Annotated in this window: 55 protein-coding genes, 1 tRNA gene and 1 pseudogene (1 of these 57 cut by a window edge); 38 read left to right on the plus strand and 19 right to left on the minus strand. The window is 56.1% G+C overall.

The window, feature by feature from the left end; translation table 11 throughout:
- Positions 1–75: 75 nt before the first annotated feature.
- The 4 genes and pseudogenes from AC1RKG_RS20370 to lptF form a co-directional block, all read right to left on the minus strand.
- Positions 76–477, minus strand: a pseudogene (locus tag AC1RKG_RS20370) (integrase arm-type DNA-binding domain-containing protein); the annotation flags it as partial.
- Positions 478–677: 200 nt separating this feature from the next.
- Positions 678–762, minus strand: a tRNA-Leu gene (locus AC1RKG_RS20375).
- 436 nt (positions 763–1,198) lie between these two features.
- Positions 1,199–2,269 carry an LPS export ABC transporter permease LptG gene (lptG, locus tag AC1RKG_RS20380; RefSeq protein ID WP_020825022.1) on the minus strand — a complete coding sequence of 357 codons (1,071 nt, stop codon included), beginning with the start codon at positions 2,267–2,269 and terminating at the stop codon, positions 1,199–1,201.
- On the minus strand, positions 2,269–3,363 hold the full coding sequence (gene lptF, locus AC1RKG_RS20385) for an LPS export ABC transporter permease LptF (protein ID WP_020825021.1): 1,095 nt from the start codon (positions 3,361–3,363) through the stop codon (positions 2,269–2,271). Before lptF ends, lptG begins: the two co-directional genes overlap by 1 nt.
- Positions 3,364–3,643: 280 nt before the next feature.
- Here lptF and pepA point away from each other — a divergent pair, with 280 nt between their 5' ends.
- The 4 genes from pepA (at position 3,644) to AC1RKG_RS20405 (ending at position 9,536) form a co-directional block, all read left to right on the plus strand.
- Positions 3,644–5,155 carry a leucyl aminopeptidase gene (gene pepA, locus AC1RKG_RS20390; RefSeq protein ID WP_020825020.1) on the plus strand — a complete coding sequence of 504 codons (1,512 nt, stop codon included), beginning with the start codon at positions 3,644–3,646 and terminating at the stop codon, positions 5,153–5,155.
- A 209-nt stretch (positions 5,156–5,364) separates the two neighbouring features.
- Positions 5,365–5,814 carry a DNA polymerase III subunit chi gene (locus AC1RKG_RS20395; protein ID WP_012005017.1) on the plus strand — a complete coding sequence of 150 codons (450 nt, stop codon included), beginning with the start codon at positions 5,365–5,367 and terminating at the stop codon, positions 5,812–5,814.
- A gap of 13 nt (positions 5,815–5,827) precedes the next feature.
- Positions 5,828–8,704 (plus strand): valine--tRNA ligase, encoded by a 2,877-nt coding sequence (locus AC1RKG_RS20400; RefSeq protein ID WP_493183646.1) that lies wholly within the window; start codon positions 5,828–5,830, stop codon positions 8,702–8,704.
- A 328-nt stretch (positions 8,705–9,032) separates the two neighbouring features.
- Positions 9,033–9,536, plus strand: a complete 504-nt coding sequence (locus AC1RKG_RS20405; protein ID WP_041414155.1) for a GNAT family N-acetyltransferase — start codon at positions 9,033–9,035, stop codon at positions 9,534–9,536.
- Positions 9,537–9,583: 47 nt separating this feature from the next.
- Here AC1RKG_RS20405 and AC1RKG_RS20410 read toward each other — a convergent pair whose 3' ends face one another.
- On the minus strand, positions 9,584–10,573 hold the full coding sequence (locus AC1RKG_RS20410; RefSeq protein WP_493183647.1) for an acyltransferase family protein: 990 nt from the start codon (positions 10,571–10,573) through the stop codon (positions 9,584–9,586).
- Between the two features lie 352 nt (positions 10,574–10,925).
- Between AC1RKG_RS20410 and AC1RKG_RS20415 the strand changes: the two genes are divergently transcribed.
- Positions 10,926–12,533, plus strand: coding sequence for a GMC family oxidoreductase (locus tag AC1RKG_RS20415; protein ID WP_493183648.1), 1,608 nt, complete (start codon positions 10,926–10,928; stop codon positions 12,531–12,533).
- A gap of 24 nt (positions 12,534–12,557) precedes the next feature.
- Here the strand turns inward: AC1RKG_RS20415 and miaE are convergent, their stop codons facing one another.
- Together miaE and rraB are read right to left on the minus strand one after the other, a co-directional pair.
- Positions 12,558–13,322: a tRNA isopentenyl-2-thiomethyl-A-37 hydroxylase MiaE gene (gene miaE / locus AC1RKG_RS20420; protein ID WP_020825015.1), complete on the minus strand. Its 765-nt coding sequence runs from the start codon at positions 13,320–13,322 to the stop codon at positions 12,558–12,560.
- Between the two features lie 99 nt (positions 13,323–13,421).
- Positions 13,422–13,850 carry a ribonuclease E inhibitor RraB gene (gene rraB / locus AC1RKG_RS20425; RefSeq protein ID WP_020825014.1) on the minus strand — a complete coding sequence of 143 codons (429 nt, stop codon included), beginning with the start codon at positions 13,848–13,850 and terminating at the stop codon, positions 13,422–13,424.
- Between the two features lie 163 nt (positions 13,851–14,013).
- Between rraB and argF the strand changes: the two genes are divergently transcribed.
- Both argF and AC1RKG_RS20435 read left to right on the plus strand, forming a co-directional pair.
- Positions 14,014–15,033: an ornithine carbamoyltransferase gene (argF, locus tag AC1RKG_RS20430; RefSeq protein WP_493183649.1), complete on the plus strand. Its 1,020-nt coding sequence runs from the start codon at positions 14,014–14,016 to the stop codon at positions 15,031–15,033.
- 201 nt (positions 15,034–15,234) lie between these two features.
- Positions 15,235–16,803: an ABC transporter substrate-binding protein gene (locus tag AC1RKG_RS20435; protein ID WP_116691371.1), complete on the plus strand. Its 1,569-nt coding sequence runs from the start codon at positions 15,235–15,237 to the stop codon at positions 16,801–16,803.
- A gap of 239 nt (positions 16,804–17,042) precedes the next feature.
- Here AC1RKG_RS20435 and AC1RKG_RS20440 read toward each other — a convergent pair whose 3' ends face one another.
- From AC1RKG_RS20440 to AC1RKG_RS20450, 3 genes are read right to left on the minus strand one after another with little or no spacing between them, the layout of a single operon-like run.
- Positions 17,043–17,441, minus strand: coding sequence for a RidA family protein (locus AC1RKG_RS20440; RefSeq protein WP_020825011.1), 399 nt, complete (start codon positions 17,439–17,441; stop codon positions 17,043–17,045).
- Positions 17,438–18,898, minus strand: a complete 1,461-nt coding sequence (locus tag AC1RKG_RS20445) for an N-acyl-D-amino-acid deacylase family protein (protein WP_493183650.1) — start codon at positions 18,896–18,898, stop codon at positions 17,438–17,440. The genes AC1RKG_RS20440 and AC1RKG_RS20445 overlap by 4 nt, the downstream gene beginning before the upstream one ends.
- Positions 18,899–18,936: 38 nt before the next feature.
- Complete coding sequence (locus AC1RKG_RS20450) at positions 18,937–19,800, minus strand: MurR/RpiR family transcriptional regulator (protein WP_046374619.1); 864 nt, start codon at positions 19,798–19,800, stop codon at positions 18,937–18,939.
- Between the two features lie 193 nt (positions 19,801–19,993).
- Between AC1RKG_RS20450 and AC1RKG_RS20455 the strand changes: the two genes are divergently transcribed.
- The 7 genes from AC1RKG_RS20455 to ridA all read left to right on the plus strand — a co-directional run bounded on the left by AC1RKG_RS20455 (position 19,994) and on the right by ridA (position 26,510).
- Positions 19,994–21,235: an amino acid deaminase gene (locus AC1RKG_RS20455; protein WP_493183651.1), complete on the plus strand. Its 1,242-nt coding sequence runs from the start codon at positions 19,994–19,996 to the stop codon at positions 21,233–21,235.
- 19 nt (positions 21,236–21,254) lie between these two features.
- Positions 21,255–22,043, plus strand: a complete 789-nt coding sequence (locus tag AC1RKG_RS20460) for an ABC transporter ATP-binding protein (protein ID WP_493183652.1) — start codon at positions 21,255–21,257, stop codon at positions 22,041–22,043.
- A gap of 236 nt (positions 22,044–22,279) precedes the next feature.
- Complete coding sequence (locus AC1RKG_RS20465; RefSeq protein WP_020825006.1) at positions 22,280–23,236, plus strand: ABC transporter substrate-binding protein; 957 nt, start codon at positions 22,280–22,282, stop codon at positions 23,234–23,236.
- Positions 23,236–24,240: a FecCD family ABC transporter permease gene (locus tag AC1RKG_RS20470; protein ID WP_046374622.1), complete on the plus strand. Its 1,005-nt coding sequence runs from the start codon at positions 23,236–23,238 to the stop codon at positions 24,238–24,240. The genes AC1RKG_RS20465 and AC1RKG_RS20470 overlap by 1 nt, the downstream gene beginning before the upstream one ends.
- 313 nt (positions 24,241–24,553) lie before the next feature.
- A complete protein-coding gene (pyrB, locus tag AC1RKG_RS20475; protein ID WP_020825004.1) occupies positions 24,554–25,489 on the plus strand; it encodes an aspartate carbamoyltransferase in 936 nt (311 codons plus the stop codon).
- Between the two features lie 12 nt (positions 25,490–25,501).
- Positions 25,502–25,966, plus strand: coding sequence for an aspartate carbamoyltransferase regulatory subunit (gene pyrI / locus AC1RKG_RS20480; RefSeq protein ID WP_020825003.1), 465 nt, complete (start codon positions 25,502–25,504; stop codon positions 25,964–25,966).
- A gap of 157 nt (positions 25,967–26,123) precedes the next feature.
- Complete coding sequence (ridA, locus tag AC1RKG_RS20485; RefSeq protein WP_044554008.1) at positions 26,124–26,510, plus strand: 2-iminobutanoate/2-iminopropanoate deaminase; 387 nt, start codon at positions 26,124–26,126, stop codon at positions 26,508–26,510.
- A 43-nt stretch (positions 26,511–26,553) separates the two neighbouring features.
- Here the strand turns inward: ridA and AC1RKG_RS20490 are convergent, their stop codons facing one another.
- Positions 26,554–26,814 (minus strand): hypothetical protein, encoded by a 261-nt coding sequence (locus AC1RKG_RS20490; protein ID WP_187962194.1) that lies wholly within the window; start codon positions 26,812–26,814, stop codon positions 26,554–26,556.
- Positions 26,815–26,822: 8 nt separating this feature from the next.
- A complete protein-coding gene (locus tag AC1RKG_RS20495; RefSeq protein ID WP_187962193.1) occupies positions 26,823–27,443 on the minus strand; it encodes a hypothetical protein in 621 nt (206 codons plus the stop codon).
- Positions 27,444–27,725: 282 nt separating this feature from the next.
- Between AC1RKG_RS20495 and AC1RKG_RS20500 the strand changes: the two genes are divergently transcribed.
- From AC1RKG_RS20500 to AC1RKG_RS20515, 4 genes are all read left to right on the plus strand, one after another.
- Positions 27,726–29,162, plus strand: a complete 1,437-nt coding sequence (locus tag AC1RKG_RS20500; protein ID WP_041415185.1) for a circularly permuted type 2 ATP-grasp protein — start codon at positions 27,726–27,728, stop codon at positions 29,160–29,162.
- The gene (locus tag AC1RKG_RS20505; protein WP_020824999.1) at positions 29,156–30,085 is read left to right on the plus strand and encodes an alpha-E domain-containing protein; all 930 of its coding nucleotides are present in this window, start codon (positions 29,156–29,158) and stop codon (positions 30,083–30,085) included. Before AC1RKG_RS20500 ends, AC1RKG_RS20505 begins: the two co-directional genes overlap by 7 nt.
- Positions 30,082–30,876: a transglutaminase family protein gene (locus tag AC1RKG_RS20510; protein ID WP_046374624.1), complete on the plus strand. Its 795-nt coding sequence runs from the start codon at positions 30,082–30,084 to the stop codon at positions 30,874–30,876. Before AC1RKG_RS20505 ends, AC1RKG_RS20510 begins: the two co-directional genes overlap by 4 nt.
- Positions 30,877–30,951: 75 nt before the next feature.
- Positions 30,952–31,680 carry a proteasome-type protease gene (locus tag AC1RKG_RS20515; RefSeq protein ID WP_493183653.1) on the plus strand — a complete coding sequence of 243 codons (729 nt, stop codon included), beginning with the start codon at positions 30,952–30,954 and terminating at the stop codon, positions 31,678–31,680.
- A 62-nt stretch (positions 31,681–31,742) separates the two neighbouring features.
- Here AC1RKG_RS20515 and AC1RKG_RS20520 read toward each other — a convergent pair whose 3' ends face one another.
- Positions 31,743–34,136: a beta-N-acetylhexosaminidase gene (locus AC1RKG_RS20520; protein WP_493183654.1), complete on the minus strand. Its 2,394-nt coding sequence runs from the start codon at positions 34,134–34,136 to the stop codon at positions 31,743–31,745.
- 272 nt (positions 34,137–34,408) lie between these two features.
- Entirely contained in the window at positions 34,409–37,117 is a 2,709-nt protein-coding gene (gene mgtA / locus AC1RKG_RS20525; protein WP_020824995.1) for a magnesium-translocating P-type ATPase, read from the minus strand.
- Between the two features lie 417 nt (positions 37,118–37,534).
- On the opposite strand from mgtA, the gene treR reads away from it, so the two are divergent.
- The 11 genes from treR to AC1RKG_RS20580 all read left to right on the plus strand — a co-directional run bounded on the left by treR (position 37,535) and on the right by AC1RKG_RS20580 (position 43,297).
- Positions 37,535–38,482, plus strand: coding sequence for a trehalose operon repressor TreR (gene treR, locus AC1RKG_RS20530; RefSeq protein WP_493183655.1), 948 nt, complete (start codon positions 37,535–37,537; stop codon positions 38,480–38,482).
- A 208-nt stretch (positions 38,483–38,690) separates the two neighbouring features.
- Positions 38,691–38,975, plus strand: coding sequence for a pyocin (locus tag AC1RKG_RS20535; RefSeq protein ID WP_493183656.1), 285 nt, complete (start codon positions 38,691–38,693; stop codon positions 38,973–38,975).
- Positions 38,972–39,244, plus strand: a complete 273-nt coding sequence (locus AC1RKG_RS20540) for a hypothetical protein (RefSeq protein ID WP_493183657.1) — start codon at positions 38,972–38,974, stop codon at positions 39,242–39,244. The genes AC1RKG_RS20535 and AC1RKG_RS20540 overlap by 4 nt, the downstream gene beginning before the upstream one ends.
- Positions 39,229–39,678, plus strand: coding sequence for an S-type pyocin domain-containing protein (locus AC1RKG_RS20545; RefSeq protein ID WP_493183658.1), 450 nt, complete (start codon positions 39,229–39,231; stop codon positions 39,676–39,678). Before AC1RKG_RS20540 ends, AC1RKG_RS20545 begins: the two co-directional genes overlap by 16 nt.
- 137 nt (positions 39,679–39,815) lie before the next feature.
- Positions 39,816–40,088 (plus strand): colicin immunity domain-containing protein, encoded by a 273-nt coding sequence (locus AC1RKG_RS20550; RefSeq protein WP_128865506.1) that lies wholly within the window; start codon positions 39,816–39,818, stop codon positions 40,086–40,088.
- A gap of 63 nt (positions 40,089–40,151) precedes the next feature.
- Entirely contained in the window at positions 40,152–40,832 is a 681-nt protein-coding gene (locus tag AC1RKG_RS20555) for an S-type pyocin domain-containing protein (protein WP_493183659.1), read from the plus strand.
- A complete protein-coding gene (locus AC1RKG_RS20560; protein WP_142816056.1) occupies positions 40,829–41,095 on the plus strand; it encodes a colicin immunity domain-containing protein in 267 nt (88 codons plus the stop codon). The genes AC1RKG_RS20555 and AC1RKG_RS20560 overlap by 4 nt, the downstream gene beginning before the upstream one ends.
- A gap of 63 nt (positions 41,096–41,158) precedes the next feature.
- Positions 41,159–41,929, plus strand: a complete 771-nt coding sequence (locus AC1RKG_RS20565) for a pyocin-S2/colicin E7-DNase domain-containing protein (protein ID WP_493183660.1) — start codon at positions 41,159–41,161, stop codon at positions 41,927–41,929.
- Position 41,930: 1 nt separating this feature from the next.
- On the plus strand, positions 41,931–42,191 hold the full coding sequence (locus tag AC1RKG_RS20570; RefSeq protein ID WP_493183661.1) for a bacteriocin immunity protein: 261 nt from the start codon (positions 41,931–41,933) through the stop codon (positions 42,189–42,191).
- Positions 42,192–42,416: 225 nt separating this feature from the next.
- Positions 42,417–43,037 carry an S-type pyocin domain-containing protein gene (locus AC1RKG_RS20575; RefSeq protein ID WP_493183662.1) on the plus strand — a complete coding sequence of 207 codons (621 nt, stop codon included), beginning with the start codon at positions 42,417–42,419 and terminating at the stop codon, positions 43,035–43,037.
- Entirely contained in the window at positions 43,034–43,297 is a 264-nt protein-coding gene (locus AC1RKG_RS20580) for a colicin immunity domain-containing protein (protein WP_122076806.1), read from the plus strand. Before AC1RKG_RS20575 ends, AC1RKG_RS20580 begins: the two co-directional genes overlap by 4 nt.
- A 90-nt stretch (positions 43,298–43,387) precedes the next feature.
- Here AC1RKG_RS20580 and AC1RKG_RS20585 read toward each other — a convergent pair whose 3' ends face one another.
- Complete coding sequence (locus tag AC1RKG_RS20585) at positions 43,388–43,804, minus strand: Exc2 family lipoprotein (protein ID WP_410529121.1); 417 nt, start codon at positions 43,802–43,804, stop codon at positions 43,388–43,390.
- 330 nt (positions 43,805–44,134) lie between these two features.
- Between AC1RKG_RS20585 and treB the strand changes: the two genes are divergently transcribed.
- Together treB and treC are read left to right on the plus strand one after the other, a co-directional pair.
- Complete coding sequence (gene treB, locus AC1RKG_RS20590; protein ID WP_020824992.1) at positions 44,135–45,550, plus strand: PTS trehalose transporter subunit IIBC; 1,416 nt, start codon at positions 44,135–44,137, stop codon at positions 45,548–45,550.
- A 56-nt stretch (positions 45,551–45,606) separates the two neighbouring features.
- Complete coding sequence (gene treC, locus AC1RKG_RS20595; RefSeq protein WP_261109470.1) at positions 45,607–47,271, plus strand: alpha,alpha-phosphotrehalase; 1,665 nt, start codon at positions 45,607–45,609, stop codon at positions 47,269–47,271.
- 29 nt (positions 47,272–47,300) lie between these two features.
- Here treC and AC1RKG_RS20600 read toward each other — a convergent pair whose 3' ends face one another.
- A complete protein-coding gene (locus AC1RKG_RS20600; protein WP_048762834.1) occupies positions 47,301–47,825 on the minus strand; it encodes an NAD(P)H-dependent oxidoreductase in 525 nt (174 codons plus the stop codon).
- A 104-nt stretch (positions 47,826–47,929) separates the two neighbouring features.
- On the opposite strand from AC1RKG_RS20600, the gene AC1RKG_RS20605 reads away from it, so the two are divergent.
- The 3 genes from AC1RKG_RS20605 (at position 47,930) to nrdG (ending at position 51,898) form a co-directional block, all read left to right on the plus strand.
- Complete coding sequence (locus AC1RKG_RS20605; protein ID WP_187962185.1) at positions 47,930–48,838, plus strand: LysR family transcriptional regulator; 909 nt, start codon at positions 47,930–47,932, stop codon at positions 48,836–48,838.
- Positions 48,839–49,121: 283 nt separating this feature from the next.
- Entirely contained in the window at positions 49,122–51,260 is a 2,139-nt protein-coding gene (gene nrdD / locus AC1RKG_RS20610; RefSeq protein WP_020824988.1) for an anaerobic ribonucleoside-triphosphate reductase, read from the plus strand.
- A gap of 173 nt (positions 51,261–51,433) precedes the next feature.
- Positions 51,434–51,898, plus strand: a complete 465-nt coding sequence (gene nrdG / locus AC1RKG_RS20615; protein ID WP_046374631.1) for an anaerobic ribonucleoside-triphosphate reductase-activating protein — start codon at positions 51,434–51,436, stop codon at positions 51,896–51,898.
- On the opposite strand, the gene AC1RKG_RS20620 is transcribed toward nrdG, so the two are convergent.
- The 3 genes from AC1RKG_RS20620 to AC1RKG_RS20630 form a co-directional block, all read right to left on the minus strand.
- The gene (locus AC1RKG_RS20620; RefSeq protein WP_046374632.1) at positions 51,895–52,179 is read right to left on the minus strand and encodes a type II toxin-antitoxin system RelE/ParE family toxin; all 285 of its coding nucleotides are present in this window, start codon (positions 52,177–52,179) and stop codon (positions 51,895–51,897) included. The genes nrdG and AC1RKG_RS20620 overlap by 4 nt on opposite strands.
- An 8-nt stretch (positions 52,180–52,187) precedes the next feature.
- Positions 52,188–52,475: a type II toxin-antitoxin system RelB/DinJ family antitoxin gene (locus AC1RKG_RS20625; RefSeq protein WP_020824985.1), complete on the minus strand. Its 288-nt coding sequence runs from the start codon at positions 52,473–52,475 to the stop codon at positions 52,188–52,190.
- Between the two features lie 104 nt (positions 52,476–52,579).
- Positions 52,580–53,638: a permease gene (locus tag AC1RKG_RS20630; RefSeq protein WP_493183663.1), complete on the minus strand. Its 1,059-nt coding sequence runs from the start codon at positions 53,636–53,638 to the stop codon at positions 52,580–52,582.
- 261 nt (positions 53,639–53,899) lie between these two features.
- On the opposite strand from AC1RKG_RS20630, the gene phnF reads away from it, so the two are divergent.
- The 4 genes in view from phnF to AC1RKG_RS20650 are tightly spaced (at most 2 nt apart) and all read left to right on the plus strand, a layout consistent with a single transcriptional unit that may run on beyond the window.
- Positions 53,900–54,625 (plus strand): phosphonate metabolism transcriptional regulator PhnF, encoded by a 726-nt coding sequence (gene phnF, locus AC1RKG_RS20635; RefSeq protein ID WP_170868571.1) that lies wholly within the window; start codon positions 53,900–53,902, stop codon positions 54,623–54,625.
- On the plus strand, positions 54,626–55,069 hold the full coding sequence (gene phnG, locus AC1RKG_RS20640) for a phosphonate C-P lyase system protein PhnG (RefSeq protein ID WP_046374634.1): 444 nt from the start codon (positions 54,626–54,628) through the stop codon (positions 55,067–55,069).
- Between the two features lie 2 nt (positions 55,070–55,071).
- Positions 55,072–55,653, plus strand: coding sequence for a phosphonate C-P lyase system protein PhnH (gene phnH, locus AC1RKG_RS20645; protein WP_493183664.1), 582 nt, complete (start codon positions 55,072–55,074; stop codon positions 55,651–55,653).
- Positions 55,653–55,894, plus strand: partial view of a carbon-phosphorus lyase complex subunit gene (locus AC1RKG_RS20650; RefSeq protein WP_048762826.1) — the 5' end (the start) only. Its footprint extends 844 nt past the window's final position; the window shows 242 of its 1,086 coding nt (coding positions 1–242); its start codon is at positions 55,653–55,655; its stop codon lies off the right edge, out of view. Before phnH ends, AC1RKG_RS20650 begins: the two co-directional genes overlap by 1 nt.

The following is a 55,894-nucleotide window of genomic DNA, read 5'->3' on the forward strand; positions in this document are numbered from 1 at the left end:
TGCGTTTAACATACTGGTTCATCACATTTTCCTCTGTGCGTGAGTAAAATGTGTCAACGCTATTCAGGACGGGTCACCGATTGCCGGGAAGATATTGTCCTCCAGGCTCTTTTTTACGCGATTAGCATGATCTTCTGACCATTTTTGGTTAGCCGCAAGCCACTCTCTGGCAACCTTCTCGAAAGTAATAATCTCTTTCGCCTGCTCTTCTTTTAAAGCACGCTTATGCTCACGAGGATCAATGCCAGCAGCAACCAGCTTTCTGGCCTCTTCTCTCTTTTGTCTGGCATTAGCTAACGAGATTTCAGGATAGACGCCAAACGCCATCAAATGCTGTTTACCGCCAAAACGGAAACGAAATCGCCAATACTTTGAGCCGTTAGGTTTTACAAGTAAGGACATGCCGTCGCCGTCAACAAGTGAATACTCTTTCTCCTCAGGTTTCGCAGAACGAACTTTAGTATCCGTTAGGGCCATAATGGTCCTCCTTCCATTGGTATTTCGTGAGTATACAAGCAATATCGAATCGGCAAATATACTCATTAGTATACTCACAAGCTTGTTGATGTAGGTTGAGTTAGGTTGACTTTAGTTGAGGGGAAAAGCGGGTAAAGCCTTGTGTGGCGCGAATTTCGGGCATAAAAAAAGACGTCGATTGACGTCTATTTATATACTTTTGGTGCCGAAGGCCGGACTCGAACCGGCACGTATCTCTACGGTTGATTTTGAATCAACTGCGTCTACCGATTTCGCCACTTCGGCACTGCAAGTAGTATGCGGAAAACGGGTGCATTATACCTTTCAGCGATCCACGTGCAACACTTATCCGTTGTTCAATGAGTTAAGTGCTGAAAAAATCGTCGCCGGGGTCACGTTGGCTCGTTTTTTGGGCAAAGTAAGGCGTGTCGATTGGGGATAACGGCGGCAAACGGCACGGGCGCAGCATACGGCGCCCCTACGGATGACATCGGGATAACTGTGGCAAACGGCAAGGGCGCAGCATGCGGCGCCCCTACGGAAGACATCGGGGATAACTGTGGCAAACGGCACGGGCGCGGCGTGCGGCGCCCCTACGGAAGACATCGGTGATAACGTGCGCCTGTGCGTAGTAATATCATCAGTAGCGCGCTGCAGAGCACCCAGAAACAAAAAAGGCGTAACCGCATGGCTACGCCTTTTTAAATCGTCTGTCGTGCCGCTACTTGCGTTTTAGCAGCATATACACGCTGATCAGCAGGAACAGCATGCTTGGCAGCAACGCGCCCAGTACCGGCGGCATGTTGTACACCAGGCTCAGCGGGCCGAATATCTGGTCCAGCACGTAGAACAGGAAACCGAAGCTGATACCGGTCACCACACGCACGCCCATCGGCACACTGCGCAGCGGCCCGAAGATGAACGACAGCGCCATCAGCATCATCACCGCGACGGAAAGCGGCGAGAACACTTTGCTCCACATGTTCAGCTGGTAGCGGTTGGCTTCCTGGCCGCTTTGTTTCAGGTACTTCACGTAGTTGTGCAGGCCGCTGATCGAAAGCGAGGTTGGGTCCAGCGCTACCACGCCCAGTTTGTCCGGGGTCAGGTTGGTTTTCCATTCGCCTGTCAGCGTCTGGGTACCGGTCACCTGCTTTTCATTGGTCAGGTCAGAGGTATCCACCTGCGAAAGCTTCCACACGCCGTCTTCAAAGCTGGCGGTGGCGGCATAGCGCACCGTCTCCAGCCTGCGCTGGTCGTTGAAGTGGTAGATGTTGACGCCGGAAAGCTCTTTCTCGCCCGCCACGCGCTCGATGTAGATGAAGTCGTTGCCGTCCTTCGCCCACAGGCCGTTTTTGGTGGAAAGCAGCGAGCCGCCGTACATCTGCTGCGCACGGTAGTTGCGCGCCATCTGGTCGCCCTGCGGTGCCACCCACTCGCCAATCGCCATGGTCAACAGCACCAGCGGGATAGCGGTTTTCATCACCGAGCCGGCGATCTGCATGCGGGTAAAACCGGAAGCCTGCATCACCACCAGTTCACTGCGCGTCGCCAGTTGCCCCAGCCCGAGCAGTGCGCCCAGCAGTGCGGCCATCGGGAAGAAGATCTCGATGTCTTTCGGTACGCTCAGCAGGGTAAACATCCCGGCGCTCAGCGCCGTGTACTCGCCCTGGCCCACTTTACGCAGCTGGTCGACGAACTTGATGATGCCGGAAAGCGACACCAGCATGAACAACGTCATGATGATGGTGTTGAAAATCGTCTTACCGATATATCGGTCTAAAACGCCAAACATCAGGCCGCTCCTCTCAGGCGTGCGCGCAGCTTACGCATCGGCACCGTATCCCACAGGTTTAGCGCCAGCGCGATCGCAAAGTACGCCGCGTTGACCACCCAAAGCCATATCATCGGGTCCAGTTTGCCCTTGCCGCCGTTGGAACGCAGCGACGTCTGCAGCAGGAAGAAAATCAAATACAGCAGGATGGCCGGCAGCATGCTCAGCACGCGGCCCTGGCGTGGGTTGACCACGCTGAGCGGTACCACCAACAGCGCCATGATCACCACGGAAAGCACCAGCGTCAGGCGCCAGTGGAACTCGGCGCGCGCGTCCGGGTCGTCAGACTCCAGCAGCGTCTGCATCGACATCTGCTCGGCCTGGTTGCCGTCCACGGCGACCGTGCGGTGACCGACCACGGCTTTGTAGTCGTTGAAATCGGTAATGCGGAAGTCACGCAGCAGCGCGGTGCCTTCGAAGCGGGTGCCCTTGTCCAGCGTCACCACCTGCGAACCGTCTTTCATCTGGTTGATCTGGCCATGCTCAGCCACCACCACGGATGGGCGTTGGTTGCCGTTCGGCCGCAGTTGTGCCAGGAACACGTCGTTGAAGGTGCTGCCTTTTACGTTGCCGATAAACAGCACCGCGTTGCCGTCTTGCGAAGGTTTGAACTGCCCTTCCGCCAGCCCGGCGATGCTGGGGTTGGCTTTGGCTTCACTGATCACCACGTCCTGATAGCGCGAGGCCATGGGCCCGGCCCAGAACACGTTGACCGCCGCCACGGCGGAGGTGATCAGCGCCAGCACCATCGCGGCGATAATCAGGGTGCGCTTACCCAGCCCGCAGGCATGCATCACGGTGATTTCGCTGTCGGTATACAGCCGCCCAAGCGTCATCAATAAGCCGAGAAACAGGCTTAACGGCAGGATTAGCTGCGCCATCTTCGGCACACCCAATGCGAGCAATGAAAGGACTAAATTTGTCGGGACATCGCCGTCCACCGCATCGCCTAACACCTTGACCAGGTTCTGACAAAAGAAGATCAGAAGCAGGATGAAAAGGATCGCGATTTGGCTCTTTAGCGTTTCCCGTACCAGATATCTTATGATGATCACGCTTATTACGCCTGTGAAAACTTGTCTTTTTGCAGGAAAATCGATAGTTTCATCGCTAATCCGCCATTTATTCTCATCATATGGCAACCAACACAGCTAAAATAGTATTACAACATCTAGCATTTGGGTGTCCTATAGGAACTTACTTATAGTCGCCAAAACAGAGCAATTTACGCCGTTCAGGTTAACATAGTTAGTTAACTCAATGGCGGGAGATCGTTACGGAGTACGTTATTCTAGCCGTAGCGCCTGCCTTTGTCTTTAAGATTCAGGAGAGTGCATGGAGTTCAGTGTAAAAAGCGGTAGCCCGGAAAAACAGCGCAGTGCCTGTATTGTAGTCGGCGTTTTCGAACCGCGCCGCTTGTCCCCTATCGCAGAACAACTCGACAAAATCAGTGATGGTTATATCAGCGCTTTGCTGCGCCGTGGCGAACTGGAAGGTAAAGTCGGGCAGACGTTACTGCTGCACCATGTGCCTAACATTCTCTCCGAACGCATCCTGTTGATTGGCTGTGGCAAAGAGCGCGAGCTCGATGAACGCCAGTACAAACAGGTGATTCAAAAAACCATCAATACCCTTAACGATACCGGCTCCATGGAAGCGGTCTGCTTCCTGACCGAGCTGCACGTGAAAGGCCGCAACACTTACTGGAAGGTGCGCCAGGCGGTGGAAACCGCAAAAGAAACGCTCTACACCTTCGATCAGCTGAAAAGCAATAAAGTGGAGCCGCGCCGTCCGCTGCGCAAAATGGTGTTCAATGTGCCGACCCGCCGTGAGCTCACCAGCGGCGAACGCGCTATCCAGCACGGTCTGGCCGTCTCTTCCGGTATCAAGGCAGCGAAAGATCTCGGCAATATGCCGCCGAACATCTGTAACGCCGGCTACCTGGCCTCTCAGGCTCGTCAACTGGCGGATGCCTTCAGCACCAACATCACCACCCGCGTCATCGGCGAACAGCAGATGAAAGAGCTGGGGATGAACGCCTATCTGGCGGTTGGCGCAGGGTCGCAGAACGAATCGCTGATGTCGGTGATGGAATATAAAGGCAACCCGAACCCGGACGCCAAGCCGATTGTGCTGGTGGGTAAAGGGCTGACCTTCGACTCCGGCGGTATCTCGATCAAACCTGCCGACAGCATGGACGAGATGAAGTACGACATGTGTGGCGCCGCCACCGTGTACGGCGTGATGCGCGTGGTGGCGGAATTGAACCTGCCGCTGAACGTGATCGGCGTACTGGCCGGCTGTGAAAACATGCCGGGCGGCAGCGCTTATCGTCCGGGTGACGTGCTGACCACCATGTCCGGCCAGACCGTCGAGGTGTTGAACACCGACGCCGAAGGCCGCCTGGTGCTGTGCGACACCCTGACCTACGTTGAGCGTTTCGATCCGGAGCTGGTGATTGACGTTGCCACCCTGACCGGCGCCTGCGTGATCGCGCTGGGCCACCACATCACCGGCCTGATGTCGAACCACAACCCGCTGGCACACGAACTGATCGGCGCGTCCGAACAGGCCGGTGACCGCGCGTGGCGCTTGCCGATGTCCGACGAGTACTATGAGCAGCTGGACTCCAATTTTGCCGATATGGCAAACATTGGCGGCCGTCCGGGCGGGGCTATCACCGCAGCCTGCTTCCTGTCGCGCTTTACCCGCAAGTACAGCTGGGCGCACCTGGATATCGCCGGCACCGCCTGGCGTTCCGGCAAAGCCAAAGGCGCAACCGGTCGTCCGGTAGCGATGCTGGCGCAGTTCCTGCTCAATCGCGCGGGGCTGAACGGCGACGATTAAATCTGAGCGGTAATTCAGGTATAATCCCCAAGGGTACAGCATGCTGTACCCTTGTGTTTTTAGTAATGCTGCACAATTTTATAAACCCAATAGCTTTCGAGTTGCAGCAAGGCGGCAACCGAGAGAATCCCCAGGAGCTTACACGGGTAAGTGACTGGGGTGAGGGAGGGCAGCCAACACGGCTGCAGCTTGAAAGATGAAGGGGTTATATGAAACAGGCTACGTTCTATTTAATTGAACATGCGGAACCGGCAGGTGCGCTCAGCGCGCATGAGGCCGTGGCCTGCGCCGTTGCCGCCGAACGCTGGCGCTCCGGCAAGCGGGTGTTGATCGCCTGCGAAAGCCAGGAACAGGCCCAGCGGCTGGACGAAGCGCTGTGGCAGCGCGATCCGCACCAGTTCGTGCCGCACAACCTGGCCGGCGAAGGGCCGCACTACGGTGCCCCGGTCGAGCTGTGCTGGCCCGGCAAACGCGGCAACTCACCGCGCGATCTGCTGATCGCCCTGCTGCCGCAGTTTGCAGATTTTGCTACTGCTTTCCATGAAGTGGTAGACTTCGTCCCTTACGAAGACACCTTAAAACAGTTGGCGCGCGACCGATATAAAGCCTATCGCAGCGTCGGCTTCCATTTGACCACGGCAACGCCGCCAACTCACTGAACAACGATATAAAATGGAAAAGACAAACAGTCATCTCGATACCGCATACGACCCGAAAGAGATCGAACAGAAGCTGTACGATCACTGGGAAAACCAGGGTTATTTCAAGCCAAACGGTGATACCAGCCAGGAAAGCTTCTGCATCATGATCCCGCCGCCGAACGTTACCGGCAGCCTGCACATGGGTCACGCCTTCCAGCAGACCATCATGGACACCATGATCCGTTACCAGCGCATGCAGGGTAAAAACACCCTGTGGCAGGCCGGTACCGACCATGCCGGTATCGCCACCCAGATGGTGGTTGAGCGCAAGATCGCCGCAGAAGAAAACAAAACTCGCCATGACTATGGCCGCGACGCGTTCATCGACAAAATCTGGCAGTGGAAAGCGGAATCCGGCGGCACCATCACCCGCCAGATGCGTCGCCTGGGCAACTCCGTGGACTGGGAGCGCGAGCGCTTCACCATGGACGAAGGCCTGTCCAACGCGGTTCGCGAAGTGTTTGTCCGTCTGCACAAAGAAGATCTGATCTACCGCGGCAAACGCCTGGTGAACTGGGATCCGAAACTGCGCACCGCCATCTCCGACCTGGAAGTGGAAAACCGCGAGTCCAAAGGCTCCATGTGGCACCTGCGCTACCCGCTGGCTGACGGCGCCAAAACCGCCGAAGGCAAAGATTACCTGGTGGTCGCCACCACCCGTCCGGAAACCGTGCTCGGTGATACCGGCGTGGCGGTAAACCCGGAAGACCCGCGCTACAAAGATTTGATCGGCAAAGAAATCGTTCTGCCGCTGGTGGGTCGTCGCATCCGCATCGTCGGTGACGAGCACGCCGATATGGAAAAAGGCACCGGCTGCGTGAAAATCACCCCGGCGCACGACTTTAACGACTACGAAGTCGGTAAACGTCACGGCCTGCCGATGATCAACATCCTGACTTTCGACGGCGATATCCGCCAGGAAGCGGAAGTGTTCAACACCCTCGGCGAAATCTGCACCGATTACTGCAACGAAATCCCGGCCCAGTTCCGTGGCCTGGAGCGTTTCGCGGCGCGTAAAGCGGTGGTTGCCGCCTTTGACGAATTGGGCCTGCTCGATGAGATCAAACCGCACGACCTGACGGTGCCTTACGGCGACCGCGGCGGCGTGGTGATCGAACCCATGCTGACCGACCAATGGTACGTACGTACCGCACCGCTGGCGAAAGTGGCGGTGGAAGCGGTTGAGCAAGGCGAAATTCAGTTCGTGCCGAAGCAGTACGAAAACATGTACTTCAGCTGGATGCGCGACATTCAGGACTGGTGTATCTCTCGTCAGCTGTGGTGGGGTCACCGTATCCCGGCCTGGTACGACGTGAACGGCAAAGTCTACGTGGGCCGCAGCGAAGAAGAAGTACGCAGCGAAAACAACCTGGGCGCCGACGTGGTGCTGACTCAGGACGAAGACGTGCTGGACACCTGGTTCTCTTCCGGCCTGTGGACCTTCTCTACCCTGGGCTGGCCAGAGCAGACCGACGCGCTGAAAACCTTCCACCCGACCAGCGTGATGGTCAGCGGCTTCGACATCATCTTCTTCTGGATTGCGCGCATGATCATGCTGACCATGCACTTCATGAAGGACGAAAACGGCAAGCCGCAGGTTCCGTTCAAGACGGTCTACATGACCGGTCTGATCCGCGACGACGAAGGGCAGAAGATGTCCAAGTCGAAAGGCAACGTGATCGACCCGCTGGACATGGTTGACGGCATCTCGCTGGAAGACCTGCTGGAAAAACGCACCGGCAACATGATGCAGCCGCAGCTGGCGGAGAAAATCCGCAAGCGCACCGAGAAGCAGTTCCCGAACGGCATCGAGCCGCACGGCACCGACGCCCTGCGCTTCACCCTGGCGGCGCTGGCCTCTACCGGCCGTGACATCAACTGGGACATGAAGCGCCTGGAAGGCTACCGCAACTTCTGTAACAAGCTGTGGAACGCCAGCCGCTTCGTGCTGATGAACGCGGAAGGTCAGGACTGCGGCTTCAACGGCGGCGAGAAAGTGCTGTCGCTGGCGGACCGCTGGATCCTGGCCGAATTCAACCGTACGGTGAAGGCTTACCGCGAAGCGCTGGACACCTATCGCTTCGATCTGGCCGCCAACATCCTGTACGAATTCACCTGGAACCAGTTCTGTGACTGGTACCTGGAGCTGACCAAGCCGGTCGTAAGCAACGGCAGCGAAGCGGAACAGCGCGGCACCCGCCACACGCTGATCACCGTGCTGGAAGCCCTGCTGCGCCTGGCGCACCCGGTGATCCCGTTCATTACCGAAACCATCTGGCAGCGCGTGAAAACCCTGACCGGCGAAACCGCAGACACCATCATGCTGCAACCCTTCCCAGAGTACGACGCCGCGTTGGAAGACGCGCAGGCGCTGAACGATCTGGAATGGATCAAGCAGGCGATCACCGCGGTGCGTAACATCCGCGCCGAGATGAATATCGCTCCGAGCAAACAGCTGGAAGTGCTGCTGCGCAACTGCAGTGCCGACGCTCAGCGTCGCGTGCAGGAGAACCAGGGCTTTATCGAGCGTCTGGCGCGTCTGGAGTCTATCGCCCTGCTGCCTGCGGGTGACAAAGGCCCGGTATCGGTCACCAAACTGGTGGATGGCGCCGAGCTGCTGATCCCTATGGCCGGCTTTATCGATAAAGACGCCGAAATCGCGCGTCTGTCGAAAGAGATGGGCAAGCTGGATGCAGAAATCGCCTCGATCGAAGGCAAGCTGGCCAACGAAGGCTTTGTAGCGCGCGCGCCGGAAGCCGTGGTCGCCAAAGAGCGCGAACGTCTGGCAGCCTGCAAAGAAGGTAAAGTGAAGCTGCAGGAACAGCAGGCGACCATCGCCGCGCTGTAATCTTACGGTTCACTGCAACAGTTGAAAAACAGCGGGGATTTCCCCGCTGTTTTTTTATCGCCGTTGCATCAGCCATATAAATACCCAATAGATTTCGAGATGCAGGAAGGCGGCAAGTGAGCGAAGCCCCAGGAGCTTACATAAGTAAGTGACTGGGGTAAGAAAACGCAGCCAACACATCTGCAGCTTGAAAGATGAAGGGTATAGATGTTATTACAAGATATTAAAGCTGCATGGACGCCGCCGAGATATAACCCCGGCGCGTTTTTGTCCGCACAAAAAACGATATTCCGGAGCCCTTCGGGTTCTTTTTATGGCGAGTGTAACTATGACAACAGCAACCCCAGTACGTCTTCTGGTGCGCCCAATAACGGCTGACGACAATGCCGCTATTGCTAATGTCATTCGCGAAGTCTCTGCCGAGCACGGCCTGACGGCGGACAAAGGCTATACCGTTTCCGACCCCAATCTGGACGTCTTGTATCAGCTCTACAGCCTGCCACGCAGCGCTTATTGGGTGATAGAAGTCGATGGTCGGATTGCCGGCGGCGGCGGCGTGGCTCCGCTGCAGGGCGGTGACGACGATATTTGCGAATTACAGAAAATGTATTTCCTGCCGATTTTGCGCGGCCAGGGCCTGGCAAAACGCCTGGCGCTGCAGGCACTGGAGTTTGCCCGTCAACAGGGCTTCCGCTGTTGTTATTTGGAAACCACCGCCAGCCTGACGCAGGCCATCGGTCTGTACGAGCATCTGGGCTTCGAACATATCGACCACGCCATGGGCACCACCGGCCACGTCGACTGCGAAGTCACCATGCTGAAAACGCTTTAATCTTGCTGCTGCGCCCGGGGTCATCACGGGCACAGCATTCAGCCTCCCTACGCCGTTACCCTGCCCTTGAGCGCCAGCTCAATCCGGCTCAGCACCAGGCTGGTCAGATAGGACACCACAATCAGCAGCAGCAGGATCAGCGGCGTATAGCGCGGCGCAAAAATCAGCTTTTGAGTGAAGTAATAGCAGTAGAAGCTGTGGGTCAGCCACATGTACATCGAATGCTTGCCCAGCTCGCCCACCGCCCGATTCACCGTGCTGCCCAGCCCGTCTGCGGTTTTCATCATCGCGATGATAAACAGCGGCGTCACCAGCAGCAGCCCCGGATTATGGGCGACGATAAACACCGCCACCGTCACCATCAGCAAGATCAGCGGATGGGTGCGGCTCAGGGTAACAATCAGCTTCGACACCCAGAAGTCCGCCGGCATTTGCTTGCTGCGGCCAAACACCATGCCCAAGCCGAAAGGCAGTAGCCAGGTGCAATATTCGATCAAGATTTCAGGCGCCCAGGCGAAATACTGTAGCCCTCTGCCGCACAGCGCCGCCAGAACCAGCAGCCCCAGCAGAGGGTAGATATTCAGCCGCGACAACAGCGGCAGAGAAAGCACGTACAGCACATAGAGTTTGAAGAACCACCACTCGCTGTTATACGTGGATTTAATGCCAATCAGGTTTTCGAGAAACAGCGGCAGGGAAAGGCTATACCTTTCTCCGGGAAAGAAGAAAATGCCGATAGGGACAAAGATAAATAACACTATCCAATAGCTGATATATAAATTCTTCAGCTTTCCCCAAATATAGTGAAACGACACTTCTTTTTTCAGCGAAAACCCGTAACCGGACAGAAACAGAAACATCGAAACGCAAATCTTGCCGAACAGACCAAGATACATTTCAAGATCAACGCTGTTAACAATATGATAGACCGGGATATCCGGGCTAATTCGGATCGGGTAGGCAAACAGGTGATGGATCAGCATCAATATGATGGCAATCCCTTTTAAATAATTAGATTTATTAATCGAAATGTCCATATTTCTTAATATCTTATCCAACCACAGAGTGGCTCATCATATAGCAGCATTTTTGTGCTGACATCCTCTTTCCCGCTCGGATAAATCTCATATTTAATATTCCGTTTAGAAACAATGCGCCGGATATTTATCACCGCGTATTTTTCGCTCCGGCATCGTCACTGCCACGCAAACCACAAAAAATATTAATATGAACATTTTATTTTTTATATATTTAAATCAATTAGTTGATAAAAATTAAAAACAATTTATGTGACATTCATTAACAAATTAACGATTTGAAATTGACCTACCGCCCGCTTGCGATACTCTGCCATGACAGGCTCATGCCGTAATCGCACAGGGAGCAGTCATGTCGGAAAACGCTTTTGATTACATCATTGTCGGCGCAGGTTCCGCCGGCTGCGTACTGGCAGCGCAGTTGATCCGCCGCACTCAGGCGCGGGTGTTACTGCTGGAAGCCGGTGGCGACGACAATAATTTATTCATCAAGATGCCGGCCGGCGTGGCGAAAATCATCGCCAAAAAAAGCTGGCCCTACGAAACCGAACCCGAGCCGCACGCCAACAACCGCCGCATGCAGATCGCCCAGGGCAAGGTGTTGGGCGGCAGCAGCTCGGTCAACGGCATGATCTATATTCGTGGCCAGCGGCAGGATTACGACGAGTGGGCCGAACGTTACGGCTGCGTCGGCTGGGGGTATCAGGACGTGCTGCCCTATTTCAAACGTGCCGAGGCCAACGAGAGCCTGTCCGACGCTTATCACGGCAGTGAGGGTCTGCTGCCGGTCAGCGAGAACCGCTACCGACACCCGCTCAGCATGGCGTTTATCCGCGCCGGCCAAGAGCTGGACCTGCCCTACCGCAACGATTTCAACGGCGACAGCCAGCACGGCGTCGGCTTCTACCAGACCACCACCCATAACGGCGAGCGCGCCAGCACTGCACGCACCTACCTGAAAGCGGTGCGCAACGACCAACGCCTGGTGGTGAAACTGAATGCGCTGGTGCACCGCGTGGTATTGGACAACAACGTCGCCACCGGCGTGGTGTATAGCCAAAACGGCGGTGCCGAAGTCACCGCGCATGCGGCAAAGGAAGTGATCCTCAGCGCCGGCGCGGTAGGATCGCCGAAGATCCTGATGCTGTCAGGCATTGGGCCACGCGCACATCTGCAACAGTTGGGCATAACCCCGCTCGCCGATCTGCCGGTGGGCAAGAACTTCCACGATCACCTGCATATGTCGATCAACGTCAGCACCCGACAACCGATCAGCCTGTACGGTGCCGATCGCGGGCTGCAGGCGCTACGCCACGGCACCGAATGGCTGGCGTTTCGCAGCGGCGTGCTGAGCTCCAACGTACTGGAAGGTGCCGCCTTCACCGACAGCCAGGGTGACGGCCGGCCCGACGTGCAAATCCACTTCCTGCCGATGCTCGACAGCTGGGACGACGTGCCCGGCGAACCGCTGCCCAATATCCACGGTTTCACGCTCAAGGTCGGTTATCTGCAGCCCAAGGCGCGAGGGGAAGTCCTGCTGCGCAGCCGCGATCCGCGCGATCCGGTGAAGCTGCACGCCAATTACCTCGGCCATCCGGAGGATCTGGCCGGCAGCGTGCGCGCGGTGAAATTCGGCCTGCGCTTCCTGCAAACCGCGGCCCTCAAGCCGCTGATCAAAGATCTGCTGATGCCGCAGCCGGCGTGGTTGAACGATGACGCCCAGTTGGAGGAGTTTGTGCGCAACTTCTGCAAGACGGTGTATCACCCGGTAGGCAGTTGCCGCATGGGCCAATCGCCGCAGGACTCGGTGACCGATCTGCAACTGCGGGTGCACGGTTTTGAGCGACTGCGGGTGATCGACTGCTCGGTGATGCCGCAGGTCACCAGCGGCAATACCAATGCGCCGACCATTATGCTGGCGGAAAAAGCGGTGGATTTGCTGCTGGGCGCACCGGCGTAACTGAGTTGCGCGGGCGCCCGGCTATCAGGCGAAGGCGGGCACGCCGCTGTGGAAGCGGAACTCGCTGTCCGGCGTTTGGATAAGCTCTGCTTCAATGCGGCCGAAATAGGCCACCCGCTCACTGATGTCGCCACCGGCTATCTGTTCGGCAAGCTGCAGATAATCCTGATAGTGGCGCGCTTCGGAGCGCAGCAGCGAAACGTAGAAACGGTTTAACTCGTCGTCCAGATGCGGTGCCAACCGGGCAAAACGCTCGCAGGAGCGGGCTTCGATATAGGCACCGCAAATCAGCTTATCAATCAACGTGGCCGGATCGTGGGTGCGGATCTCGCGGATCATGCCTTTGGCATAGCGGCTGGCGGTGATCTTCTTATACGGGATCTGCCGCGCCAGCATGATCTCCAGCACCTGCGAGAAATGATGCAGCTCTTCTTTGATCAGCAGCACCATCTTGTCCGCCAGATCCTGGCCGTAGGCCGAGCCGTTCTTAGGCAAGATCTTGCGGGTGAAATTGTTTTGCTGGAACAAGGCTTCCGGCACGCCCTGCGCTTCATGCAGAAACGCTTCATAAGGCCTTAGCAGCGCCAACAAGGCATCGCCGCTCTCCTTGTCTGCCACGTAACGGCGGATTAGCCACATGCCGGTTTGCGCCGCTTTCAGCTCGCACACCATATGGTCGGTCAGCAACAGCGGCAGGTTTTCCGGACGACGGGCGGCGTCGATCCAGGCGTCTGGGGTTTCGCAATGCAGGAAGTTTAAAATGGGGGCTAACAGGGATTGGTATTTCATCTGCTTCAACTGCCCTATGCATTTCAAGTTACAGCTAGCGCTGCGGCTTGAAAAACGGCGGGATAGGCGGGGCCGGCGAGCGCCGGCCCACAAGATTAATTAATGGCGTTTACCGTCGTCGTCTTCGTCGATGAAGTCACCTTCTTCTTCGTCGTCGTCACCTTCTTCGCCGTTCGGATCTTCAAAGTAGGTGCCCCAACCGTCGTAGTTGACGCCGCAACGTGCCGCCAACGCCACCAGTTGCTCTACCTGAGTGTCGATCAGCTCGGCGTTGAGACCGATTTCGCTGATCACGTCACAGCACATCACCAGGGTACCGTCTTCCACTTCCAGCTCTTCGGCGTCGGTCACTTCGTAGCCCAACTTGAAGGCTTCAACGGCGGCCTGCTCCAGCACTTCAAACTTCTCAGCAGAAAGGTGGTGTTCGATAGTGTAGAGCGCTTCCGGATCGCTGCCGTCTTCCAGCAGTTCTTCGATGATCAGGCGGGTCTCTTCACGTTGTTCTTCTAGCTGTTCGCGGTTTGCCATGCCTATATCCTCAAGTCAAATGGCCTGTATTCCTTCTATTTTCACACACCGTCGGCATTGCTTCCACGATAAACGTGAAAGATTTCTTCCACGGGGTTGAAATTGAATATTCATACATATAAAGTGAATTTTAATTCAATAACAACAATCAGGATACACGGCAATGAGTAGCATAAACCCGTTCTACAAACGTCACTTCCTAAGGTTAATGGATTTCACCCCGGCGGAGCTTCAGGCGCTGCTGCAGCTTTCGGCCGAGTTAAAGCAGGCCAAGCGGAAAGGCCAGGAAAAACACCACCTGCAGGACAAAAACATTGCGCTCATCTTCGAAAAAGACTCGACCCGTACCCGATGCTCTTTCGAAGTTGCCGCTTTCGATCAGGGTGCTCAGGTCACCTATCTGGGCCCAAGCGGCAGCCAGATCGGCCATAAAGAATCGATGAAAGACACCGCCCGGGTGCTGGGCCGGATGTATGACGGTATTCAATACCGCGGTTATGGTCAGGCGCTGGTGGAAACCCTGGCCAACCATGCCGGCGTACCAGTGTGGAACGGGTTGACCAACGAGTTCCATCCGACCCAGTTGCTGGCGGATCTGCTGACCGTACAGGAGCACCTACCGGGCAAGCCGCTGAGCGAGGTGAAGCTCGCCTACCTTGGCGACACCCGCAACAACATGGGCAACACCCTGCTGGAAGCTGCCGCCCTGGCGGGCATGGACCTGCGGCTGGTGGCGCCGAAGGCCTGCTGGCCACAGCCGGAGCTGGTGGCAGAGTGCCAGACATTGGCAAAACTGACCGGCGCCAAGATCACCCTGACCGAAGACATTGCCGAAGGGGTGAAGGACGCGGACTTTCTGTATACCGACGTGTGGGTATCGATGGGCGAGCCGAAAGAAACCTGGCAGGAGCGTATCGCGCTGCTGAAGCCTTATCAGGTCAATATGGCGATGGTGAAACTGACCGGTAACCCGAACGTCAAATTCCTGCACTGCCTGCCGGCGTTTCACGACGACCAGACCACGCTCGGTAAGCAAATGGCCGAACAATACGGGCTGCACGGCGGCATGGAAGTCACCGATGAGGTGTTCGAATCTGCACACAGCGTGGTGTTCGATCAGGCAGAGAACCGCCTGCACACCATCAAGGCGGTGATGGTCGCCACCCTGAGCGAAACGTTTTAATCTGCATTGCCGGGGCGCAGTGATCCAGCACGCTGCGTCCTCCCCCGCCTTTTCCGTCTAATATATTTTAAGCATATCAAATAGCCGATTGGCCTTTGTCAGCCGCCGACAAAGACTCTACCGTGGCATTCTGGCGGCGAAAACGCCGTGAAAACAAACGATAACAATAATTTCTTGCCGTACATTCAAGGGAAAACATCGATGAAAGCCAAAGTCCTGCCGCTGTTAATACTTGCCGCCCTGTCCTCATCCGCGCTGGCCGCCACCCCGCCCAATACGCTGGTGGTCGTGCAATCGCTCGACGATATCGTCAGCCTGGATCCGGCGGAGGCCAACGAGCTGTCGAGTATCCAGACCGTCCCAAGCCTGTATCAGCGGCTGGTGCAGGCGGACCGCGACGATCCGGCGAAAGTGGAACCGGTGCTGGCGGAAAGCTGGCAGGGCAACGCCGCGGCCAAAACCCTGACCATCAAACTGCGTCCGCAGGCGACCTTCGCCTCCGGCAACCCGCTGACTGCCGATGACGTGATCTTTTCCTTTAGCCGCGCGGTGAAGATGAACAAGTCACCGGCGTTTATCCTCAACGTTCTCGGCTGGCAGCCGGACAACATCGACGCACAGCTGAAAAAAATCGACGACCACAGCCTGCAACTGAGCTGGACGGCGAACGTCAGTCCTGCGGTGGCGCTGAATATTCTCTCCACGCCGATCGCCTCGATCGTCGACAGCAAGGCGGTGCAGCCTAACGCCAAAGACGGCGACTACGGCAATGCCTGGCTGAAAATGCACTCCGCCGGCAGCGGGCCGTTTAAAATGCGCGTCTATCAACCGCATCAGGCGATTGTGCTGGATGCCAACCCGACGTCGCCGGGCAGCAAGCCACTGCTGAAAAGCATCATCATTAAAAGCGTGCCGGACTCCGCCACTCGCCGCCTGTTGATCCAGCAAGGTGACGCAGATGTGGCGCGCGAACTCGGCCCGGACCAAACCGTGGCGCTGAAAAATCAACCGGGCGTGAAGGTGCTGGAAATCCCCTCTGCCGAGCAGAATTACCTGGTGTTCAACACCGGCAATACCGCCAATCCGCTGTTGAAAAACCCGGCGTTCTGGGAAGCGGCGCGCTATCTGATCGACTATCAGGGCATCACTAAAGACCTGCTGAAGGGCCAGTATTTTGTGCACCAGAGCTTCCTGCCGGTCGGCTTGCCGGGCGCGCTGAAAGACAATCCGTTCAGTTTCGATCCGGCAAAAGCCAAGGCCATTCTGGCCAAGGCCGGTATCACCAATGCCTCGCTGACGCTGGACGTCGAGAACAAACCGCCGTTTATTACTATTGCTCAGGCGTTGCAGGCCAGCTTTGCCGAAGGTGGCGTGAAGGTGGAACTGTTGCCGGCCGCCGGCAGCCAGGTTTATTCGCGGGTACGCGCCCGACAGCATCAGGCGGCGATCCGTCTGTGGATCCCGGACTATTTCGACGCCCACTCCAACGCCAGCGCCTTCGCCTATAACGACGGCAAGACCAGCACGGTCGCAGGCCTCAACGGCTGGCAGATCCCACAGTTGAACCAGCAAACGCTGGCGGCGGTGGCCGAAGCCGATCCCGCCAAGCGCAGCGCGCTGTACACTGCCATGCAGCAAGAACTGCAACGCAGTTCGCCGTATGTCTTTATCGATCAGGCGAAAACCGAAGTGGTGCTGCGCGATAACGTCAAAGGTTATCAGCAGGGTCTGAACGCCGACATGGTCTACTACGATCGCGTCAGTAAATAACCGACTCGCGCCACGGAGCTCCACCGCCTGGTGAAATGATGATTAAGGGAAATTTTCCCCCTAAGGCCACTGGCAAAGTGCTCCAAAGTTTCGTAGTAAGGGCGCTGCATGCTGCGCCCTATCGCATAATCAATCGGTTAAATCGGGTCGAACATGTTCGACCCCTACCGGTTTAGCCATTATGCGGGTTAATCAGCGGTCTGAGGGTGGCTTCCCCCCCCCTTTAATCGGCAAGCACTCTAGCGGGGAATACGTGCGGCGTTATAGCAGGTGATATCCACTTCAACCTTGCAATCCACCACCAGATCGGCGACCGCGCAAATCCGTGCAGGGGGGTGAGCGGCAAAGAACTCGCGAAAGACTTTATTGAATGACTGGAAGTAACGCGCATCGGTCAGAATGACCTTAACGTGCACCACGTCTTCCAGGCCATATCCCGCTTCCGCCATAATATCCAGGCAGTTTTGGATCGCCAGGCGAGACTGATCGATAATCCCCCCCTCCACCACTTCACCGTCTTTCATCGGCGTTTGGCCGGAAATGTACAACCAGCCACCGGCTTCTACCGCGCGGGAAAAGGGCAGATGCTGCCCACCGGTCCCGGTTCCGCCGTCAATGCCGTATCTTTTGATCGTCATGCCTTGCTCCTGTCGATTGTGTTGCCCTGACGGCACAAAAACCGCCCGGCGCGCAGGCCGGTCACGGCCTGATGTTGATAACTCAGTACGCCGTTCACCCACACCGCGTCGATCCCAGCAGCGGGTTGCTGCGGTTGGCTGAACGTCGCGCTGTCTTTCACTTTCAATGCGTCAAACAATACCAGATCGGCGTAGTACCCTGTTTTGATCAGCCCACGCTGCGGCAGTTGATAACGCGCCGCCGACATACCGCTCATTTTGTGCACCGCCACCGTGAGCGGGAACAAACCTTCATCGCGGCTGTAGTGGCCCAGCACGCGGGGAAAAGCGCCCCACAGGCGCGGGTGCGGCATCGGATCGTTCGGCAAGCCATCCGATCCCACCATGGTCAGCGGATAGCGCAATACCCGGCGCACATCCTGCTCGTCCATGTTGTAATAAATCGCCCCCGCCGGCATCAGCCGTTTGCCGGCCTCATGCAGGCTCATTGACCAGGCCCCGGCGATGTCCCGCAAGGATTGCCCCGCCATCTCCGGGTGCGGTTCGGACCAGGTGATGACGATATCGAACTCATCGGTGATCTGTTTTAAATCCAGCGTCGATGAACTGGCGGAATAAGGGTAACAGTCGCAGGACACGTCCTGCGTCTGGCGCACCCTGTCGAACAGCTTGAGCGTTTCCTGCGTGCGGCCCCAGTTTTTCGCCCCGGCGCATTTGTGGTGCGAAATCACCACCGGCACCCGGCCATGGCGGCCAATGTGGAATGCCTCCTCCATTGCCTCGAGTATGGGCTCAAATTCAGAACGCAGGTGAGTGGTGTAAATCCCCTGCTCACCCGCCAGCTCTTCCGCCAATGCCATCACCTCTTCCGTGGGGGCAGAGAACGCCGAGGCATACGCCAGGCCGGTACTCAGACCCAAAGCGCCCTGTTGCAACGCGGCACGCAGCTGCTCACGCATGGCGCAGATTTCCTCGGCATTAGCCGGGCGAAACAGGTCGTCCATTTGGTTACTGCGCAGCGTGGTGTGCCCGATCAGCGTCGCCACATTCACCGCCGGCGTCGCGGCCTCGACCTGCTGACGATAATCGGCAATCGTGGGGTAAACGAAATGCGCTTTTTCTCCCAGCAGGTTCATCGGATCGGGCACGCTGGTTTTGATTACCGCCCCGGCAGCGCTGATGCCGCAGTTGCCGACAATCACCGTTGTCACCCCCTGAGATATCTTCGGCAGCATCTCGGGCATGCGGATCACGTTGGTGTCGTCGTGAGTATGTACGTCGATAAACCCCGGCGACAGCACCCGCCCCCGGCCGTCGATCACCACCTCGGCTTCAGCCTCTATGGCGGGTGCGATCGCCGCAATCCGATCGTCTTTCACCGCCACATCGGCACGGTATTGCGGCCCGCCGCTGCCGTCGATCACCGTGACATTTTTAATCAGATACTGATACCGCATGAATCATCATCCTCAGGTTAGTGTCTTGGGGCAGCGACTCAGTCCCCCAGCGGCTGCCGATCTTCTCCTCCACGGTGACTGTCCAGCGCCAGCTTGATGCGGCGCAGACGGTCCCGGGACTGGCGTTTATTCGCCATGGCCAGCGCCGTCGCCAGCACGTCGACCATCGCCAACATGGCGTAGCGCGAAGTACTGGGTTTATAGATGTAATCATTTTCCCGCACCACCAGCGCCAACAGCACGTCGGCCTGCGCCGCCAGCGGCGTTCCTGCCGGCGTGATGGCCACTACTTTGGCCCCGTACTGGCGAGCAATCGCCGCGCTTTCCACCACTTCCTGCGTGTAGCCGCCCAGCGACAGCGCCACCACCACATCCTGCCTGGCCACCGCCGCCGCCATCATGCGCACCAGCAAGCCGTCGCTTTGCGCGGTCACCGGCAGCCCGAGCCGAAACAGGCGGTGCTGTACCTCAGCGGCACAAATGGTCGAACCGCCCCCCATGCCAATGGCCAGAATTTGCCGCGCGTCGCTGAGCCACTCCACCGCTTTGGCCAGCGCCGGCTCATCGATCGTCCGGCGGTTAATCGTCAGGACATTGATGATGGTTTCGTAAATCCCCTGGATCCCTTCCAGGTCCGGTTCTTCATGGATAAACCGTTGCCCCACCGCCAACGACTGCGCCAGCTTGACCTTAAGGTCACGCACGTCACGGCAGCCCAGCGTTTTGGCGAAGCGCGTGATCGAGGCCTGGCTGACGTTGGCCTGCCGGGCCAGCTCGGCAATCGGCAAAGCGGTCACCGCGTCCGCCTCGTCCAGAATGAATTGCGCGATACGTTTTTCGGCGCTGCTCAGCTCAATAAAAAGCTCTGTAATGCGCGAGATAATGTCGATATCCACACCCATCGCCTCACCCCATAGTGATTAAATTTTGTCATTTACAATGCAAGAAAACAGTGGAAGACTACACAAAAATCAGCGTTTAAAATGATACTTTGTACCCTAAAATCAAAAAATAATATTTAAAACCAATTAAAATCAAAGCAATAAATAAAGATACCCCAATTTAAAAAAGATAGAGCACCCAAAGGATAATGTTATGAAATACCAAAAAGATTTCACCGTTACCCATAAGGCCGCCGTGCTGCGCAGTGACCCGTCTGCGCCGGCAAACCTGCTTAACGAAGATGTCTGCCTGCCGGCCGCGGTGATCAAGCTCAGCAGCCTGGAAAACAATATCGCCTGGATGCAAAACTATGCCGATGCACGCGGCGTCTCGCTGGCCCCGCACGGTAAAACCACCATGACCCCCTGGATCTTCCAGCGTCAGGTAGCCCAGGGCGCCTGGGCGGTGGGCGTCGGTTCAGCCTGGCAGGCGAAGGTGGCAATGGAGGCGGGCGTCCCCCGGGTACTGATGGCCAACCAACTGGTCGGCAAGGCCAATATGCGACTCGTGGCCGAATTGAAAGCGCAACATCCCTCCACCCTTTTCCTTTGCTGCATCGACAGCCTGAGCAATGCGCAAGCCCTCTCGGCGTTTTTCAGCCAGCATGGGCAAACCCTGGATGTCCTGTTGGAACTGGGCGTGCCCGGTGGCCGCTGCGGCTGCCGTAGCGTGGCACAAGCCGAGCAACTGGCGCAGGATATTGCCGGGCTGCCAGGGCTGCGCCTACAGGGTATCGAGCTGTATGAAGGCGTGATGCACGGCGACGACGCCCAGAGTAAAATCGAACGGTTCCTGCGTGACGCCGCCGGCTTGCTGCGTGAACTGCACCGGCAACGTCTGCTCAGCGGTGAAGAAGCAATCCTCACCGGTGCGGGCTCTTCCTGGTATGACGTGGTTTGCCGCGTTTGGGGTGAAGAGTCGCTGCCGGAAAACTGCCGTCGGGTGATCCGCCCCGGCTGTTACATCACCCACGATCGGGGAATTTATCAGGACGCGCAAAATGCGGTGCTGGCCCGCGATAGCTACGCCTGCGATCTGGCGGGGGAGCTAACCTCGGCATTGGAATTGATAGCGCTGGTACAGTCGGTGCCGGAGCCGGGCCGGGTTATCGTCAATTTTGGCAAGCGAGACGCGGCTTTTGACGCCGGATTACCGCAGCCGATCGCCCATTACCGCAACGGGGTTCGGCAAGACAGCGGCGTGCAACAGTTAACCACCCAGGGGATTATGGACCAGCACGCCATGTTAAGCTGCCCGGTAGACTTCCCGGTGCAGGTTGGAGATATACTGGTGTTTGCCACCTCTCACCCCTGCCTGACCTTCGATAAATGGAAGACGCTGTTGGTGATTGATGATAATTACAACGTTATAGAAACCATTGAGACATTTTTCTGAGCTCGGAAAAGGATATTTCATGACCAGCCTGCCCACCGACAGCCTGCTGTCGGTGCAGAATCTTTCTCTGGCGCCCCCAGGGAAAGCCCCGCGAATTGATCGGGCCAGCTTCAGTATTCAACCCGGTGAATCCGTTACCATTATCGGCCCGAACGGCAGTGGGAAATCCACGCTATTGCGGCTACTGACCTGTGAGCTCAAGCCGACCGAAGGCGAAATTCTCTTTCAGGGAAAGCCCCTAGCCAGCTTAAAACCCCAGCAACGCGCCCGCGCTATCGCCTTGCTGAGCCAGCACGATGATGCGGATTTACGGCTTAAGGTTAGCGAGTATGTGGCGCTGGGACGACTGCCCTGGCTGGCCGATCATTCGCCATCTCAACACGCGCTGATAGTTGCAAAAGCGATGGAGGAGGTGGGTATCGGCCACCTGCAACATAGCCCGCTGGGCAAGCTTTCAGGCGGTGAGCGCCAGCGCGCCGGGTTCGCCAGAGCATTGGCGCAGCAGCCGGTGCTGTTATTGCTTGATGAACCCACTAACCACCTCGATCCGCTGGCCCGACATCAACTGCTGTCGCTGATCCATGAAAAAAAGATAGCCACGATAAAAGTGCTGCACGATCTCGAGCTGGTGCAACCCTTTTCCGATAAGGTGATGATCATCAATGAGGGGAAAATCCTTTGTTATGGCCGCCCTGAAACGGTGCTGGAATCGGCGCACCTGCAACAGGTGTTTGGCATGAGAACGCTGCAGGTTCGTCATCCGGAAAGCGGCGAAGCTGTGCGTTTCTTCGAGGCTTTACCGACATAATCCCCGTGATATTCGCCACAACCGACAATTGTTTGATCTAACTATATTTGTCATACGAATTATTCAGGTATGTTGCCCCCGTTTCCAATAAACCGGGTTATTGACTTCGGTTTTGCCGTTTTGCCCACGGGGTTACCCGAGTGGGATGACCTTTCTCCGCCCCACTGACGCCAGGCCAGACAACCGACGGTAATGCCCAATCAATAGCCTTTCGGTGCAATGAATCTGGAGTCGATGTGAAAAAGTTAACCCTCGCCGCGTTACTGGCATTCACCGCGGCAAGCGCCGGGGCCTCTGGTTTCCCGGTTACGGTGGACAACTGCGGCCAGCCCCTGACCTTTGAACGCCCGCCACAGCGTGCCATTATTCAAGATATCAATATGTCGCAAATGGCCTTTGCCCTGCAGCTCCAGCCTTCTATCGTCGGCGTGACAGGGATCTCCGGCTGGTACAAAAACATCCCTGAATTCACGCAGCAGCAGGGAACCATTCCTGAACTGGCCCCCAAATACCCGACGATCGAAAACCTTCTCGCCGCCAGTCCAGACCTGTTCTTCGCCGGCTGGAATTATGGTCTTCGTGGGGAAGTGACCCCGCAAGCGCTGGCAAAATTCAATATCAAAACGCTGGTGTTGAGTGAAAGCTGCATCCACGTCGACAACCATCGGCCGCGGGCCAGTATGGATTTGCTCTACGACGATATGATCAGGCTCGGCAAAGTCTTTGGTAAACAGGAACAGGCGGAAAAGCTGGTCGCAGGCTGGCAACGGCAGGTGGCAGATATCCATCGCAAAATTGCGACGCAAAAACCCGTCAGGGTGTTCCTTTATGATTCCGGCGAAGAAAAGCCCTACACCAGCGGGGCCTACGCCATGCCGACGGCGATTATTGAAGCCGCTGGGGCAACAAACGTGATGGATACCCTGAACACCAGCTGGGTGAACACCAATTGGGAAAGCGTGGCGGCGACAGAGCCTGAATTTATCATTCTGGTGGACTATCAGGCTGAGCCCACCGACAGCATCGATGCGCGGCAGCTTTTCCTTGAACAACACCCCCTGATGAAGCAAACCCCGGCAGTGGTCCATCACCGCTATTTGAAATTGAAATACCAGGCGTTAACACCGGGGCCGGTCAATATTGAGGCGATCCACAAACTGGCTCAGGCCCTTTATCCTGCCGCTGTTAGCTGATGTCGGAAAAAATACGTTTCAGGCTGGCCTGGACCCTCGCCCCGCTGTTATTGGCAGGGTTAATCTTCGCCAATGTCGCCCAAGGCAGCGTGTCGCTCTCTCTTGCCCAGGTGTTAAGCGCGCTGGGCATCGGCCCGGGTGATGTGCCCCCCATGATCAAGAGCATCGTGCTGGAACTGCGTTTGCCACGCACCTTGCTTGGGCTGCTGGCGGGGGCTGGCCTGGCGTTGGTCGGCGCACTGTTGCAAACCACAACCCGCAACGATTTGGCCGATCCCTTTCTGTTTGGCCTCTCCTCTGGCGCCTCCGCCGGCGTGGTGCTGGTGATGACCCGTCTCGGTGATAGCCTCGGGGCCTGGACGTTACCGGTGTCTTCCTTTGCCGGTGGCATGCTCTCTGCTGCCGTGGTGCTGGTTATTTTTATGACTCAATCGCAAAAAGGCACCGAAAAGCTGATTATCTGCGGGCTGGCGGTCTCTTTTTTATTCGGGGCCTTCACCAACTATCTGGTTTTTTCCGGCGATCAGCGTACCGCCAGCAGCGTACTGTTCTGGACGCTGGGCGGGCTGGGGCTGGCCCGCTGGGATAATGTGATTTTTGCCTTGATAGCGCTGCTGTTGCTGGTGGTATTGATTGCCTTGCGCTGGCGATCGCTGGACGGCTTACTGGCGGGCGAACAGACCGCCGGCACGCTGGGCATCAACACCCGCCGTTTGCGCACGGAAGTGTTTCTTTGCTGTTCGCTGGCGACGGCATTACTGGTGGCATTGACCGGGGTGATAGGATTTGTCGGCTTAATGGTTCCCCATCTGGCGCGCCCTTTTACCGGCGTACGTCACCGGCGTCTGCTGCCGTTGGTCGGGGTGTTAGGGGCCATATTGCTCTCTGCCGGCGATCTGCTGAGCCGCGTCATCACCGCCCCCCAAGAGCTGCCCATCGGGATCATTACCGCCGGGCTGGGCGGCGTTTTCGTTCTGGTGATTTTGCTGCGCCGAGCCCACTGAAGGTAAAATTTCTGCCATGCGGCTAAAGGCCACCAGCCAATCGATTGCGAAATGACAAAAATCGGCGTTTTAGCGCTTGCAGTGGACAAAGGCGCGAGTATAATGCGCGACAATTTGCCAGGAGAAAGCATGAAAAACGACGTTTGTTTTGTTAGCCACAACCGACAAAACCGACTGCCAATCGGCAGCCAACTGCCGTTGTTTCTCCTGTTGCTAAACCGATCGTTTCAAGCCCCTCGTTGAGGGGCTTTTTTTTGCCTGAAAAATCTGTTCAAAGCCCCGCGCCACGGGCACGAGTCGAGGAGAGTGAAAAATGGCCAACCCGCTGTATCACAAACATATCATCTCTATTAACGATCTCAGCCGCGAGGATCTGGAGCTGGTGCTGCGCACCGCCGCCAGCCTGAAAGCCAATCCGCAACCCGAGCTGCTAAAACACAAGGTGATCGCCAGCTGCTTCTTTGAAGCCTCGACCCGTACCCGCCTGTCGTTTGAAACCTCGATGCACCGTCTGGGCGCTTCGGTAGTGGGTTTTGCCGACGGCAGCAACACCTCGCTCGGCAAGAAAGGCGAAACGCTGGCCGACACCATCTCGGTGATTGGCACCTACGTCGACGCCATCGTCATGCGTCATCCGCAGGAAGGCGCGGCGCGCCTGGCGACCGAATTTTCCGGCGGCATCCCGGTGCTCAACGCCGGTGACGGCGCCAACCAGCACCCGACCCAGACGCTGCTCGACCTGTTCACCATTCAGGAAACTCAGGGCCGCCTGAACAACATCAATATCGCCATGGTTGGCGACCTGAAATACGGCCGCACCGTGCACTCACTGGCGCAGGCGCTGGCCAAGTTTGAAGGCAACCGCTTCTTCTTCATCGCGCCGGACGCGCTGGCAATGCCGGCCTATATCCTGCAAATGCTGGAAGAGAAAGGCATCGAGTTCAGCCTGCACAGCAGTATTGAAGAAGTGGTCCCCGAGCTGGATATTCTCTACATGACCCGGGTGCAGAAAGAGCGTCTGGATCCTTCCGAATACGCCAACGTGAAGGCGCAGTTCGTTCTGCGCGCAGCGGATCTGGCCGGCGCACGCGCCAACCTCAAGGTGCTGCACCCGCTGCCACGTATTGACGAAATCACTACCGACGTGGACAAAACGCCGTACGCCTACTATTTCCAGCAGGCGGGTAACGGCATTTTTGCCCGTCAGGCGCTGCTGGCGCTGGTTTTAAACGCAGATTTGGCTCTTTAAGGGGGAACCGTCATGACTCACGATAACAAACTGCAGGTTGAAGCGATCAAGTGCGGCACGGTGATTGACCATATTCCGGCACAGATCGGGTTTAAGTTGCTGACGCTATTCAAGCTGACCGCCACCGACCAGCGCATCACCATCGGCCTGAACCTTCCTTCCAACGAGCTGGGCCGTAAAGACCTGATCAAAATCGAAAACACCTTCCTGACGGAGCAACAGGCCAACCAACTGGCCATGTACGCGCCGAAAGCCACGGTTAACCGCATCGACAATTATGAAGTGGTACGCAAACTGACCCTCAGCCTGCCGGATCATATCGACGGCGTGCTGACCTGCCCGAACAGCAACTGCATCAGCCGCAGCGAACCGGTGTCTTCCAGCTTTAGCGTGAAATCCCGCGACGGCGACGTACACCTGAAATGCCGCTACTGCGAAAAAGAGTTCGAGCATCAGGTGGTCTTGCAGGCGGACTGAGTTCGGCCGGCTGCCGGGAGATGAGGCTGTTATTCTCCCGGTGACTGCCTATAATGGGAACCCCGTAGGGGCACCGAATACCGGGCCCGACGCTACGGAGAGCCACGCAGCCCACCGCGCTGCGATTTGAAAGACGAAGGGTATATCAGGAGAAAAAATGTCACGTAACATCAGCACTGAACTCGCCCCGGCAGCCATTGGTCCTTACGTGCAGGGCGTTGATCTGGGCAGCATGATCATCACTTCCGGCCAGATCCCGGTCGATCCGAAAACCGGCGCCGTTGCCGACGACGTTGCCGCTCAGGCTCGCCAGTCGCTGGAAAACGTTAAAGCGATCGTTGAAGCTGCCGGCCTGAAAGTGGCCGACATCGTGAAAACCACGGTTTTCGTGAAAGATCTGAACGACTTCGCTACCGTTAACGCCGCTTATGAAGCTTTCTTCACCGAGCACAGCGCGCCGTTCCCGGCCCGTTCCTGCGTTGAAGTGGCCCGTCTGCCGAAAGACGTGAAAATCGAAATCGAAGCCATCGCCGTTCGTCGCTAATACCGCGACCACGCGCCCAACGGTCAGCCCAGGCTGGCCGTTTTTATTTGTTGACTCGGCGAATTGCGCCCGCAGCCTCACTTATCGGAGAAGATTGAGCCTTAAAACTTTTTGAGGCCTGTTTCAAAACCGCCACCACTTCTTCACGTGAAGCGCTAATCGGCATTCCTCGGGGGGTCAGGCGGTTAATCTCCTCAGAAGTATAGGCTTTTACCGCCGTCAGCCTTCCCCCCTCGGTTTTGTATACCTGCAGTTCATAGGCGTCAGTTTTCGCTATAAACCGATCCGTGGTTTTAATGACCATATTCCCCCCTATAACCCTGTTTGTTGGTCGTCATTGTCGCTCAAATAATGCGCAATCTCAACCGAGGCCGAGTCGTCGATAAACCATTGGAATAATGCCTGAGCATCGCGGTAGAGAATGCCCTTCTCACCCGAGGTGATATCAATAAAGCGATACTCATTGATGTAATAATCAGCAACTCTCGCATTGATCGGTGATATTAGCCGTAAGCCGGTGCATTGAGTAGCGACCATAAATAGCACCGTGGCATAGAGTGCAAAACGGAAAGTGTTCCCGTCCAGGCTGGAGCCTTTGATGTGGAAATTTTGCAGCATTTCAACATTCAGCACCGCAGGCATCTCGTCTGTTGCGGGGCAAAACTGGCAAAGACAAGCCCCTGCAGGCCTTTGATCCGCATCCAGGATCTTAAAACTAAAATTGAAAGCATCTGGATTATCCAACACAGCACCGCTTAGTGCCCACGGCATACGCAGATTTTCAGGTTGCCGACGCGTCTGCACAATGCACCATTCCAAATCTTCAGCAGTCAGCATTTGCACCCGAATGTTATAGGTAGCGGCAGCAAAAATTTCATTGGCGGTAGCCAACGCGGCACGTCCCAGCGCCTGAACATTAAAATCATGTGGCATTACCCTTCCCTTGAATGCATTTAAAAATGAATCTGTTAGATATATTTTCTCGGTTTCCCCCCTATCTTTTTATGCCTTCGCTGAAGAAACAATCCCCGTATTTTGTTACTGAGGCACGCGCCGCGGTTTTGCCCCGTTTTAAGGCAGCGTCCGCTTGGGTTGCACCCAAAGCGGGCCATTTACTGCCGCGAGCCGGCGTTTTCGCGCCATTTTCGCCCCTTTATCACCTTGGCACATTTTATGCTGGTTCTGTATACAGCCTGCAATGTCGACGAGGTGATGATGCTAAATATCGATCTGTCTGCTTCACCGTTTTTTGATGAGATGCTTCTGGCTGAGGGTAAGCACCGGGGTCACTACGAGGCTTACTGGCATTGGCTGCAACAGGCTGACCAAAAGGCCATTCAACGCAAGAGGGAAGAGGCTGCACTGCTGTTTCACCGGGTGGGGATTACCTTTAACGTTTATGGTGAGGATGACGGCGCTGAGCGCTTGATTCCGTTCGACAGCGTACCGCGCATCATACCCGCCAGCGAGTGGGCGATGCTCGATCGCGGTATTCGCCAGCGCGTACAGGCGCTTAACGCCTTTCTGCACGATATTTACCATCAACAACACATTCTGAAAGCCGGGATCATTCCGGCGGAACAGGTGCTGGCCAACGATCAATATCAACCCTGCATGCAAGGGGTCGATCTGCACCGCAATATTTACGCGCACATCGTTGGCGTGGATATGGTGCGCAACGGTGACGGCCAGTATTACGTGCTGGAAGACAACCTGCGCACCCCGTCCGGTGTTTCCTATATGCTGGAAAACCGCAAAATGATGATGCGCCTGTACCCGGAGCTGTTCGCTCAGCAACGCATCGCGCCGGTGGAGCGCTACCCGTCGCACCTGCTGCAAACCCTGCGTGAAAGCTCGCCGATCAACGATCCTACCGTGGTGGTGCTGACGCCGGGCCGTTTCAACAGCGCCTACTTCGAACACAGCTTCCTGGCGCAGCAGATGGGGGTTGAGCTGGTGGAAAGCGCCGACCTGTTCGTCAAGGACGGGGCGGTCTTTATGCGTACCACCGCCGGGCCTTGCAAGGTGGATGTGATCTACCGCCGGGTGGACGACGCCTTCCTCGATCCGCTGGCATTCCGCCCGGATTCGATGCTCGGCGTGCCGGGCCTGCTGTCGGTATACCGCGCCGGCAACGTGGTGCTGGCCAACGCCATCGGCACCGGCGTGGCCGACGACAAGTCAATTTATCCGTACGTGCCGGACATGGTGCGTTTCTACCTGCAGGAAGAGCCGATCCTCAATAACGTGCCCACCTGGCAATGCCGCCACAAGAATGAACTGTCGTACGTGCTGGCGAACCTGGAACAGATGGTGGTGAAGGAGGTGCACGGTGCCGGCGGCTACGGCATGCTGATCGGCCCGGCGGCGACCAAAGACGAAATCGCTCACTTCCGCAGCCTGCTGCTGGCCAAGCCGCATAACTACATTGCGCAAAATACGCTGGCGCTGTCGACCTGCCCGACCTTCGTCAACGACGGCCTGGCGCCGCGACATATCGATTTACGGCCGTTCGCCCTCAGCGGCGCGGAAATCCGCCTGGTGCCAGGCGGCCTGACGCGCGTGGCGCTGGCGCAAGGCTCACTGGTGGTCAACTCGTCGCAAGGCGGGGGAACCAAGGATACCTGGGTGTTGGAGGACGACGCATGCTGAGCCGAACTGCCAGTGAACTCTATTGGATGGCCCGCTATCTGGAGCGGGCGGAAAGCATCGCCCGGGTGCTCGACGTCACCAACAAGCTGTCGATGATGCCGATCCGCGACAGCGAGGATCAGGATCTGCAGGTGCCGCTCAATCTGACCAGTACCGGGCAGCTGTATGCCGCCGCCTACCCCGACCTGACGATGGCCAATCTGGTGAGCTTTTTTGCGCTCGACAGCCGCAACCACAGCAGCATTTACAGCTGTCTGCAAATGGGCTGGAACAACGCCCATGCGGTGCGCGGCAGCCTGTCTTCCGAGGTCTGGGAATGCATCAACGCCACCTGGATCGAAATGAAGCTGATCCGCCGTCAGGGCATAGGTTCGGTGGGCGCGGATGGCTTTTTCGACTGGGTGAAGGAACGTTCTCACCTGTTTCGCGGCGCGATGTTCGGTACCTTGCTGCGCAGCGACGCCATGTGCTTTATCCGTCTCGGTACCCTGCTGGAGCGCGCAGACAGCACTGCCCGTCTGTTAGGGGTCAAGAACTCGCTGATGGACAGCGACGGCGACCCGGTGCGCGAATATTACCGCATGGACACGCTGTTGCGGGCAGTGAGCGCACGCGAAGCCTACCACAGTATCTACAAGCAGCAGCTCAGTCGGGACACCATTGCCGAACTGATGATCCTGCGTAATGAAATCCCCCGCTCCCTGCTGGCCTGCGTCGGCGATCTGGTGCAACAGCTGGAGCAAATTGGCGGCAACAGTGCCAATCAGCCGCGCCGGCTGGCGCATACGCTGCACGCCGAGCTGCGCTTTAGCAGCATGAAAGATCTGAACAAGGTCGGGTTGAACGACTGGCTGGACGCGTTTCTCGGCCAGATTGGCGGCATCGCGGAGAGCATCCATCACACTTATCTGGAGGCGCAATGAAACTGAACATTGAGCACAACACCCACTATACCTATGCCCAGCAGGTGCAGCGCAGCACTCAGTATCTGCGCCTGACGCCGCAGGATTCGGAGCATCAGCGCATCATTTCATGGCAGTTGACGCTGCCGGAAGATGCCGTGTGCACCACCGATGCCTTCGGCAACGTGCTGCACGTGCTGACGCTGGATCACCCGCACCAGGCCATCAGCATTCAGGCCCACGGCGTGGTGGAAATTGAAGACGGTGCCGAAGATCAGGTGATGGGGCATTTGTCGCCGCTGGTCTTCCTGCGCCACAGCCCGCTGACCCAACCCGACAGCGCGATCCAGGCCTTCGCCCTGCGCTACTACCAACCGCAGGCGGTGCTGGACGGGCTGGAAAATCTGATGGGCGAGCTGCTGCTCAAAATGCCGTACACCCCAGGGTCAACCAGCGTCACCGACAGCGCGGCCCAGGCATTCGCAACCGGCACCGGCGTCTGTCAGGATCATACCCACGTATTTTTGGCCTGCTGCCGCAGCCTGAACATTCCGGCGCGCTATGTCAGCGGTTATCTTTATAGCGAGGACTCGGCCCACGTCGCCACCCACGCCTGGGCCGAGGCCTGGGTCGACGACCGCTGGCACAGCTTTGACGTCACCAACAATACCCGCCTGCCGAATCAACACCTTAAGCTGGCGGTAGGCATCGACTATCTCGACGCCTGCCCGGTACGCGGGATGCGGCTCGGCGGCGGCTGCGAGAACATGCAGACCATCGCCGAAGTGCAGATGATGCCAACCGGCCAGTAGCCTCTTGCCGAAAACCAAGGTTTACGGCACGCTGGCGGTTGGCGGCGTGCCAGTATCGTTTTGAGGGATTGTGGTATGACCTATTGTGTGGCCATGCGCTTGTCTTCCGGGCTGGTCTTTGCTTCCGATTCGCGCACCAATGCCGGCGTGGATCATATTTCCACCTTCCGCAAACTGCACGTGTTTCAGCAGGACGGTGAACGCATGCTGGTGTTGCAAAGCGCCGGCAACCTGGCGACCACTCAGAGCATCATCAGCCTGTTACAGCGCCGCAGCAAAGATCCCGAACGCCTGAACCTGCTGAACGCACCGAGCATGTACGAAGCCGCCACGCTGGTGGGCGAAACGGTGCGGGAAGTGATCCAACGCGACAGCGAAGCCCAGCAAAGCGGCAGCACGACCGACTTTAGCTGCAGCCTGCTGCTCGGCGGCCAGATCAGCGGTGAAGAGTTGCGGCTATTCCATATTTATCCGCAGGGTAATTTTATCGAGGCCACCCGCGATACGCCCTATTTCCAGATTGGCGAAAGCAAATACGGCAAACCGATTATCGATCGGGTACTGACCTACGACACCCCGCTGGAACAGGCGATGCAGTGCGCGCTGATCTCTCTGGATTCGACGCTGCGCAGCAACCTGTCGGTCGGCCTGCCGCTCGACGTGATGATCTACCCGCGCGACAGCTTTAGCAGTGCGCAGCAGTACCGTATCACCGAAGATCACCCGCATTTTAGCGCCATCCGTAAAGGCTGGGGCGAAGGGCTGGTCAGTATTTTCAAACAGTTGCCGCCGCTGCAACTGTAGGTTTTGCGGGCTCAGCATGCTGAGCCCCTACATATGCTGAGCGCTACATATACTGACTTACCTCATTCGATAGCGCTGGCGCGCAAAAGCGCTTCCAGCGGATAGACCGCCGCAATCACCACTTCGTCGCGTATCTGCGCCGCCACGTCCAATTGCTGCTGTATCTGCGTCGCTTCTGCCTTGTTCAGCGGTTTGCCCTGTTGATAACGCTCCAACAGCATCAACCCCAGCGTGGACAGCGCGCCAACATCCTGCGCCACCGGTGCCAGATCCTGCATCAGCCGGTTACCGGCAATCACCGTTTTTACCGGTGCGGTATTGAGCTGCCAGCGTTGTAAACGTTCGCGCAACGCCTGCGCCGCCGCCCGATCGTTGCGGTCCTTCACCAACGCCGCAACCTGCATACCCATCTCGCGCACCGCGTTGCTTTCCGCCGGCAGTGCGTCGGCAAAACGGTTCAGCGGTTCGAACTGGTGATAGTTACCGGCTTTGAATTTCAGATGCTGTCGAGTGTAGTACTGGCCCGGCTCCACCGCTTCGGCCAAGGTTTGCAGCGGTGCTATCGTCACGCTGTTTGCCAACCGGGTGAACTCGCGTGCGGTTTCCGCATGCTGTTGCAACCCCACCGACACCACCGACCAGGCATCGACTGCCGCCAGCCTGCGGTACATATTATTTTCATCGGTCACGTCCTGCGCAGACCACAAGCGCTCCGCCACCGCGAACCCACGCGGCCAGAGCTTGAGATCGAGGATCGGCGCCCTGATGTTTTCCGCCCACAGCGCCGCCTCGCCGCCGAGAATATTGGCCTGCTGCTTCGTCTCCGGCACCACCGGCATCTTGCCCACCGGGATCGCCGTCAGCTTGCTGCCGCTGGTCGGGTAACGCACGTTGCCCACCAGCGTATAGCCGCTGAGCTGGTCCTGGCTCAGGGTAAATACCGGGCGGGTATCCCCCATCCAGCTGTCGAGCCGGAAGCTCACCTGCTGCGGAGAACGCCAGACGATATCGTGCAGCGCACGGCGCGATTTACCGTTGAAATCGATAAAACCCCGCCAGCCCTGCTTGCCTTCAATCAGGGTAAAACTGCCTTCTACCGCGCTGCCCTTCAGCCGCGGCATGCTGAACTGCCAGCTTTGCGCCTTTTCATCCGGCTGCACCTCGGTGTCGACGCCCAGCGGCTGCGGCAGGATCTCATTGCGATAGTGATAGGCCGCGCTTTGCGGTTGATCGAGGTAAAAACCGGTAGACAGAATGCCCTGGTAACCGTCCTGTGCGCTGGCGCCGAGCGAGTCCTGCCCCTGCCAGGACTGGATGACAATGCTGCGCGGCAGCGACGGATGATAGATCTCATCCCAACCCACCATCTGACGCTGATGCTGCTCGAGGATTTTCTCCAGCTTCTGATTGAAGTAGGCCTGCAGCGCATGGGTGTCCGCCAACTGGTGCTGCTGCATAAAGGCCTGAATGGTTTTGGATTGCTTCCACTGGCTGGCATCAACCTCATCACCGCCAATGTGCAAATAAGGATCGGGGAAGATCGCAGCCAGTTCGCCAATGATGGCGTCAACAAACCGATAAACTTCATCGCGGGTCGGATCCAGCGTCGGCAGATGCACACCCCACTTGCGCTCCATCGAATACGGGCCCGGCGCGCTCATCAATTCCGGGTAGGCCACGGCGATGCTGGAAGCATGGCCAGGCAGATCGATTTCAGGTACTACCCGGATACCGCGCGCGGTGGCATAGGCCACCACCTGTTGCATCTGTTCGCGAGTATAAAACTGGCCGTCGCTGGCCTGCTGTTGCAGCTTGGGATAATGCACAGAAGCAAAGCGCCAGCCCTGATCGTCGGTCAGGTGCCAGTGGAACACGTTGAGTTTGGCCGCCGCCATGCCGTCGAGCTGACGCAGAATGTCCGCCAACGGCAGGAAATGACGTGCCGAATCCAGCAGCACACCGCGCCACGGGAAACGCGGTACGTCGGTAATGCTCACCAACGGCAGGAAGGTGTTCTGCCCGTCGGTCTGCACCAATTGCAGCAGGGTTTCCATGCCGCGCAACGCGCCGAAACGGGTATTGGCTGCCAGCGTTACCCCCTGCGGCGTCACCGTCAATTTATAGCTTTCATCGCTCCCCGGCAGCGGCTGCGCCGCCACCTTATCTTTGATATTCACCTTGATGACCACGCCCGTGGCTTTTTCGGCCTGCGGCACCAGGGTCCAGCCGGTTTGCAGCTCAATACGTTGGCGCCAGCGTTGCAGCGCATCGTCCAGATCGTCCCCCTGCAGGCTAATCGACAAACGGTGATCCAACACCAGCTTGCCCGCCGGCTGAGTCAGTTCAACCTGCTGCGGCCAGGGCATCAGCGGCAGATCGCCGGCCGGTTGCGCCAGCGCGCCCAGGGAAAGCAATAACGATGAAGCCAATAGCGTATAACGCAAAGTTCTGTGCATCAGAAATTCCTCAGAGGAAAAAATATCAATTGCTCCCCCAACGAATTTCAAATTACCGCCAGGCGGCAAACGTCTGAATCCCTGGGAGCTTAGATTTGCTAAGTGACTAGGGTGAGGACGTGCAGCCAACAACGCGGTAGTTTGAAAGGCAAAGGGGAAGACAGCTAAGCTGTAAATAAAGACTGAGCACAGGACAGATGTCCAACGACAAGGGTGAAAAGCCGGGTTGGATCACAGATGCCCCTCTTCCAGGCGAAAGAGGGGCGCAGCGATTACTGCCAGCCGTAACGGCGCACAAACCAGCCTTTTACGCACTGGGTCAGCACCATATAGCCGGTCAGGATCAGCACCAGCCACGGGAAGTAGCCGAGCGGCAATGCCTGCAGCTGCAGGAATCCGGCCAACGGCGAGAAGGTCAGGCCGATGCCGGTAACGATGACCAGCAGGGTCATCATGCACAGCGGCCATGAAGGACGGCTCTGGATAAACGGTATTTTGCGCGTGCGGATCATATGCACAATCAGCGTTTGCGACAGCAGGCCTTCCACGAACCAGCCGGACTGGAACAGCGTCTGCATTTCAGGCGTATTGGCCTTGAAAACCCACCACATCAGGCTGAAGGTCAGCACGTCGAAGATCGAGCTGATCGGCCCGAAAAACACCATAAAGCGTCCAATATCCCCGGAGTTCCAGCGTTGCGGCTGAGTAATCTGATCGTCGTCGACGTTGTCGAACGGAATGGCGATCTGTGAAATGTCATACATCAGGTTCTGGATCAACAGGTGCAGCGGCAACATCGGCAGGAAAGGCAAAAAGGCGCTGGCAATCAGCACGCTGAAGACGTTGCCGAAATTGGAGCTGGCGGTCATCTTGATGTACTTGAGCATGTTGGCAAAAGTACGGCGTCCCTCGATGACCCCCTGCTCCAACACCATCAGGCTTTTTTCCAGCAGGATGATGTCCGCCGCTTCCTTGGCGATATCCACGGCGGAGTCCACCGAAATACCGATATCCGCCGCACGCAGAGCGGGCGCATCGTTGATGCCGTCCCCCATAAAGCCGACCACGTGGCCCTGCTGGCGCAATAGCTTGACGATGCGTTCCTTATGCAGCGGCGTCAGCTTGGCGAACACCGTGGTACGCGCCGCAGCCTGCGCCAGCTGTTCGTCGTTCATCTGTTCGATTTCACTGCCGCGCAATACGTGATCCGCCGCCAGCCCGACGTCTTTGCACACCTTCGCCGCCACCAGCTCATTGTCACCGGTAAGGATCTTCACCGTGACACCGCTGTTTTTCAGCGCCGCCAACGCCGGCGCCGTGCTCTCTTTAGGCGGATCGAGGAAGGCCACGTAGCCCTCGAGGATCAAATCCGACTCGTCGGCCACGCTGTATTCATGGGCCTGGGCCGGCAAGATCTTGTTGGCCACCGCCACTACGCGCAACCCTTGCTGGTTGAGATCGTCGGTGATGCGCCGAATTCGCGCCAGCAGCGCTTCGCTGAGCGGGATCACCTCATCTTCCTGCCGCACATGGCTGCAAATCGCCAGCATCTCTTCCAGCGCGCCCTTGCAGATCAGTTCGTGATATTGCGCGTCTTTGGCCACCACCACCGACATACGGCGCCGTTCAAAATCAAACGGGATCTCATCCACTTTACGGTAATGCTGTAACGCATCCGGCTGTTGGTTTTGTTCCGCGCAGCTCAGCACTGCCACGTCGAGCAGGTTTTTCAAGCCGGTCTGGTAGAAGCTGTTCAGCCAGGCGTAATGCAGCACGCGATCGCTGGCGGCACCGAACACGTCGGTGTGGCGCTCCAGCACGATTTTATCCTGGGTCAGGGTGCCGGTTTTATCAGTGCACAAAACGTCCATGGCGCCAAAGTTTTGGATAGCATCCAGACGTTTGACGATCACTTTCTGTCTGGACAGTTTCACCGCCCCTCTGGCCAGCGTTGAAGTGACGATCATCGGCAGCATTTCCGGGGTCAGCCCCACCGCTACCGACAACGCAAACAGCGCCGCTTCCCACCAGTCACCCTTGGTGTAGCCGTTGATCAACAAAACGATCGGCGTCATCACCAGCATAAAACGGATCAGCAGCCAGCTGACCCTGCTGATGCCGGTCTGGAAGGCGTTCGGCTGTTCATCCTGGCTGATGACCCGCTGCGCCAACTGGCCAAAGTAGGTGCCGCCGCCGGTACCGATCACCATCGCCAGCGCGGTGCCGCTGACCACGTTGGTGCCCATAAAGCACAGGTTCTGGCACTCCAACGGATCTTCTGCCTGTTCGCGCAGCTCGGCGATTTTCTCTACTGGAAGAGATTCGCCGGTCAACGCCGCCTGGCTGATAAACAGATCCTTGGCCGACAGCACGCGCAGATCCGCCGGGATCATATCTCCTGCCGCCAGTTTGATGATGTCACCCGGCACCAGTTGAGAGATCGGCAGTTCAAGGTGTTCGCTTTTCCCGGACAATGCGTCGCTACGGATCACCGTGGCGGTGTTGCTGACCATCGCCTTCAGCGCGTCCGCCGCCCGATTGGATCGCGCTTCCTGAATGAAATTCAACAACGTGGAGATCACCACCATCAGTGCGATCACCAGTGCGCCCGTCAGATCTTCCGTCGCGTAAGAGATCATGCCAAGCGCGGTCAGCAGCAGGTTGAACGGGTTGCGATAGCAGTGCCACAGGTGCTGCCACCAGGCTTCTTTTTGCTGATCGTCGATGACGTTCTCGCCGCAGCGTTCGCGCACCCGCTCAGCCTCATGGGCAGTGATGCCTTCCGGGTGGCTGTGAAAACGCAGATACAGATCGGTGACGTCGGCCGCGGCGCATTCCAGCCGCTGCTGTGCCAATCCGGCGGGCAACCCTTGCGCTTTGCCGCCAAGGCTGTCCAACAGGCTATCGCGGTGCACCAAACGGCGCGGTAAATTGCGGCTGAGCATGCCCAACAGCTGACGGGGAATATTTTTCAGTTTCATTATTTTGCACCTCGTCGCCCATTGCCTCCCGGCAGCGGGTGAACGCGGGATCGCTCCCAACCGGGCTTTTGGATGCGCCAAAAAGCCTCTGCCGGGGCAGATCCTGTTTTTTTAAAAGCAGCAGGAGCGAACGACGGGCGTGCGCTACCGGTTACCGTTTACTTCACCGGTAAAACAGCAGCGCAAAGCGAGCAGGTTTTACCGGATCACCGAGTGGGTGTCTAACGGGGTCGGATCGGGATCCATACGGGTGATAACCTCCGGTAAATGAAAAGATCGAACGACAAGAGCGGCCGTTCAGCGCAGCACATAAATCCCTGCATAGCGTCAAGATCCGTTGCGGAAAATAAGCTATGCTGACGGGCATTCAGCGTAGGCCGCCAGTCTACGCCTTTTAACCTCAACGAAAAGTAAACCATGCAAAACCGGCTGACCATCAAGGACATCGCACGCCTGAGCGGCGTAGGCAAATCCACCGTATCACGCGTGCTGAACAACGAAGGCAGCGTGAGCCCGCAAACCCGCGAACGGGTGGAAGCGGTGATCCATCAGCAGGGGTTTACCCCGTCCAAATCGGCGCGCGCCATGCGCGGCCAGAGCGATAAAGTGGTCGGCATCATCGTTTCCCGTCTCGATTCGCCATCCGAGAACCAGGCGGTACGCACCATGCTGCCGCTGCTGTATCAGCACGGTTTCGACCCTATAGTGATGGAAAGCCAGTTTGAAACCCGGCTGGTGGAAGAGCATCTGCATGTCCTTCAACAGCGCAACGTCGACGGGGTGATCCTGTTTGGCTTCACCGGCCTGACGGCGGCCATGCTCAGCCCATGGCAAGAAAAGATGGTGGTGCTGGCGCGGGAATACGACGGTTTTTCCTCGGTGTGCTACGACGACGACGGCGCCGTACGGCTGTTGATGGAACGCCTGCACCAGCAGGGGCATCGCCATATCAGTTATTTGGGGGTGCAACTATCGGATGCCACCACCGGTTTGCGCCGCCACCAGGCCTATCTGGACGCCTGCCGCCAACGGAGGATTTCCCCCCATGTGGCCTTGGGTGAATTGAGTTATCAGAGCGGCTTCCAGCTGGCTGCCTCAGCCATCGAACCACAGACCACCGCGCTGGTGTGCGCCTCCGACACCATCGCCCTCGGCGCCATCAAATACCTGCAACAGCAGCATATTACGCCGCTGCAGGTGTGCGGCATCGGTAACACCCCGTTGCTTAACTTCTTGTTCCCCGAAACGTTCTCGGTCGATCTCGGCTACGGCAGCGCCGGACTGCAGGCTGCGCAACAGCTGCTGGGCCAGCTCAGCGGCGAACAGGGTATCCGTCAGATCATCGTGCCAAGCAAACTCGCCTGACGGCGGGTGGGTTTGTTTACCCGGATAAATTCCCTAGCCTGAAATACCCTGTTGGTGCTCACACCCAGTGAGCGTCACTTCATCGCTATTTTTTTTGTCTCCGCCACCACACAACAACCGGTAGTCGACCGCCTTCACCCATCTAATTAAATTACTGTTCATACATACAGTTATCGCTGTGTGTTTTAGCGGTTTTTCAGCACACGGAATGTGTACCTCCCCAGACCTGCCATTCAGGAGCAACGGAGGTAAGGGTGAACTGCAGCCCACCGATATCGACAAGCGTTTTTACACCCATGAGATCAGGGAGCTTGAAAGATACCGTAATCTAGATGTTGAAGATGGCAAACTTCCCTATAATTCTGGGGAGGTATGGAATAATACTCACACGGCAACTTTAGAGGATTATCAATTAGGTAATGATGAGGCTATTTTATATACACGAGAAGCTTTAGAGGCTGCTGAAGAACAAGATTTGAGGATGTTAAAATGATTGATCTTGAACGCTTAGCGAACGAAGAAAAAATTTCTGATGTCATTGCCTTTTTAGTAAGAAGAGAAGGCGGATTTGGTTACCCACAAATGGACAGGTTCTTTAGTCGCCACAATTTTTCAGTAATTGAAAATGGTGAGTTTATGCGAGCATTCGAACAATTACGTCAGAATGGTGTTGTGATGTGGGGAGATAAAATGCTTGTTAAAAAAGGCCCCAACTGGAAAGAGCCAAAATTCGTGACCGAGAAAAAATGCGGCATCGAATAACATTCTGCGTTTTACAAAAAATTAATTTTCAGCAAAGCCCAACAATTTCTCATTTGTTGGGCTTTTTAATTAATACAATCGTCTTATTCTGTCCATTTATTTATCCTCCCCATACCGGCACCAATGTCAGGCAGGCGGACAGCATTGTTGTTACGACCTTCCCTGCAGACGTCGTCCAGGATTTACAGGATTTTATCTTGTGGCAGCCGGATGCGACTGAAACAGGCGTTGAAGCTCTCTATGTGATGGTCAGTGATCCACTTGACTCTGGGCGTTTTACGCGTAAACAATTGGACAAGAAATTTAAGCATGCTAGTGACTTTGGTATTGCCGACACGAAAAAAAATAGCGTAACGTTGACTCAATATCGCGACGCAATTGAAGCACACTTGAAGGACAGAGATACTGTAGAAAAACGAACCTATCGACGGTAAAAGGGATCTAAGGTGTTCTTTAACACTAAAACAAACAATGTCGTCGTTCTCGATAAGGATGGAGATTTCATTTCTGGATGGAATTTAATCTCTGATTCCCCACAATATAATAGTTATATTAAGACAGGGGTTTTATAATGAGTGAAAAACTAATCAACTTAGCTAAAAAGCTAGTGTCATCACAACTAACTGCTGATGACTTCGAGTCACAATTCTTTAAATTATGGCGAGAAGAAGGAAAATCAGGGCAATTAGCTAAAGATAGTAAAAATGTTGGTGAGTGTGCATCTGAGATTTTCATCCTTGCAGACTGCTATACTTCCGTTCCAGATCGAAGAGAAAGTGAATTGGACTCCGATGGGTTAAAGAAAGAAGTCAAAGCGACCCTGGAGAAATTCAATCTTCTTTAATCTATCGAATGGCCTTATGTTTATGTATTAAACAAAGCCCAACAAACGAAACTTTGTTGGGCTTTGTTCATTAATAAAATATTCTTACCCTACTTACTTATCCTATTTTTACCTCTCTGCTCTGAAGAGATAACTCGTGATGAGGCAACCGGGCTGGATAAAATCACGTTGCCAGCAATGGGAGGCATACCTGCCCAGACCATACTGGTCAATCCGGTACCGACTGGCCCTGCGGCACCGTCACATACAGGCAATGGTTCACCGGTCCCCAAGACTCCGGTGCATACCGGCACCAATGTCAGGCAGGCGGACAGCATTGTTGTTACGACCTTCCCTGCAGACGTCGTCCAGGATTTACAGGATTTTATCTTGTGGCAGCCGGATGCGACTGAAACAGGCGTTGAAGCTCTCTATGTGATGGTCAGTGATCCACTTGACTCTGGGCGTTTTACGCGTAAACAGTTGGACAAGAAATTTAAGCATGCTAGTGATTTTGGTATTGCCGACACGAAAAAAAATAGAGTAACGTTGACTCAATATCGCGACGCAATTGAAGCACACTTGAAGGATAGAGATACTGTGAAAAAAGGAACATATCGACGAAACACGAGCTCAACTGTGTATTTTAATCCGAAATCAATGAATGTCGTTATTCTTAAGGCTGATGGGAGTTTCTTGTCAGCATGGAAAATAGACCCAACGGAAGAGAACGGCAGGATATATTTAGCATCGGGGGTATTATGAGTAGAGTTAAACTAATAGAAATTGGTAAGAAATTCATAGAAAATAAAATCAGCGCCGAAACTTTCGCAGAAGAAATAGTGATTTCAAGACGTGGGCTATATGGTGTGGAAGAACCGAACAAATCTATAGATATGTGTGGTGGTGAACTATTTATTTTGGCGGATTGTTTTAACCCTGATTCTGACCGTGACAGTTATGAGTTGGACGAATCAGAATTAAAGAAAGAAGTCAAAGCGACCCTGGAGAAATTCAATCTTCTTTAATCTATCGAATGGCCTTATGTCTATGCATTAAACAAAACCCAACAAACGAAACTTTGTTGGGCTTTGTTCATTAATAAAATATTCTTACCCTACTTACTTATCCTATTTTTGCCCCTCTCCTCTGAAGAGATAACTCGTGAAGAGGCAACCAGACTGGATAAAATTACGTTCCCAGCAATGGGAGGCGTACCTGCCCAGACCATACTGATAAATTCTGTACCGACTGGCCCTGCGGCACCGTCACATACAGGCAATGGTTCAGCAGTCCCCAAGACTCCGGTGCATACCGGCACCAATGTCAGACAGGCGGACAGCATTGTTGTTACGGCCTTCCCTGCTGACGTCGTCCAGGACTTGCAGGATTTTATCTTGTGGCAGCCGGATGCGACGGAAACAGGCGTTGAAGCTATCTATGTGATGGTCCGTAATCCCCGCACCAAACCGGGGATGGTAACAGGTAGAGGCAAAGCCGTTAGCGAGGACTGGTTAAACAATGCGGGAGTCGAACTGGGTTCTCCCATTCCCACTCAAGTTGCTGATAAGCTGCGGGGTAAGACATTTGACAGTTTCGACTCTTTCCGCAAAGCGTTTTGGATCGAGGTAGGGAATGACCCAGCGTTATCGAAACAGTTTAACTCAAGAAACCAGTCTTTCCTGAAGAAAGGTTATTCTCCATTCGTACCCAACAAAGAGAAAGTCGGAGGTCGTGAAAAATATGAACTTCATCATATTGAACCGATTAGTCAAGATGGTGCAGTATATGATGTTGACAACCTTGGTGTATTGACGCCCAAACGTCATATTGAGATCCATTCAAAAAATGGAGGAAAATAAAATGACCGGTCAGAAAACCATTTCAGATTATACAGAAAAAGAATTTTTAGAGTTTACTCAAAAAATGTGTAGTGCAGACTACCCAACAGAGGAAGAGGCCGATAAAGCCGTGCATGAGTTCGTCCGCTTATCGGAGCATCCAGATGGGACTGATCTTATATTCTATCCTCTCCCAGACCAAGATGAATCGCCAGAAGGGCTTGTTAAACAGATAAAAGAATGGCGCGCTAAAAATAGTAAACCAGGCTTTAAGCAAGGATAATAACCCATTGTTATCCTGCATAACTTTTCAGCGGTAATGGTCATTGCATCAAAGCCCAATAAACTCCAGTTTGTTGGGCTTTATATTAATACACGCGTCTGATTTTCTCCATTTATTGTGTTGCTTCCTCTCCTATCCACTTGCCCTGAAAAGATATAGGTACAGTGATAGCCATAGACTCAAAGCACATCCATTCAAGTCCGTCCTTCGTGATCGTCCCAGCCGGTGGAAACAGCTCGTGAAGAGGCAACCAGACTGGATAAAATTACGTTCCCAGCAATGGGAGGCGTACCTGCCCAGACCATACTGATAAATTCTGTACCGACTGGCCCTGCGGCACCGTCACATACAGGCAATGGTTCATCGGTCCCCAAGACGCCTGTGAATACCGGCACCAATGTCAGACATGCGGACAGCATTGTTGTTACGACCTTCCCTGCAGACGTCGTCCAGGATTTACAGGATTTTATCTTGTGGCAGCCGGATTCGACTGAAACAGGCGTTGAAGCTCTCTATGTGATGGTCAGTGATCCACTTGACTCTGGGCGTTTTACGCGTAAACAATTGGACAAGAAATTTAAGCATGCTAGTGACTTTAGTATTGCCGACACGAAAAAAAATAGCGTAACGTTGACTCAATATCGCGACGCAATTGAAGCACACTTGAAGGACAAAAATACTGTGGAAAAAGGAACTTATCGACGGGAAAAGGAATCTAAAGTTTACTTCAACCCCAAAAATATGAGGGTTGTAATCATCAAAGCCAATGGCGATTTTCTCTCCGGATGGAAAATAAACCCCGATGCGGATAATGGTCGAATTTATTTAGAGACAGGTGACTTATGAACAAAATGGCGATAATTGAATTAGCCAGGGATTTTTTGAACTCAAAAGTTAATGCACTTAAATTCTCTGAAGAAATATGTATTGAAAGACGTAAACTATATGGAATTGATCAGGACAAGAGTGTTTTGAACTGTGGAGAGGAACTATTTATGGTGGCTGAGATTTATAATCCAGATTCAGATCGCGCTGATTATGAACTGGATGAGTCTGGATTAAGAAAAGAAGTCAAAGCGACCCTGGAGAAATTCAATCTACTTTAACCCTCACCAATTTCCGAATAAAATAATTGAAACAATGCCCAATAAGCTCTAGTTTATTGGGCACTTTCATTAGTAGCTTATTTATCCCCCTCAAGGCCGGCCTTCGTAACCATCCCAGTAGGTGGCCACGGCGGAATCCAGCAAGATCTGGCGTTGTTTTTGCGGGTTATCCACTGAATATTGCTGATTGATAAATCGCCCTTTCTTCCCCATGTCACTGAGGAATTCTGGGCTGCGGAAATAGGCTTCCTGCTGCTGTGCCTGTTGTTGTGTTAAGCCCTTGGCCCGATCGGCTTTGCCCATTTGGTAAAACTGGTCAAAGAATGGGATAGCCGCTTTTATCGAGTCTGGGATTTGGGTTCGCATTTCGGGGGAGAAATCCTCACGTGCCAACTGATAAACCGCATGTTTGGCGTGGCGTTCCGGGCTACTTTTTTGACTGGTACAGGCGCTCAGGAGCAGCGCGGTAAAGACAAAAAGCAGTCGAGGCAATGTCAAAGTCATCATTCTTCCTTGAAAAAAGTCCGTGGTAATAGCACTCGTATAGCGTATTGGTTTTGAAAACACAGGCGTGAGTGCCGCTGATTTCAATCAACTTATTGATTGTTAAGGCTGACAGTATAGCCAGCGTTGCATCAGTTCAAGATAATATTACGGAATGTTTCGCCCCGCTCTCAAATTTCCCCTGTTCAACAAGTGGTCATTTTTTATCGTTTTGTGATCCTCGCCCCAAACCGGGAACGTTCCCATTCCATAAAAAAAGCGAAATGACTAAGCTTTGATCATCACTCCAACAACACCTCTGCGGCAGTCTCATACCAAGAAAGGTATCTAATAATGGGCAAAGTAAAACAGCAGGATATCGATCGCCTGATTGTGCTGGTGGGCGGGCGCGAGAATATCGCCACCGTCAGCCATTGCATTACCAGGCTGCGTTTCGTTCTCAACGACACAAGTCTTGCCAAACCAAAAGAAATCGAAGAGCTGCCAATGGTCAAAGGCTGCTTCACCAATGCCGGGCAGTTCCAGGTAGTGATTGGCCCGGAGGTCGGCGATTATTATCAGGCGTTGATTGCCACCACCGGCGTCAACGAGGCCGATAAAGAACAGGCCAAGGTGGCTGCGCGCCAGAACATGACCTGGAGCGAGCGCGCTATCTCCCACTTCGCCGAAATCTTCTTCCCGCTGCTGCCGGCGCTGATCAGCGGCGGTTTAATCCTCGGCTTCCGCAACGTGATCGGCGACATCCCGATGTCCGGCGGCCAAACGCTGGCGCAAATGCACCCGGCGTGGAAAACCATTTACGACTTCCTGTGGCTGCTCGGTGAAGCCATCTTCATGTTCCTGCCGGTCGCCATCTGTTGGTCAACGGTGAAAAAAATGGGCGGCACGCCGGTGCTTGGCATCGTGCTGGGCGTCACGCTGGTGTCGCCGCAGTTGATGAACTCCTATCAGCTCGGCCAGCAGATCCCGGAAGTGTGGAACTTCGGCTGGTTCACCATCCAGAAAGTCGGCTATCAGGCGCAGGTGATCCCGTCCATGCTGGCCGGTATGGCACTGGGCTGGATTGAAACCCGTTTGAAAAAGATCGTGCCGGATTACCTGTATCTGGTGGTAGTGCCGGTCGTTTCTCTGCTGCTGGCGGTGTTCCTGGCGCACGCCTTTATCGGCCCGTTCGGCCGCATGATTGGCGATGGCGTAGCCTGGGCGGTGAAAGCCGTCATGACCGGCAGCTTCGCGCCGATTGGGGCCGCGCTGTTTGGTTTCCTGTATGCCCCGCTGGTGATCACCGGCGTACATCAGACCACGCTGGCCATCGATATGCAGATGATCCAAAGCATGGGCGGCACGCCGGTTTGGCCACTGATTGCTCTGTCCAACATTGCGCAGGCATCTGCGGTGCTGGGTATCATCATCGTCAGCCGCAAGGCCAACGAACGTGAAATCTCGGTCCCGGCGGCAATCTCCGCCTACCTTGGCGTCACCGAACCGGCAATGTACGGGATCAACCTGAAATACCGTTTCCCTATGCTGTGCGCGATGATCGGCTCTGCCTTCGCCGGGCTGATCTGCGGCCTGGACGGCGTGATGGCCAACGGCATCGGCGTCGGCGGTTTGCCGGGCATCCTGTCGATCAAACCTCAGTTCTGGATGATTTACACGGTGGCGATCCTGGTGGCGGTGATTATCCCGCTGGTCCTGACCATGATGGTTTACAAACGCAAAGCCAGCCGCGGTGAGCTGCCGGTCTGATTAAAATGTAGGGGCCTGGCATGCCGGGCCCGTTGTCACGATTTAAAGGTATGACTATGAGCAATCCAATCCCCTGGTGGCAAAACGGCGTCATCTACCAAATCTACCCGAAGAGTTTTCAGGACAGCACCGGTAACGGCTACGGCGATCTGGCCGGTGTGACCCAGCGGCTGGACTATCTGCAGGAGCTGGGCGTCGATGCGATCTGGCTGACGCCGGTATATGTCTCCCCACAGGTGGATAACGGTTATGACGTGGCGGACTACTGCGCCATCGATCCGGCCTACGGCACCATGGAGGATTTCGACCGACTGATTGCCGCCGCCCACCAGCGCAGCATCCGCATCGTCATGGATATGGTGTTCAACCACACTTCAACCGAGCACCCGTGGTTCAAAGCTTCGCAAGAACCGAACAGCCCCTTCCGCCAGTTCTACGTCTGGCGCGATGGCGAAGGTGATACCCCGCCGAACAACTGGCGTTCCAAATTTGGCGGTAATGCCTGGCAGTGGCATGCCGACAGCGGCCAGTATTACCTGCATCTGTTTGCCACCGAGCAGGCCGATCTCAACTGGGAACACCCGCCGGTCCGCGAAGAGTTGAAGAAAGTGTGCCAGTTCTGGGCAGACAAAGGCGTCGACGGCCTGCGCCTCGACGTGATTAACCTGGTTTCCAAACAGCAGGATTTCCCGTCCGATCCCCAAGGGGACGGTCGCCGTTTCTATACCGACGGGCCGCGGATCCATGAGTTCCTGCAGGAAATGAGCCGCGACGTGTTCCAGCCGCGCGGCTTGATGACCGTGGGCGAAATGTCCTCCACCACCCTGGAGCATTGCCGGCAGTACGCTGCGCAAAGCGGTGAAGAGTTGTCGATGACCTTCAACTTCCATCATCTGAAAGTGGACTATGCCGGCGGCGAGAAATGGACGCTGGCGGCGCCGGATTACGTTGAACTGAAACAGATTTTCCGCCACTGGCAGCAGGGCATGCACAACCAGGCCTGGAATGCGCTGTTCTGGTGTAACCACGATCAGCCGCGCATCGTTTCGCGCTTCGGCGATGAAGGCGAACTGCGAGTACCGGCCGCCAAAATGCTGGCGATGGTGCTGCACGGCATGCAGGGCACGCCTTATATTTATCAGGGCGAAGAGCTCGGCATGACCAATCCCGGCTTTAGCACCATCGGGCAGTACCGCGATGTGGAAAGCCTGAACATGTACGCCGAGCTGAGCTCCCAGGGCAAAAGTAACGCCGAATTGCTGGCGATCCTGGCCACTAAATCGCGCGATAACGGCCGCACGCCAATGCAGTGGAGTGCCGCGCCCAACGCCGGTTTCACCCAGGGAACCCCGTGGATTGGCTGTGCGGAAAACTACCCGCAAATCAATGCTGAAGCGGCACTGGCCGATCTGGACTCGGTGTTTTACGCCTACCGTCAGTTAATCACCCTGCGCAAGCAGTATCCGCTGTTGACCCACGGTGACTATCAGGATCTGGCGCCCAACCATCCGGCGCTGTGGTGCTACCAGCGCCGCTGGAACGGCCAACGCCTGCTGGTGGCGGCCAACCTCAGCCGTGAACCGCTGGCCTGGCAGGCGGAAGGCGTGGAACCTTCAGCGTTGTGGCGTCCGCTGATGAGCAATTACGCCGATGCGCCTACGCAACCGCAGGCCATCACCCTGCGCCCGTTCGAAGCGGTGTGGTGGTTGTTAGAGGACTAACCCCCCAGGGTGCGGCCTCAGGCTGCGCCCTACTCTTTTTTCAACAGAGCCACCACTCCGGCGGCCTCTTGCGCCAGACGCTCATCGCTCATATCAAAGACGCCCTGCACCAGATGCGGCGGCAGATAATCCATGCCGGTCAGGTTGGCCATCGCATGGAACGGACGCAGCAAATCCTCGACCGGATAGCGGTTATACCCTTCCGCCGTATAGGCCTGCTGATTGCCGCCGGTGGTGACCACCAGTTGCAAGGGCTTGCCATGCAGTTGGGTACCTTCACTGCCGTAAGCGAAACCGTGGGTTAATACCGCATCCTGCCACTCGCTGAGAATGGCCGGTGAGCTGTACCAATAGAACGGGAACAGCATCACCACCGCATCATGGTTTTGCAGCAGCTCTTGCTCACGCGCCACGTCGATTTGATAGTCCGGGTAAGCACGCATCAGTTCGTGGACAGTGACGTTAGGCAAAGGACGAAGCGCTTCGATCAACGCTTTGTTGATGCGTGATTCGTCGGGAAAACGGTGGGCGGTCAACACTAAAATACGCGACATAAAGGATCCTTGATTAAGATTTGATAACGCATTTTTCCATTTCCAGCGCCGCGGGTGTAGGCTGTGAATCGTCACTTCAATTTCAACTGAAAGTATCAACCACTATGTCGCTGCCCTTTGACGTGCACCGCCTGCTGCCGGCCTTTCTCGCGGCCGCCCAGGTACAGAATTTCTCCGCCGCCGCGCGCCAACTGGGCGTCACCCCGGCGGCAATCAGTAAAAATATTCGCGTGCTGGAAGAAAAACTGGCGCTGCGGTTGTTCCAGCGTAATACCCACAACGTGGTGCTCACCGACGAAGGTAAGGCGCTGTTGCAGCAAGTCGCACCGCTATGGCAGGCGCTGTCCGCCACGCTGGAAACTGCCGGTAGCGCGCAGCAGGCACCTTCCGGCACGGTGCGCGTCAGCATGATCCCCGGCTTCGGCCGCCAGATCCTGATGCCGTTGATCCCGCAATTCCTGGAACGTTATCCGCAGATCGATCTCGATCTCTCACTGGATGCCCGCGTGGTCAATCTGGTGGGCGAAGGATTTGACGTCGGCATCGGCAGCCGGGTCGATCCCGACAGCCGGCTGGTGGCGCGGCCACTGTATCCGATGCAGATGGTTCTGGCGGCCTCGCCCGGCTATCTTGCGCAGCACGGCACGCCGCAGGATCCTGACGATCTGCTGCAACATAATTGTCTGCTGCATCGTAACCCGGCCACCGGCCGCAGCGTAAAATGGCCGTTGCATCGACATGGCGAAGTCAAAACGCTGGAGCTGCATGGTCGCCTGGTGGCCAGTCGGCCGGAGATGTTACTGGATGCGGCGCTGGCCGGCCTGGGCATCGTCTGTCTGGCGCGTTGGTATGCGGAGCATCACTTTGCGCAGGGTACCCTGCTGCCGGTGCTGGCAGAATGCTGGCCGCAGCCAACCCAACTGTGGTTGTACTATGCCTCGGCCGATCTGCCCCCGCGAGTGCGCGTCTGGGTTGAGTTCCTGCTCGAACATTTTCACTCTCGTCCGGCCTGAGCATTCAGGCCAAAATTAACGTCTGTACAGCTTACGCGCGCTCTTTCATTTTCTTTGTCCTACGTCAAAAGAACTCCACCAACATCTATATATAGTGCATTAAGAAACGACAGCAACTATATATAGTAGTTATCCACAAAATCATCCACACATCGCCTCAGCCCTTGCGTGCTGCGGCATTGCCCTGTGGATAAGCTGAAATCATACCGATACCCGCTAGCTTTCAGGCTGAAATCTGCAAGGCAGGGCATCAACGCTCCCTCGGGGAACAAGGAGTAACAACGTGAAACCAGTAGTGATTAAACGGGACGGTTGTCAGGTACCTTTTGACGAGGCACGTATTGGGCAAGCGATCGAGCGGGCCGCGCTGGCCGTGGGGATCGTCGATGCGGACTACTGCGCAACCGTCGCCCGCGTAGTCGCTCAACAGATATCACAGCAGCCGCGCGTCGATATCCATGAAATCCAGCGGGCAGTGGAAAACCAGCTTATGGCCGGCGAATACAAGCAGCTGGCGCGGGCCTATATTGAGTACCGTCACGATCGCGACGTCGCGCGTGAACTGCGTGGACGGTTGAACCAGGAGATCCGCGGCCTGGTCGAGCAAAGCAACGTGGCATTGCTCAATGAAAACGCCAATAAAGACAGCAAGGTGATCCCCACCCAGCGCGATCTGCTGGCCGGGATCGTCGCCAAGCACTATGCCAAGCAGCACATCCTGCCGCGTGACGTGGTGCTGGCCCATGAGCGAGGCGAGATCCACTACCACGATCTCGACTACTCGCCATTCTTCCCGATGTTCAACTGCATGCTGATCGACCTGAAGGGCATGCTGACCAACGGCTTCAAGATGGGTAACGCCGAGATTGAACCCCCGAAGTCGATCTCCACCGCTACCGCAGTGACCGCGCAAATCATCGCGCAGGTGGCCAGCCATATTTATGGCGGTACCACCATTAACCGTATCGACGAGATCCTGGCGCCGTTCGTCACCGAAAGCTTTAACAAACACCAGCAGGTCGCCGAACAGTGGCAGATCCCGGATGCGCAAGGCTATGCCATGGCGCGCACCGAAAAAGAGTGTTACGACGCCTTCCAGTCGCTGGAATACGAGGTCAACACCCTGCACACCGCCAATGGCCAGACGCCGTTCGTCACCTTCGGTTTCGGGCTGGGGACCTCTTGGGAATCACGCTTGATCCAACGTTCTATCCTGAGTAACCGCATTGCCGGGCTAGGCAAAAACCGTAAAACGGCGGTATTCCCTAAACTGGTGTTCGCCATCCGCGACGGCCTGAATCATCAGTACGGCGATCCGAATTACGACATCAAGCAATTGGCGTTGGAATGCGCCAGTAAACGCATGTATCCAGACATACTCAATTACGATCAGGTGGTGAAAGTCACCGGCTCGTTCAAAACGCCGATGGGCTGCCGCAGCTTCCTCGGCACTTACGAAGAAGAGGGCGAGCTGGTACACGATGGCCGCAACAATATCGGCGTGATCAGCCTGAACCTGCCGCGTATTGCGCTGGAGGCCATGGGCGATGAAAGCCGCTTCTGGGATCTGCTGGATCAGCGCTTGCTGCTGGCGAAAAAAGCGCTGATGACGCGCATTGCCCGGCTGGAAGGTATCAAGGCGCGCGTGGCCCCTATTTTGTATATGGAAGGCGCCTGCGGCGTACGCCTGAAGGCAGACGACAACATTGCCGAGATCTTTAAGAATGGCCGCGCCTCTATTTCGCTGGGTTACATCGGTCTGCATGAAACCATCAACGCCCTGTTCGGCAACGAACAACACGTATACGACGATGAAACGCTGCGCGCTAAGGCGATCGCCATCGTTGCGCACCTGCGGGCCGCCACGGAAAGTTGGAAAGCCGAGACCGGTTACGGCTTTAGCCTGTACAGCACGCCAAGCGAAAACCTGTGCGATCGCTTCTGCCGGCTCGATACCGCCGATTTCGGCGTGGTGTCTGGCGTGACCGACAAAGGCTATTACACCAACAGCTTCCACCTCGACGTAGAGAAAAAGGTCAATCCTTACGACAAGCTGGATTTTGAAGCCCCCTATCCGCCATTGGCCAACGGCGGTTTCATCTGTTACGGCGAATACCCGAACCTGCAGCACAACCTGAAAGCGCTCGAAGACGTGTGGGATTACAGCTACAGCCGCGTGCCCTATTACGGCACCAACACGCCCATCGATGAATGCTACGAGTGCGGTTTTACCGGAGAATTCTCTTGCACCAGCAAGGGCTTCACCTGCCCGAAATGCGGTAACCACGAGCCATCCAAGGTCTCCGTCACCCGCCGGGTGTGCGGTTATCTCGGCAGCCCAGACGCCAGGCCGTTCAATGCCGGCAAGCAAGAAGAGGTGAAACGCCGGGTGAAACACCTGGGGAACGGGCAGATCGGCTGAAGCAAAGATCGTCAAGCCTGCTGAGCATACGTCTGTTCATCGGGCGTGATTGTCGCCGCCAATTTACCCTCGGCCAGCGCGGAAGAAACGGAGCGTACACGCAGTACGTGAGTATTCAGAGCACTGCCCGAGGGGAAAATGGCAAGTAAAATAGCCAGATGGGCAGACCTCGCATGAATTATCACCAGTATTACCCCATTGATGTCGTCAACGGCCCCGGCACCCGCTGCACGCTGTTTGTTGCCGGCTGCGTGCACCAGTGCCCTGGCTGCTACAACAAAAGTACCTGGCGGCTTAACTCCGGCCAGCCGTTTACCCAGACGATGGAAGACCGGTTGATTGCCGACCTGAACGATACGCGCATTCCGCGCCAAGGGCTGTCGCTGTCCGGTGGCGATCCCCTGCACCCCGCCAACGTCGCGGCGGTGCTGCAACTGGTAAAACGGGTGCGCGCCGAATGCCCGGGCAAGGATATCTGGCTGTGGACCGGCTACCGGCTGGCGGAGCTGGATGCGCAGCAAATGCAGATAGTGGACAGGATTAACGTGTTGATTGACGGAAAGTTTGTGCAGGACTTAAAAGATCCGGCGCTGATTTGGCGCGGCAGCGCTAATCAGGTGGTGCATAAGCTGCGTTAGTTCTCTATGTCGGGGAATTTCTCTCGTTGATGAACAACGGCTAAAACCTTAATCACGTCGTCGACAACAACGTATAAAACTATTAATGAAGCCTGGCTGACCAATAACTTACGCGCCTGCCTGTACCAAATTTTACCGAGTTCAGGGTAATCCAACAGGCGCTTCACTGCCTTATCAATCTCAGCATCAGCCTGCTCAGCAACCTGTGGATTAAAAGGATAGAGAAAATCAAAAATACGTTCCCTGTCCCGTAGCGCTTCTTCATCCCATTCGACACGCATAACGATCCTTATTTTCGGTCGTATTTCGCTCGGACTTTTGCCTTAAAGGCATCCATGCTTTCATCAACCTGTTGCTGGTCAAGATAGACCGCACTTCCTTCATGCAAACGGGCAAAAGCGGCATCAACCTTTTCTTTCAACCAATTTTCATGTTGCTCAGTGGCCCGTTGCTCATCCGCCATTTGCTCAGCCAAACGTCGACACGCCTCACTCAAAGTGATCCCCTTGGCTTCTGCGGCTTTCTGCGCCAAACGTTTAGTCTCATCCTCAATGCGAAACTGGATACGGCTTTCCATCTTGATACTCCTGCATTCGCTCAATATTTAACAACTGAAAACCTGCCAACGTTAGCACATTTGTGACAACGCAAATACGAATGAAAGACTATTTATTAAACAATTTATACCAACCCCATTCCTACCACGCCCGTGACGATCCCACACAGCGCAACCAACAGCGCTGTCAGGCACAGTGCCTTGGCAGAGAAAGCCTTGTTCAGCATCAGCAACGAAGGCAGGCTGACCGCCGGCAGGGTCATCAACAGCGCCAGCGCCGGGCCGGTGCCCATACCCGCCAGCATTAGAGTCTGCACAATCGGGATTTCCGCCGCCGTCGGGATCACGAACAGGCAACCTGCGATCGCCAGGCCAATAATCCACAACACGCTATTATCTATCGCCCCATCGGCATGCGGGAACAGCCAAACGCGCGCGGCCCCTAGCGCCAATACCGCCAGAATGTAGACAGGTATGGTGGACCAAAACAGCGACCACAGCGCCTTGAGCCAGCGGCCGAAAAACGGCTTTTCGTCAGCTTTATCCAGCGGCAGCAGCGGCGTTTGCAAAGCCGCCGGCTGCGGATCCCTGGCAGTGGCACGCTGCACCAGCCAGGCGATGCCCAGCACCATGATCACCCCAGCCACCAGCCGGATTGCGGCAAACTGCCAGCCGAGCACAAAGCCCATAAAAATCAGCGTGGCCGGATTCAGCACCGGGTTACTCAGCCAGAACGCCATCGCTGCCCCGCTGGACACCGACTGACGCCTTAATCCGGCAGCTACCGGCGCGGCACAACAGGTACACATCATGCCCGGCAGTGCGATCACCGCGCCCAGCAAGGTACCGGAAAAACGCGGATGACCGAGCGTGCGCATCAACCAATCGCGTGGGATCAGCACCTGCACCAATGAGCCCAACACCACACCGAGCACCGCCGCCTTCCATACCGCCGTGAAATAGACCAGCGCGTAATGCCAGGCCGCCAGCCACGGGCTGCTGTCGTCGTTGACCAGTATCGATTTGCCGATGGAATGCGTGTCCACCGCCAGAAAGGCCTTGCCGTAATAAGGCTGCCATTTGACGTAGTAGAGGCCGATGGCCACCACCAGCAGAAACAGCGCCGGTTTCCACCACGGCCAAGGGCGCGCGCGGTGTTCAGTTGCAGTCAGGGGATGTGGCATGGGCTTAGATTAACTCGGTTCAATCATCAATAGCGTCAGCTTAGCGCGCAGCGGCCCCCTGCGCATCATCTGCCTGTCCAAAATAGTTCATCTGTTCGCCACCGACGCGTAACGCGATTGTCATCTGACGCCTGCAAGATGATGCCAACTTCACCACGGGACCTACCCGTCGTCTTTCAAGCCGTAGGGTAAGCACTGTAAGACATGCCAATAAACCGCATATTTTTTATGTCGTTATGGCCACCGAGGTTTTTTATTATGATGGACTTATCTAGACATCCGACCAGTTTCCCCACCCGCTATCAGCAAATCGCCGCGCAGCTGGAACAAGAGCTGCGCACCCAATACCGCTGTGGCGACTACCTGCCTTCCGAGCAGCAATTGGCGGAACGCTATCAGGTCAATCGCCATACCCTGCGTCGTGCAGTCGATCAATTGGTGGAGCGCGGCTGGCTGCAACGCCGGCACGGGATCGGCATTCTGGTGTTGATGCGCCCCTACGACTACCCGCTGCATGCCAATACCCGTTTCAGTCAGAACCTGTTCGAGCAGGGAAGCCACCCCACCAGTGAGCGCTTACTCGCTGTACTACGCCCGTGCAATGGGCATGTTGCCAGCGCGTTGTCACGGGAAGAAGGCGAAACGGTGATCCACCTTCGCACTTTGCGCCGGGTCAACGGCGTACCGATGAGCCTGATCGACCACTATCTGCCCGATCTGGACTGGTGGCCGGCGCTACAGCAGTTCCACAGCGGTTCGCTGCACGAATTTATCGAATCAAACATCCACCAGCCGCTGACCCGCAGCCAGACACGCATCAGTGCGCGCCGGGCCCAGGCCAAAGAGAGCCGGATGCTGGAAATTGCCACCCAGGCGCCGCTGCTGTGCGTGCGCACCCTGAACGTCTGCACCGGCAGCGACAACGTGGCGGAATACTCCGTCAGCCTGGCGCGCGCCGACATGATTGAACTGACGATGGAGCACTAAATGCAAGCCTTACAGCCGAGACAACGCTGGATGTCGGTACTGGCGCACAGCCAGCCGGCCCAGTTGCGCAGCCACTGGCAGGCGCTGAATATCAACCCGCGCTACCAGAGCATCCGTGCACCGGAGATTGGCCTGGCGCAGTTGCAGGGGCGCATGGGGGCCACTGGCCGCCGCTTCGTCTTGGGCGACATGACCGTCACCCGTGCGGTGGTCCAGCTCGAAAACGGCGGCTATGGCTACAGCTATATCGCCGGGCGCGATAAGGCGCATGCCGAACTCTGCGCGCTGCTGGATGCCCTGCTGCAACTGCCGGAGCAGGCCGAATTGCTGCAACAACAGCTGATAGAGCCGCTGGCCGCGCTGCAACACGAGCAACGCCAGCTGCGTGCAAGGGCCGTCGCCTCCAGCCGGGTGGACTTCTTTACGCTGGTGCGAGGGGATTAATCATGAGCCTACTGACAGGTTTTACCCAGCCGATCGACCAATCTCAGCAAACTTTCCGCTTAATTCTTAAGGCGTTAAGCGAGCCTGGGCATGTGGTTACGCTGCAAGGCAGCCCAACCTGGGACAGGCTGAATGCCGCCAGTACCGCAGCCTTGCTGACCCTGGCGGATCAGGAAACTTCGATCCAGCTGAGTCCTGAGCTAAAAAGTGAGCAAGCGCTAACAAACATTCGCTTCCACAGCGGCGCACCGCTGGCCGACCGCGCCGAAGAGGTGTGTTTCGCCCTGTTCGATAGCCAACTGCAGGCGACCGATTTACAGGCATTGCCGCACGGCAGCGAAATTTCCCCCGAGTTCAGCGCTACGGTGATTGTGCAGTTAGCTAGCCTGGAACAAGGCACCGCACTGCGCCTGACCGGGCCAGGCATCGAACATCAACGAATTATTTCACCGCAGCTGCCGCCGGCGCTGCTGGATTACCTGCTTAACCGCCCGCAGCGCTTCCCGCTGGGGCTGGATTTCCTGCTGACCTGCGGCGAATGCCTGTTGGCGTTACCGCGAACCACCCACGTGGAGGTGTGCTGATGTACGTTGCCGTTAAAGGGGGCGAAAAAGCCATTGAGGCCGCCCATCAGTTACAGGAACAGCTGCGGCGCGGCGATGACAGCGTGGCGGAACTGAGCGCACTGCAGATTGAGCAGCAGCTGGGCCTGGCCGTGGACAGGGTCATGACCGAGGGTGGCATCTACGATCCTGAGCTGGCGGCGCTGGCCATCAAGCAGGCGAGCGGCGATCTGGTCGAGGCCATTTTCCTGCTGCGCGCCTA

The organism is Serratia sp. GW822-FHT06D09, assembly GCF_058799515.1.

What these genes read in the sequence shown, in the direction of transcription:
- lptG (WP_020825022.1), bottom strand. Translation starts at nt 2,269, where the DNA reads ATGTTTGGCGTTTTAGACCGATATATCGGTAAGACGATTTTCAACACC.
- pepA (WP_020825020.1), top strand. Translation starts at nt 3,644, where the DNA reads ATGGAGTTCAGTGTAAAAAGCGGTAGCCCGGAAAAACAGCGCAGTGCC.
- AC1RKG_RS20395 (WP_012005017.1), top strand. Translation starts at nt 5,365, where the DNA reads ATGAAACAGGCTACGTTCTATTTAATTGAACATGCGGAACCGGCAGGT.
- AC1RKG_RS20400 (WP_493183646.1), top strand. Translation starts at nt 5,828, where the DNA reads ATGGAAAAGACAAACAGTCATCTCGATACCGCATACGACCCGAAAGAG.
- AC1RKG_RS20405 (WP_041414155.1), top strand. Translation starts at nt 9,033, where the DNA reads ATGACAACAGCAACCCCAGTACGTCTTCTGGTGCGCCCAATAACGGCT.
- AC1RKG_RS20410 (WP_493183647.1), bottom strand. Translation starts at nt 10,573, where the DNA reads ATGGACATTTCGATTAATAAATCTAATTATTTAAAAGGGATTGCCATC.
- AC1RKG_RS20415 (WP_493183648.1), top strand. Translation starts at nt 10,926, where the DNA reads ATGTCGGAAAACGCTTTTGATTACATCATTGTCGGCGCAGGTTCCGCC.
- miaE (WP_020825015.1), bottom strand. Translation starts at nt 13,322, where the DNA reads ATGAAATACCAATCCCTGTTAGCCCCCATTTTAAACTTCCTGCATTGC.
- rraB (WP_020825014.1), bottom strand. Translation starts at nt 13,850, where the DNA reads ATGGCAAACCGCGAACAGCTAGAAGAACAACGTGAAGAGACCCGCCTG.
- argF (WP_493183649.1), top strand. Translation starts at nt 14,014, where the DNA reads ATGAGTAGCATAAACCCGTTCTACAAACGTCACTTCCTAAGGTTAATG.
- AC1RKG_RS20435 (WP_116691371.1), top strand. Translation starts at nt 15,235, where the DNA reads ATGAAAGCCAAAGTCCTGCCGCTGTTAATACTTGCCGCCCTGTCCTCA.
- AC1RKG_RS20440 (WP_020825011.1), bottom strand. Translation starts at nt 17,441, where the DNA reads ATGACGATCAAAAGATACGGCATTGACGGCGGAACCGGGACCGGTGGG.
- AC1RKG_RS20445 (WP_493183650.1), bottom strand. Translation starts at nt 18,898, where the DNA reads ATGCGGTATCAGTATCTGATTAAAAATGTCACGGTGATCGACGGCAGC.
- AC1RKG_RS20450 (WP_046374619.1), bottom strand. Translation starts at nt 19,800, where the DNA reads ATGGGTGTGGATATCGACATTATCTCGCGCATTACAGAGCTTTTTATT.
- AC1RKG_RS20455 (WP_493183651.1), top strand. Translation starts at nt 19,994, where the DNA reads ATGAAATACCAAAAAGATTTCACCGTTACCCATAAGGCCGCCGTGCTG.
- AC1RKG_RS20460 (WP_493183652.1), top strand. Translation starts at nt 21,255, where the DNA reads ATGACCAGCCTGCCCACCGACAGCCTGCTGTCGGTGCAGAATCTTTCT.
- AC1RKG_RS20470 (WP_046374622.1), top strand. Translation starts at nt 23,236, where the DNA reads ATGTCGGAAAAAATACGTTTCAGGCTGGCCTGGACCCTCGCCCCGCTG.
- pyrB (WP_020825004.1), top strand. Translation starts at nt 24,554, where the DNA reads ATGGCCAACCCGCTGTATCACAAACATATCATCTCTATTAACGATCTC.
- pyrI (WP_020825003.1), top strand. Translation starts at nt 25,502, where the DNA reads ATGACTCACGATAACAAACTGCAGGTTGAAGCGATCAAGTGCGGCACG.
- ridA (WP_044554008.1), top strand. Translation starts at nt 26,124, where the DNA reads ATGTCACGTAACATCAGCACTGAACTCGCCCCGGCAGCCATTGGTCCT.
- AC1RKG_RS20490 (WP_187962194.1), bottom strand. Translation starts at nt 26,814, where the DNA reads ATGGTCATTAAAACCACGGATCGGTTTATAGCGAAAACTGACGCCTAT.
- AC1RKG_RS20495 (WP_187962193.1), bottom strand. Translation starts at nt 27,443, where the DNA reads ATGCCACATGATTTTAATGTTCAGGCGCTGGGACGTGCCGCGTTGGCT.
- AC1RKG_RS20500 (WP_041415185.1), top strand. Translation starts at nt 27,726, where the DNA reads ATGCTAAATATCGATCTGTCTGCTTCACCGTTTTTTGATGAGATGCTT.
- AC1RKG_RS20505 (WP_020824999.1), top strand. Translation starts at nt 29,156, where the DNA reads ATGCTGAGCCGAACTGCCAGTGAACTCTATTGGATGGCCCGCTATCTG.
- AC1RKG_RS20510 (WP_046374624.1), top strand. Translation starts at nt 30,082, where the DNA reads ATGAAACTGAACATTGAGCACAACACCCACTATACCTATGCCCAGCAG.
- AC1RKG_RS20515 (WP_493183653.1), top strand. Translation starts at nt 30,952, where the DNA reads ATGACCTATTGTGTGGCCATGCGCTTGTCTTCCGGGCTGGTCTTTGCT.
- AC1RKG_RS20520 (WP_493183654.1), bottom strand. Translation starts at nt 34,136, where the DNA reads ATGCACAGAACTTTGCGTTATACGCTATTGGCTTCATCGTTATTGCTT.
- mgtA (WP_020824995.1), bottom strand. Translation starts at nt 37,117, where the DNA reads ATGAAACTGAAAAATATTCCCCGTCAGCTGTTGGGCATGCTCAGCCGC.
- treR (WP_493183655.1), top strand. Translation starts at nt 37,535, where the DNA reads ATGCAAAACCGGCTGACCATCAAGGACATCGCACGCCTGAGCGGCGTA.
- AC1RKG_RS20535 (WP_493183656.1), top strand. Translation starts at nt 38,691, where the DNA reads ATGTGTACCTCCCCAGACCTGCCATTCAGGAGCAACGGAGGTAAGGGT.
- AC1RKG_RS20540 (WP_493183657.1), top strand. Translation starts at nt 38,972, where the DNA reads ATGATTGATCTTGAACGCTTAGCGAACGAAGAAAAAATTTCTGATGTC.
- AC1RKG_RS20545 (WP_493183658.1), top strand. Translation starts at nt 39,229, where the DNA reads ATGCGGCATCGAATAACATTCTGCGTTTTACAAAAAATTAATTTTCAG.
- AC1RKG_RS20550 (WP_128865506.1), top strand. Translation starts at nt 39,816, where the DNA reads ATGAGTGAAAAACTAATCAACTTAGCTAAAAAGCTAGTGTCATCACAA.
- AC1RKG_RS20560 (WP_142816056.1), top strand. Translation starts at nt 40,829, where the DNA reads ATGAGTAGAGTTAAACTAATAGAAATTGGTAAGAAATTCATAGAAAAT.
- AC1RKG_RS20570 (WP_493183661.1), top strand. Translation starts at nt 41,931, where the DNA reads ATGACCGGTCAGAAAACCATTTCAGATTATACAGAAAAAGAATTTTTA.
- AC1RKG_RS20580 (WP_122076806.1), top strand. Translation starts at nt 43,034, where the DNA reads ATGAACAAAATGGCGATAATTGAATTAGCCAGGGATTTTTTGAACTCA.
- AC1RKG_RS20585 (WP_410529121.1), bottom strand. Translation starts at nt 43,804, where the DNA reads ATGATGACTTTGACATTGCCTCGACTGCTTTTTGTCTTTACCGCGCTG.
- treB (WP_020824992.1), top strand. Translation starts at nt 44,135, where the DNA reads ATGGGCAAAGTAAAACAGCAGGATATCGATCGCCTGATTGTGCTGGTG.
- treC (WP_261109470.1), top strand. Translation starts at nt 45,607, where the DNA reads ATGAGCAATCCAATCCCCTGGTGGCAAAACGGCGTCATCTACCAAATC.
- AC1RKG_RS20600 (WP_048762834.1), bottom strand. Translation starts at nt 47,825, where the DNA reads ATGTCGCGTATTTTAGTGTTGACCGCCCACCGTTTTCCCGACGAATCA.
- AC1RKG_RS20605 (WP_187962185.1), top strand. Translation starts at nt 47,930, where the DNA reads ATGTCGCTGCCCTTTGACGTGCACCGCCTGCTGCCGGCCTTTCTCGCG.
- nrdG (WP_046374631.1), top strand. Translation starts at nt 51,434, where the DNA reads ATGAATTATCACCAGTATTACCCCATTGATGTCGTCAACGGCCCCGGC.
- AC1RKG_RS20620 (WP_046374632.1), bottom strand. Translation starts at nt 52,179, where the DNA reads ATGCGTGTCGAATGGGATGAAGAAGCGCTACGGGACAGGGAACGTATT.
- AC1RKG_RS20625 (WP_020824985.1), bottom strand. Translation starts at nt 52,475, where the DNA reads ATGGAAAGCCGTATCCAGTTTCGCATTGAGGATGAGACTAAACGTTTG.
- AC1RKG_RS20630 (WP_493183663.1), bottom strand. Translation starts at nt 53,638, where the DNA reads ATGCCACATCCCCTGACTGCAACTGAACACCGCGCGCGCCCTTGGCCG.
- phnF (WP_170868571.1), top strand. Translation starts at nt 53,900, where the DNA reads ATGGACTTATCTAGACATCCGACCAGTTTCCCCACCCGCTATCAGCAA.
- phnG (WP_046374634.1), top strand. Translation starts at nt 54,626, where the DNA reads ATGCAAGCCTTACAGCCGAGACAACGCTGGATGTCGGTACTGGCGCAC.
- phnH (WP_493183664.1), top strand. Translation starts at nt 55,072, where the DNA reads ATGAGCCTACTGACAGGTTTTACCCAGCCGATCGACCAATCTCAGCAA.